The 57,671-nt window shown below is 47.9% G+C and carries 54 protein-coding genes and 1 other annotated feature (2 of these 55 only partly in view); of the genes, 22 read left to right on the top strand and 32 right to left on the bottom strand.

What is annotated here, in order from left to right:
• Both BLS15_RS00970 and BLS15_RS00975 read left to right on the top strand, forming a co-directional pair.
• Positions 1-721: the 3' portion of a glycosyltransferase family 2 protein gene (locus BLS15_RS00970; RefSeq protein WP_090509364.1), read on the top strand. It extends 38 nt beyond the left edge of the window; the window shows 721 of its 759 coding nt (coding positions 39-759); the start codon falls outside the window, past its left edge; the stop codon is at positions 719-721.
• Positions 718-1,758 carry a glycosyltransferase family 4 protein gene (locus BLS15_RS00975; RefSeq protein WP_021254500.1) on the top strand — a complete coding sequence of 347 codons (1,041 nt, stop codon included), beginning with the start codon at positions 718-720 and terminating at the stop codon, positions 1,756-1,758. Before BLS15_RS00970 ends, BLS15_RS00975 begins: the two co-directional genes overlap by 4 nt.
• 62 nt (positions 1,759-1,820) lie before the next feature.
• Here BLS15_RS00975 and BLS15_RS00980 read toward each other — a convergent pair whose 3' ends face one another.
• The 3 genes from BLS15_RS00980 to BLS15_RS00990 are packed head-to-tail and all read right to left on the bottom strand — an operon-like array spanning position 1,821 to position 5,546.
• Positions 1,821-2,453, bottom strand: a complete 633-nt coding sequence (locus BLS15_RS00980; RefSeq protein WP_231515072.1) for a DUF1796 family putative cysteine peptidase — start codon at positions 2,451-2,453, stop codon at positions 1,821-1,823.
• A gap of 20 nt (positions 2,454-2,473) precedes the next feature.
• Complete coding sequence (locus tag BLS15_RS00985; protein WP_021254498.1) at positions 2,474-3,124, bottom strand: glycosyltransferase family 2 protein; 651 nt, start codon at positions 3,122-3,124, stop codon at positions 2,474-2,476.
• 46 nt (positions 3,125-3,170) lie between these two features.
• The gene (locus tag BLS15_RS00990) at positions 3,171-5,546 is read right to left on the bottom strand and encodes a DUF4214 domain-containing protein (RefSeq protein WP_021254497.1); all 2,376 of its coding nucleotides are present in this window, start codon (positions 5,544-5,546) and stop codon (positions 3,171-3,173) included.
• 197 nt (positions 5,547-5,743) lie between these two features.
• On the opposite strand from BLS15_RS00990, the gene BLS15_RS00995 reads away from it, so the two are divergent.
• From BLS15_RS00995 to BLS15_RS01005, 3 genes are read left to right on the top strand one after another with little or no spacing between them, the layout of a single operon-like run.
• Positions 5,744-6,313, top strand: a complete 570-nt coding sequence (locus BLS15_RS00995) for a class I SAM-dependent methyltransferase (RefSeq protein ID WP_021254496.1) — start codon at positions 5,744-5,746, stop codon at positions 6,311-6,313.
• 23 nt (positions 6,314-6,336) lie between these two features.
• Positions 6,337-6,885, top strand: coding sequence for a CatB-related O-acetyltransferase (locus BLS15_RS01000; protein ID WP_021254495.1), 549 nt, complete (start codon positions 6,337-6,339; stop codon positions 6,883-6,885).
• Positions 6,886-6,903: 18 nt separating this feature from the next.
• Positions 6,904-7,602: a class I SAM-dependent methyltransferase gene (locus BLS15_RS01005; RefSeq protein WP_021254494.1), complete on the top strand. Its 699-nt coding sequence runs from the start codon at positions 6,904-6,906 to the stop codon at positions 7,600-7,602.
• Between the two features lie 203 nt (positions 7,603-7,805).
• Here the strand turns inward: BLS15_RS01005 and BLS15_RS01010 are convergent, their stop codons facing one another.
• Complete coding sequence (locus BLS15_RS01010; RefSeq protein ID WP_021254493.1) at positions 7,806-8,504, bottom strand: class I SAM-dependent methyltransferase; 699 nt, start codon at positions 8,502-8,504, stop codon at positions 7,806-7,808.
• Between the two features lie 174 nt (positions 8,505-8,678).
• Between BLS15_RS01010 and BLS15_RS01015 the strand changes: the two genes are divergently transcribed.
• The 3 genes from BLS15_RS01015 to BLS15_RS01025 all read left to right on the top strand — a co-directional run bounded on the left by BLS15_RS01015 (position 8,679) and on the right by BLS15_RS01025 (position 11,311).
• Positions 8,679-10,001 (top strand): hypothetical protein, encoded by a 1,323-nt coding sequence (locus BLS15_RS01015; protein ID WP_028531814.1) that lies wholly within the window; start codon positions 8,679-8,681, stop codon positions 9,999-10,001.
• A 13-nt stretch (positions 10,002-10,014) separates the two neighbouring features.
• Positions 10,015-10,509 carry a hypothetical protein gene (locus tag BLS15_RS01020; protein ID WP_021254492.1) on the top strand — a complete coding sequence of 165 codons (495 nt, stop codon included), beginning with the start codon at positions 10,015-10,017 and terminating at the stop codon, positions 10,507-10,509.
• 166 nt (positions 10,510-10,675) lie between these two features.
• Positions 10,676-11,311 carry a hypothetical protein gene (locus BLS15_RS01025; RefSeq protein WP_021254491.1) on the top strand — a complete coding sequence of 212 codons (636 nt, stop codon included), beginning with the start codon at positions 10,676-10,678 and terminating at the stop codon, positions 11,309-11,311.
• A gap of 74 nt (positions 11,312-11,385) precedes the next feature.
• Here the strand turns inward: BLS15_RS01025 and BLS15_RS01030 are convergent, their stop codons facing one another.
• The 3 genes from BLS15_RS01030 to BLS15_RS01040 are packed head-to-tail and all read right to left on the bottom strand — an operon-like array spanning position 11,386 to position 14,691.
• Entirely contained in the window at positions 11,386-11,841 is a 456-nt protein-coding gene (locus BLS15_RS01030) for a M67 family metallopeptidase (RefSeq protein ID WP_021254490.1), read from the bottom strand.
• Positions 11,813-13,360 (bottom strand): hypothetical protein, encoded by a 1,548-nt coding sequence (locus BLS15_RS01035; RefSeq protein ID WP_021254489.1) that lies wholly within the window; start codon positions 13,358-13,360, stop codon positions 11,813-11,815. The genes BLS15_RS01030 and BLS15_RS01035 overlap by 29 nt, the downstream gene beginning before the upstream one ends.
• Before the next feature lie 35 nt (positions 13,361-13,395).
• A complete protein-coding gene (locus BLS15_RS01040) occupies positions 13,396-14,691 on the bottom strand; it encodes a hypothetical protein (RefSeq protein WP_021254488.1) in 1,296 nt (431 codons plus the stop codon).
• Between the two features lie 107 nt (positions 14,692-14,798).
• Between BLS15_RS01040 and BLS15_RS01045 the strand changes: the two genes are divergently transcribed.
• Entirely contained in the window at positions 14,799-15,461 is a 663-nt protein-coding gene (locus BLS15_RS01045; RefSeq protein WP_021254487.1) for a BMQ_0737 family morphogenetic spore coat protein, read from the top strand.
• An 81-nt stretch (positions 15,462-15,542) separates the two neighbouring features.
• Positions 15,543-16,529 (top strand): CgeB family protein, encoded by a 987-nt coding sequence (locus tag BLS15_RS01050; RefSeq protein ID WP_021254486.1) that lies wholly within the window; start codon positions 15,543-15,545, stop codon positions 16,527-16,529.
• 156 nt (positions 16,530-16,685) lie between these two features.
• Here the strand turns inward: BLS15_RS01050 and BLS15_RS01055 are convergent, their stop codons facing one another.
• On the bottom strand, positions 16,686-17,033 hold the full coding sequence (locus BLS15_RS01055) for a DUF1360 domain-containing protein (protein WP_021254485.1): 348 nt from the start codon (positions 17,031-17,033) through the stop codon (positions 16,686-16,688).
• A gap of 156 nt (positions 17,034-17,189) precedes the next feature.
• Between BLS15_RS01055 and ytxJ the strand changes: the two genes are divergently transcribed.
• The gene (gene ytxJ / locus BLS15_RS01060) at positions 17,190-17,564 is read left to right on the top strand and encodes a bacillithiol system redox-active protein YtxJ (RefSeq protein ID WP_021254484.1); all 375 of its coding nucleotides are present in this window, start codon (positions 17,190-17,192) and stop codon (positions 17,562-17,564) included.
• 137 nt (positions 17,565-17,701) lie between these two features.
• Here ytxJ and selD read toward each other — a convergent pair whose 3' ends face one another.
• From selD to BLS15_RS01135, 16 genes are all read right to left on the bottom strand, one after another.
• Positions 17,702-18,772, bottom strand: a complete 1,071-nt coding sequence (gene selD, locus BLS15_RS01065) for a selenide, water dikinase SelD (RefSeq protein ID WP_021254483.1) — start codon at positions 18,770-18,772, stop codon at positions 17,702-17,704.
• A 521-nt stretch (positions 18,773-19,293) separates the two neighbouring features.
• Positions 19,294-19,428, bottom strand: coding sequence for a hypothetical protein (locus BLS15_RS29740; protein WP_021254482.1), 135 nt, complete (start codon positions 19,426-19,428; stop codon positions 19,294-19,296).
• Between the two features lie 101 nt (positions 19,429-19,529).
• Positions 19,530-20,222, bottom strand: a complete 693-nt coding sequence (locus BLS15_RS01070) for a hypothetical protein (RefSeq protein ID WP_021254481.1) — start codon at positions 20,220-20,222, stop codon at positions 19,530-19,532.
• Between the two features lie 272 nt (positions 20,223-20,494).
• Positions 20,495-22,045, bottom strand: a complete 1,551-nt coding sequence (locus BLS15_RS01075) for a 2-isopropylmalate synthase (RefSeq protein ID WP_021254480.1) — start codon at positions 22,043-22,045, stop codon at positions 20,495-20,497.
• Positions 22,046-22,183: 138 nt separating this feature from the next.
• Entirely contained in the window at positions 22,184-23,176 is a 993-nt protein-coding gene (gene ilvC / locus BLS15_RS01080; protein ID WP_021254479.1) for a ketol-acid reductoisomerase, read from the bottom strand.
• A 185-nt stretch (positions 23,177-23,361) separates the two neighbouring features.
• Positions 23,362-23,859, bottom strand: coding sequence for an acetolactate synthase small subunit (gene ilvN / locus BLS15_RS01085; RefSeq protein WP_028531812.1), 498 nt, complete (start codon positions 23,857-23,859; stop codon positions 23,362-23,364).
• Positions 23,859-25,604: a biosynthetic-type acetolactate synthase large subunit gene (gene ilvB / locus BLS15_RS01090; protein ID WP_021254477.1), complete on the bottom strand. Its 1,746-nt coding sequence runs from the start codon at positions 25,602-25,604 to the stop codon at positions 23,859-23,861. The genes ilvN and ilvB overlap by 1 nt, the downstream gene beginning before the upstream one ends.
• 680 nt (positions 25,605-26,284) lie before the next feature.
• Complete coding sequence (locus BLS15_RS01095) at positions 26,285-27,781, bottom strand: ADP-ribosylglycohydrolase family protein (protein WP_021254476.1); 1,497 nt, start codon at positions 27,779-27,781, stop codon at positions 26,285-26,287.
• Between the two features lie 109 nt (positions 27,782-27,890).
• On the bottom strand, positions 27,891-28,871 hold the full coding sequence (locus BLS15_RS01100; protein WP_021254475.1) for a carbohydrate ABC transporter permease: 981 nt from the start codon (positions 28,869-28,871) through the stop codon (positions 27,891-27,893).
• 16 nt (positions 28,872-28,887) lie between these two features.
• Entirely contained in the window at positions 28,888-29,802 is a 915-nt protein-coding gene (locus BLS15_RS01105) for a carbohydrate ABC transporter permease (RefSeq protein WP_021262096.1), read from the bottom strand.
• A complete protein-coding gene (locus BLS15_RS01110; RefSeq protein ID WP_090509368.1) occupies positions 29,799-32,447 on the bottom strand; it encodes a DUF5696 domain-containing protein in 2,649 nt (882 codons plus the stop codon). The genes BLS15_RS01105 and BLS15_RS01110 overlap by 4 nt, the downstream gene beginning before the upstream one ends.
• A gap of 4 nt (positions 32,448-32,451) precedes the next feature.
• Positions 32,452-34,560: a YIP1 family protein gene (locus tag BLS15_RS01115; RefSeq protein ID WP_051614022.1), complete on the bottom strand. Its 2,109-nt coding sequence runs from the start codon at positions 34,558-34,560 to the stop codon at positions 32,452-32,454.
• 16 nt (positions 34,561-34,576) lie between these two features.
• A complete protein-coding gene (locus BLS15_RS01120; RefSeq protein ID WP_021254471.1) occupies positions 34,577-35,467 on the bottom strand; it encodes a carbohydrate ABC transporter permease in 891 nt (296 codons plus the stop codon).
• 1 nt (position 35,468) lies between these two features.
• Positions 35,469-36,368 (bottom strand): carbohydrate ABC transporter permease, encoded by a 900-nt coding sequence (locus BLS15_RS01125; protein ID WP_227774342.1) that lies wholly within the window; start codon positions 36,366-36,368, stop codon positions 35,469-35,471.
• A gap of 66 nt (positions 36,369-36,434) precedes the next feature.
• Entirely contained in the window at positions 36,435-39,398 is a 2,964-nt protein-coding gene (locus tag BLS15_RS01130; protein WP_051614021.1) for an extracellular solute-binding protein, read from the bottom strand.
• A 43-nt stretch (positions 39,399-39,441) separates the two neighbouring features.
• Positions 39,442-40,851 carry an ABC transporter substrate-binding protein gene (locus BLS15_RS01135; protein ID WP_090509371.1) on the bottom strand — a complete coding sequence of 470 codons (1,410 nt, stop codon included), beginning with the start codon at positions 40,849-40,851 and terminating at the stop codon, positions 39,442-39,444.
• A 306-nt stretch (positions 40,852-41,157) separates the two neighbouring features.
• On the opposite strand from BLS15_RS01135, the gene BLS15_RS01140 reads away from it, so the two are divergent.
• Complete coding sequence (locus BLS15_RS01140) at positions 41,158-41,595, top strand: GNAT family N-acetyltransferase (protein WP_090509374.1); 438 nt, start codon at positions 41,158-41,160, stop codon at positions 41,593-41,595.
• Between the two features lie 101 nt (positions 41,596-41,696).
• Here BLS15_RS01140 and BLS15_RS01145 read toward each other — a convergent pair whose 3' ends face one another.
• The 3 genes from BLS15_RS01145 to BLS15_RS01155 all read right to left on the bottom strand — a co-directional run bounded on the left by BLS15_RS01145 (position 41,697) and on the right by BLS15_RS01155 (position 44,889).
• Positions 41,697-42,029, bottom strand: a complete 333-nt coding sequence (locus BLS15_RS01145; protein WP_021254466.1) for a hypothetical protein — start codon at positions 42,027-42,029, stop codon at positions 41,697-41,699.
• Between the two features lie 94 nt (positions 42,030-42,123).
• Positions 42,124-43,548, bottom strand: a complete 1,425-nt coding sequence (locus BLS15_RS01150) for an extracellular solute-binding protein (protein ID WP_090509378.1) — start codon at positions 43,546-43,548, stop codon at positions 42,124-42,126.
• 276 nt (positions 43,549-43,824) lie between these two features.
• Positions 43,825-44,889, bottom strand: a complete 1,065-nt coding sequence (locus tag BLS15_RS01155) for a nucleoid-associated protein (RefSeq protein WP_090509382.1) — start codon at positions 44,887-44,889, stop codon at positions 43,825-43,827.
• A 150-nt stretch (positions 44,890-45,039) separates the two neighbouring features.
• On the opposite strand from BLS15_RS01155, the gene BLS15_RS01160 reads away from it, so the two are divergent.
• From BLS15_RS01160 to BLS15_RS01170, 3 genes are all read left to right on the top strand, one after another.
• Complete coding sequence (locus BLS15_RS01160; RefSeq protein ID WP_005548696.1) at positions 45,040-45,195, top strand: DUF1540 domain-containing protein; 156 nt, start codon at positions 45,040-45,042, stop codon at positions 45,193-45,195.
• A gap of 289 nt (positions 45,196-45,484) precedes the next feature.
• Entirely contained in the window at positions 45,485-46,645 is a 1,161-nt protein-coding gene (locus BLS15_RS01165; protein WP_090509386.1) for an RsiV family protein, read from the top strand.
• 250 nt (positions 46,646-46,895) lie between these two features.
• The gene (locus tag BLS15_RS01170) at positions 46,896-47,450 is read left to right on the top strand and encodes an acyl-CoA thioesterase (protein ID WP_021254462.1); all 555 of its coding nucleotides are present in this window, start codon (positions 46,896-46,898) and stop codon (positions 47,448-47,450) included.
• Between the two features lie 140 nt (positions 47,451-47,590).
• Here BLS15_RS01170 and rplT read toward each other — a convergent pair whose 3' ends face one another.
• The 4 genes from rplT to BLS15_RS01190 all read right to left on the bottom strand — a co-directional run bounded on the left by rplT (position 47,591) and on the right by BLS15_RS01190 (position 50,283).
• Complete coding sequence (gene rplT, locus BLS15_RS01175) at positions 47,591-47,950, bottom strand: 50S ribosomal protein L20 (protein WP_021254461.1); 360 nt, start codon at positions 47,948-47,950, stop codon at positions 47,591-47,593.
• Positions 47,951-47,994: 44 nt separating this feature from the next.
• Entirely contained in the window at positions 47,995-48,195 is a 201-nt protein-coding gene (gene rpmI / locus BLS15_RS01180) for a 50S ribosomal protein L35 (RefSeq protein ID WP_005548700.1), read from the bottom strand.
• A 62-nt stretch (positions 48,196-48,257) separates the two neighbouring features.
• Positions 48,258-48,758: a translation initiation factor IF-3 gene (infC, locus tag BLS15_RS01185; protein WP_065290379.1), complete on the bottom strand. Its 501-nt coding sequence runs from the start codon at positions 48,756-48,758 to the stop codon at positions 48,258-48,260.
• Between the two features lie 59 nt (positions 48,759-48,817).
• Positions 48,818-48,962, bottom strand: a sequence feature (ribosomal protein L20 leader region).
• An 82-nt stretch (positions 48,963-49,044) separates the two neighbouring features.
• Positions 49,045-50,283, bottom strand: coding sequence for a glycosyltransferase family 2 protein (locus tag BLS15_RS01190; protein ID WP_090509389.1), 1,239 nt, complete (start codon positions 50,281-50,283; stop codon positions 49,045-49,047).
• A gap of 850 nt (positions 50,284-51,133) precedes the next feature.
• On the opposite strand from BLS15_RS01190, the gene BLS15_RS01195 reads away from it, so the two are divergent.
• Both BLS15_RS01195 and BLS15_RS01200 read left to right on the top strand, forming a co-directional pair.
• On the top strand, positions 51,134-51,667 hold the full coding sequence (locus BLS15_RS01195) for a phosphatase PAP2 family protein (RefSeq protein ID WP_021254458.1): 534 nt from the start codon (positions 51,134-51,136) through the stop codon (positions 51,665-51,667).
• A gap of 94 nt (positions 51,668-51,761) precedes the next feature.
• Positions 51,762-52,955 (top strand): MGDG synthase family glycosyltransferase, encoded by a 1,194-nt coding sequence (locus BLS15_RS01200; protein WP_072727707.1) that lies wholly within the window; start codon positions 51,762-51,764, stop codon positions 52,953-52,955.
• A 103-nt stretch (positions 52,956-53,058) separates the two neighbouring features.
• Here BLS15_RS01200 and trmB read toward each other — a convergent pair whose 3' ends face one another.
• Entirely contained in the window at positions 53,059-53,781 is a 723-nt protein-coding gene (trmB, locus tag BLS15_RS01205) for a tRNA (guanosine(46)-N7)-methyltransferase TrmB (RefSeq protein WP_090509394.1), read from the bottom strand.
• 232 nt (positions 53,782-54,013) lie between these two features.
• Here trmB and BLS15_RS01210 point away from each other — a divergent pair, with 232 nt between their 5' ends.
• The 5 genes from BLS15_RS01210 to BLS15_RS01230 all read left to right on the top strand — a co-directional run.
• Positions 54,014-54,982 carry a tRNA modification radical SAM protein MnmL/YtqA gene (locus BLS15_RS01210; RefSeq protein ID WP_090509399.1) on the top strand — a complete coding sequence of 323 codons (969 nt, stop codon included), beginning with the start codon at positions 54,014-54,016 and terminating at the stop codon, positions 54,980-54,982.
• Between the two features lies 1 nt (position 54,983).
• Positions 54,984-55,571, top strand: a complete 588-nt coding sequence (locus BLS15_RS01215; RefSeq protein ID WP_090509404.1) for a tRNA 5-(aminomethyl)-2-thiouridylate-methyltransferase MnmM — start codon at positions 54,984-54,986, stop codon at positions 55,569-55,571.
• 104 nt (positions 55,572-55,675) lie between these two features.
• Positions 55,676-56,071 carry a VOC family protein gene (locus tag BLS15_RS01220; protein WP_021262113.1) on the top strand — a complete coding sequence of 132 codons (396 nt, stop codon included), beginning with the start codon at positions 55,676-55,678 and terminating at the stop codon, positions 56,069-56,071.
• A 21-nt stretch (positions 56,072-56,092) separates the two neighbouring features.
• The gene (locus tag BLS15_RS01225; protein ID WP_090509408.1) at positions 56,093-57,061 is read left to right on the top strand and encodes a type I phosphomannose isomerase catalytic subunit; all 969 of its coding nucleotides are present in this window, start codon (positions 56,093-56,095) and stop codon (positions 57,059-57,061) included.
• 143 nt (positions 57,062-57,204) lie between these two features.
• Positions 57,205-57,671, top strand: partial view of an aminoacyl-tRNA deacylase gene (locus BLS15_RS01230; RefSeq protein WP_090509413.1) — the 5' portion only. Its footprint extends 46 nt past the window's final position; the window shows 467 of its 513 coding nt (coding positions 1-467); its start codon is at positions 57,205-57,207; the stop codon falls past the right edge of the window.

Here is a 57,671-nt window from a genome sequence, read left to right on the forward strand (position 1 = left end):
TCTCGTTAAACATTGTGTGCACAGCTTCATCCATACCGTACATGAGCTGCCTTTCGAGATCATCGTTGTCGATGACGGCAGTCCTGCCGCGATTCAAGAAGAACTGGCACGATGGGCTGCTCCGCTCCAGGTGCAATTCATTGCAAAGCCTCATAATCATGGATTCAGCCATACTGTCAACGCTGGCATCCAGCATGCCAAGGGACAATATATTCTGCTCGTCAACAATGACGTGTTCTTCCACGAACCCGGGTGGCTTCATCAGATGGTCGCAACCATGAACAGTGATCCAGCCATCGGCATCGTAGGAGCGAGACTCCTCTATCCCGATATGACGATACAGCATGGCGGCGTTATCCCGACAGCGAAGGGGCATTTTGACCACCGCTACCGCCGACAGCCAGCTGATTATGAGCCTGCATTGGCCATAGAAGATATGAATGCCGTAACGGGTGCATTAATGCTTATACGCAAGCAGCTCCTCGACCAGATTGGGCTAATGTCCGAGGAATTCTTCATCGCCTTCGAGGATGTTGATCTCTGTTATCGCGCTAAGGTGCACGGCTCCCGTGTCGTGTATTGCGGAACGGCTAGTGCCATCCATGCGGAAGGGTATACCCGCGGTACGACAAAAGCGAACAAAAATCCATATTGGAGACAAAAAGAAATGGAAGCTCGAAAAAAATTCTGGATGAAATGGGGAGGGAAAATCATCCGATGACAGCTCCTCTGGAAGTCGTTTATGTGCTTGAACTGACTGGATTGTCCGGTGGCATCCGCAACGTATTCGAGCAGGTCAACCGCCTGCATGATATGGGGGTCAACGTACAATTATTCGCACTCGATAAGCAGCCTAATTGGTTCCCGCTCAAGGTGCCCGTACGGCGCTTCGGCAATTATCCAGCCTTGATGCGCGCCCTGACGCCAATGAACTGTATTAAGGTCGCCACTTGGTGGAAGACGCTTGCTGCCGTATGGCATAGCTGCGACCGCAAGCGCGGCGGCAACGGTGTGCCGGTATATCTGGTGCAAGATATTGAGGAGAGTTATTACCCGAACTGGAATGATATGCAGGAGCGAGTTCGCAATACGTACCGTGTGCCCGTGCATATGCTGACGATAGCGGATTGGACGACCAGACAATTGCTGGAGCGGTTCCAGAAGCATGCAAGCAACATTTCCATTGCAGTTGATTTCGACCTCTATAAGCCGAATCGCACTCATGACTATGATCCATTCCGTATTCTTGCCTGCAGCCGCCGCAGCCAACACTTGAAGGGATTCGACATTACGGTTCAAGCTGCGAAGGATGTGTGCTCCAGACTGCCACAAGCATCTATGGTCACCTTTGGCGTGGAGCCTCCCCATCTGCATGGCATTCCTCATGGTCATTTCTCTCACCCTGATGACCACCATGTTGCCTACTTATATGCCAACTGCGGAGTATTTGTCCAAACCTCTTATCACGAAGGCTTTGGGCTTCCGATATTGGAAGCTATGGCTTGTGGCGCCCCTGTCGTGACCACGAAGGCGGAAGGAAATGAAGAATTCTGCCATAATGAATGGAATTGCATCCTTGTAGACAAAGGAGATGTTGCCGGGGTTGCACAAGGGATCCTGCGCATATTAACCGATCCGCAATTCGCCGCGTATCTCACGACGAATGCCATGACAACGGTGCAGCACTATAATTGGCCGCGTGTGATGCATAATCTGCTTACGGTATTTCATGCCGTGACGCCTCAATTACAGCAGTGAATGCATATGAAATAAGCCCCCTCCGAACCTCGGAGCGGGGCTTACTTTATGTGCAGCATATCCTAATTCCTTATTCCCACTTGATAGTGAATGCCGGCAAATACCTCATTCCATACTTGATCGCACGCAGCATCCCATCCGATCGGCAGCTCTAACCCGCATGTATTCGCAAGCGGCCATTCCTTGTCGATGATCCGATGCTCGTTTCCGGGATTGACAACCAACAAGCTGAATTGATGCTTCACAAGAGATGCCAATGCTGCTTCCAGTTCCGCTGCCTCGTCATATGATGCATTAAATCGGAAGTAGAAGATACGCTTGCTATGCTCCGCCTTATCTAGAAATCGATGAATTCTCCGCTGAATCGTCTCAATGAATTTCGGATATTTCAACGCGATCCCTCTCCGACGTTCCGTGTACAAAAAATCATGAACTGATTGTACACCATACACCCGGTCTAATATACAATAATTATGACGTTTAAAAATGATGCTCTCCACCACTAAATGATCCGGATGCATGAACTTGGCAAAGCGATTTCGAAGCAATAAGCTTACACCAGGTGTCCAATTGGAGTACATCCAATCCACGACACCACTGTACGGCCGCAAGCCATAGCGTTCCAGCCGTTGAGCCGTATAGCAGTTCGACCCCAAACTGTACACGGCATCGTATTCGCCTTTTACATCAGACAATCGCAAGGCAATCTCCTCCACTACGTAAGGTTGAACGGTGTCCTATAGGTTTCCTCGGCCATTTTGCCGCCCCACTTCAACTCATAATACCGCTCGTACAAGGGCCAAGTCGTATCAATGATAAAATTGTAATGAGCATCCGACTTCCTTGTTGAGCTTCCATGATGATCGACAGGCAAGCCCGTGAACACTTCATCATATCCTGCCAACCTGAGCCTGCGATGATAGTCTATATCTGCGAAATAACTGCTGAATACCGTGTCCCATGATCCCGCTGCTCTAACTGCCTCCATATTGTAAGCAGCAAGCGCATCGAAGTTCGTTAAGGCAAGCCCCCACTTCCGCCCACTGTTCTTCAACTCCTCAAGCACTCTCAGAAATGCTTCTGGCGTACCCGGATGAGCCTCCGCATCGTTATGCATATAGAACACAGAATCGGCCCCCTGATCGAGAGCCACCCTCTGGAACCAATTCATAGATTGGGTAAATGTCAGCGATACAGGGGGCTCATATATGGTTACGCGCCGAGACAATTCAGAATCATATCTCAAATCGTGCGCGGGAGAGTTATCCAATACGTAAGTATGCTTCCAATACAATTCGATACTGTCTAAGGCCCGATACAGCAGATCCTTACGATTCACGTACGGAATTCCCACAACGTAACGCAATGCCGATCACTCCTCATATACATAGTCATCAAACGTTCCATATGCCTTATAGATGGCGAATCCGCTCCGCTATTTTCTTCGCCGAGTTCTCCCACGTCCAGTGCGACAGCACAAGCTGGGATACGGCCAGACTTCGCTCTTTAACCACTTCTTGATTCTCGTACACAAAACGCATGACATGAGCTAGATGCTCAAAATCCGGCTCCGCCCATTGAAATCCTGTATAGTACGGACATTTTGCAACGGCCGGAATCAATCGCTTCACTTGAATGGGGAAGCCCGTTTGGATGTTCAAAAAGTCCCGCTGCGCACTCCAATCCGTCGCGATAACAGGAATGCCGCAAGCCATCGATTCCAGTATTGGCATTCCCCAGCCTTCTCCCCTTGTAGGCAGCACGAAGCAATCCGCTGAACGATACAAGCTGCCAAGCAAATAAGAAGGAATGGTCTGATTTTCGATAATAATGATTTTGGACTCTGCATGCTTTAGATTCAGCTTGCGAATCTCGGCACGCACGTTTACTTCCGGGTCTTTGTTCGTAATTTTGCAGACAAGCACCACATCATCGAAGGCGAATTCATTGGCGAACGTTCGCAGCATTTCTTCCGGTGCTTTGCGTTCCCCCCACTCGAATACACTTAAGAATGTAAACTTCTCAGAGAACCGGAAAGCACGAATATCCGGGTTGAAATAGTTAGGATCTACCCCTAATGGGATAACATGAATCGGAACATGAACGCCGCTGTTGCGGAAGGTTTCTACATTGAAGCTAGATGGAACCCACACTTCATTCATGCGGTTGCACTGACGCACCCACTCTTCAGGCAGACCGTCTACTTCCAGCATCGTGTAACCAATCTTGTACCTGCCTTCATTTTTGAAGAACACATCGCCCTGTCCGTACACCACTTCAGGTGCTGATTCATTTCGTTTGCGCGCGCTAAATAGATTCACCCGATAATCATCGCTCATATTCGGTTCCTTCGTATGGAACGGTGTTCCAGGCCCGTATACATAGCGATAATGCATCTTCACACGCTGTTCGTCGAGAGCAATCATGAGGTTGCGGGAGGAATTCGCATAACCGCTTGGCAGGTTCACAATCGAATGCCAATTCAGCTGTGTATGATACTCTCCTGCAAGCTGGTGGCCCCACTTGCCATGGAAGATGCCCTGCGACTGCAAGAATAATTGGTTGAAATCGATGTTGTTTACCTTCGTAGAGGTGTTCTGCGCATGAACGAGCGTTACTCTTCCATCATAGACAACCCGGAAACCGGCAGCTAATGCCCGCAAGCAATAATCGGTGTCCTCGAAATATGCAAAATAAGCGGTATCCAGTGAACCGATTAGATTAATCAGCTCACGCTTTATATAGGCACACGCAAATACAACCCCTTGTACATCGCGAACACCTTCGTATTGACGAATATCGGTCTGCAATCCACCTATCTGTTGTCCCCAGCATGTATCCTCGAAGATATACGTCCCCGCATGCTGAAGCTTTCCGTCTTCACCACGCAATCTGCAGCCTACAACGCCGATATTGGGAGCTAGAAAGGCTGTCTCTTGCAAGCGCTCCAGCCAATCTGCCTGTGTAATCAGAATGTCGTTATTCAGCAGCAGAATATCACTGTCTAGATCACAATGAGCAATTGCCAAATTGTTTCCAGCCGTAAACCCTATATTCTGTGGACTCTCAATTAACGTAACCCACTTCAAACCTCGAAGATAGTCCACACTTCCATCCGTGCTTCCATTGTCCAGTACCACAACATCCACCAATTCATGCGCAGCCAATGGGGAAAGCGATGCGATGCATTGCTTCGTATGTTCTAGTCCATTCCATGTCAGGATGACAATTGATACTTTGCGCCGCAGCGGCGGAGCCGGAGCACGATTGCCGATCGTCTTGGCAGGAGGGTATTCCATAATTTCGAATCGTTCAAAGTCAACAGGACCATTATGTCTTGGGGCCTGTGGGGCATGAAGCAGCATCTGGCATTCCGGCGATACCAGAATCCCCATTAAGATTGACATTCGCGGCTTCCCCTGTCTCAGCATGAAGTAATAGTGCCGGAAGGCGCCGTCCTCCACCTCTCTACACAGCATCTCTCGGTATAGCTCATGCGGAAATTCGTTTGGATCGATTGTCAATAAGGTGTAAATCCGATGAAAGATACGAAATGGAGTGCCGACCATATCGACGGAAACTTCACCAGCGAATGTCTGTTTCAACTCTTTGCTTTTCAGGAAATGGGTAACAATGGTCATCTTCGTGTGCCCTGCGCGAAGCAGTGCAGTAAAATGGCTCAATCCTGGATAATCCGGCTCTCTATTTAACACCTGTCTATATAGCTCCGACACAAATGCTTCCTCTTCCAAGCGGAACATCTGGTGTAACGTCTGGATGATATTCAAACTCGATCCCTCCATACACATTACGGATGATACGGTCATTTACATTAGTGTATTAGCACAGGTTCCAATTTGCCTGTGTATTTGACAGAAACGGGCGCGAAATAACAATTGGATGTACGCCTAATCAACATCTCCATCATCGCTGAATACAGTGAGTACTAGATTTAGGTGATGGTACATGAATAAGGAGTGAAGAAATGAGACAAATCGTTAAAAATTTGGTAAAAATATGTTCGGACATTCTTCCATATGAAGTGCCAGTATATGAATTTGGAGCGTATCAAGTGCAAGGTCAGGAAGGATTCGCTGATTTGCGCCCCTTCTTCCCTGGCAAACCTTATGTCGGCTGTGATATGCGGCCAGGTGTGGGTGTAGATGCGATTTTGGATCTTCATCATATCGACCTCCCTGCGGAGACGGCAGGGCTTGTAATCTCCTTGGATACGCTTGAGCATGTGGAAGATCCCCGTCTTGCCATGCAAGAGGTTCATCGCATCTTAAAACCAAATGGCATTGCCATTATTACCTCGGTCATGAATTTCCCAATCCATGATTATCCAGCCGATTATTGGCGCTTCACACCCCAAGCATTCGCCAGCATCTTGAAGCCATTCGATACGGTAGTAACCGACTATGCCGGGGAAGAACTATTCCCTCACACTGTCATCGGTATCGGCATTAAGGGCAATGCCGTACCTGCCGAGACGATTAACTCGCTCCAGCAATACTTGGACATGTGGAGAGCTGCAAGCTATCACCAGCATTAACAGCTCGGGGGAGGGGAAGTTCAATGAGCTACTTTTTGAACCAAAATCCAGCTTATCAACAATACCAAATCGGTGATTGGTCCTACGGCTACCCTAACGTACTCACATGGGGTGAGAAAGCAACATTAACGATTGGAAAATTCTGTTCCTTCGCTTCGAATACGACGATCATGCTGGGCGGAGAACATAACGTGGACTGGGTTACTACCTACCCCTTCAACCCAATATTCCCCAATGCAGCAGGCTTCCTTGGACATCCCAAAACAAAGGGTGATGTTACGATTGGCCACGATGTATGGATTGGCTTCGACTCGCTGATTCTTTCTGGAGTATCAATTGGAAATGGTGCAGTTATTGCAGCAAGGAGCATCGTTACGAAGAACATTCCTGCTTATGCGATTGCCGGCGGCAACCCGGCTCGTGTGATTCGTTATCGCTTCCCACCTTCCATCATTGACGATTTGCAGCGTATTGCATGGTGGGATTGGCCACTGGAGTACATCACAGTCGCTTGGCCCCTCCTTCTCTCCAATAGAATCGAGGATTTCATTCGCACGTACAAAACGTGGTGATCATGGGAGGCAAAAGAAGTGATTTATTTCTGGAATCAGGTCGTACATCCTATCCTTCAGCTGACAAGGCCGAAAGTGATCGTAGAAATAGGATGTGCCCAAGGATATAACACCGTTAATTTGCTCGAATATGTAAAGCCGATGGAGAACGGTCAGCTTGTGGCAATCGATCCCTCTCCCTTGTTCGACATTGAACGAATGAAGCAGTTATATGGCCATAAATTCCTTCTCGTGCAAGATTACAGCCTGAAAGTCCTACCGCACATTCACACATGCGATGCCGCGTTTATTGACGGGGATCATAATTGGTATACCGTGTACAACGAACTGAAGCAATTCGAGCGCATCAAGAAGTTCCCGATCATCTTCCTTCATGATCTGGAATGGCCTTATGGCAGGCGAGATATGTATTATTTCCCTGAATCAATTCCGGCGGAGTTCCGCAAGCCGAGCGCCAAGAAGGGAATCTTGCCAGGAATCAATGAGCTTGTAGACAATGGACATAATGATTCTGTCCACAACGCGGCATATGAAAATGGAGATCGTAACGGAGTATTGACTGCAGTAGAAGATTTTATGAAGGAAGCCCAAATCCCGCTCCAGCTGCATCGCGTACGCAGCCAGTTCGGACTAGGCATCATTATGCCAAACATTACAGAAACACATCATTACTTCAATCGCGAAATACGCCGAATAATTGAACAATCCGGTCTGTAATGCAACCGTTCTATGTATCTCTAGCCACAGATTCTCCTTTTATCTGCGGCTAGAATACACCCTATGTGTCAAGCTGAATTGCTGCGCGATTCAATGATAGCTATTCGTAATGATAAGAATATGGAAGTCGTGTCTTGACACATATGTCGTTGTCACACCTATAATTGGGCTTAGTGAATCAACCTTCACCTCTCGTCTCGCTATTATAATCCCGAGGCTGCCAGAATCGTTTGGACATGTATATCGATCGATGGGTGCTTCGGTGCAATAATACCTAGCCCGCTATTGGACAAGGCTTGATGATAGCTGACGTACCAAGGCGTCTGCTGCAGGAAGTCCTCAACAGCAGTCAACACGCCATTGCGAGCTCCTCCTTCATAGAGTGCATTATTCAGTAAATTGTTTGCCCCTGCGCCATGAACGAGCTGCGATTGACCTGATACCATCCCCATCTTCGCATAAGGGTGCACAAAACCTGCGGGAATCGATTCCGGGAAATAATACATATCCCTTCTGCCATACGGCCATTGTGTGTCATGCAGAAAAACTAGCGGGAACCGTTCCTGCTGCTGAGCCATTATCTCAACTAACTTCAGTTCATGATATACGGTATACCAATTATGATCCCCATCAATCAGGATACAATCAAATTGCTTCAGGTGCGGAAGAATCTCTAAACTATAGTCCAGCAGCATATGAAATTCCTTGTGGAAATGCATCTTAAACTGCTGAATATCAAATCTCGGTGCTGGATCTATAACAAATAATTCACCATTCACCGCACGACAATACTGCAATAAGTTGCTCGTATTCAAACCATGCTCCGCACCAATCTCTACGATTCTCTTCACACCAAATGATTGCAAAAGTGGAAGTATAATTTTTTCCCAAAATGCAAGCACCTTACTCACCTCCGTATATCACTATATGCGATTCAACGAACTTGGTATAAACATTCTTCCCTAGACGATCAAAATGGGACTCGCTATGTTCGAGCGAGAATTTCAATCCTAGATGTGAAGATGTTTGAATACATTGAAATGTAGAGCTTGTGCGAACCTAGGGGGTGTAATCCGATGACGCGTATGTTGTTATCAAACCGATATCATTTCTCCTCGTTGCAGATGAGAGACGGCAGCTTATTATTCGAACCACAGGAGCATTGTCTCCTTAAATGCCCTAAGCCGATGATATTCCACGATGCGGCCGGCCCGTTCGGCGTATGTCAGGATGACGCACATTATGTTCATCTCTTGTACGTGAATAGGGATGACCAGCTCATTCACATCTCAATCAATCCCTGTTCCCTGCAGACGCACAAGCGTGAAATAGCAGGCTTCTTCAAGCATGTCAGGCATATTCAACTGACGAATTGCCACAATCAGCTTCATGCTGTGATTCAATACCGTTCCCGTATTGAACATGTATCGTTATCTGGCATTCATTGGTCAACCGCAGACGTCCTATATGATGGCGAAGAAATCCATTCCCTCCGTCTATTCTCACATCAAGATCATATCTGGCTGTGCACTGCATTAATAACGGCGACGCCTCCCCATCAGCAACTACGACTGCTCCTGCAATCGTTCCATACAGCATCCAGCCGATGGCTGCCTTCGACTTCACTGCCTGTTGTCCCACTGGAATCGAGGGAAGATTTTCTAGCCTATGATCTCTACTCTGTACAAGGGCGACTTGGAATGTTCCAATTTCAGCGCATTGGGAACAAGCTCTTATTTGCATCATATGAATGGAATAAGCATAAGGAATGGACATTAACGGCTCATAACCAAACAATCATCCCCCCCACTCTAGCAGCACAAGCCATATGTGCATACGATCAGGGGCGGTATCGCTTAAGCTGGGTAACAGAAGACTTGCTGTTCCGCATTCATTACAGCATCCATCAAGAAGAATGGAGCGACTTATATACAACAGCAATTCCGTGTCCTGCAATCTGGACATGTATCTATGACAAGCAGTCAGGTTGCAATGGCCCTAGCTTTTGGATTGCTTCTGACCAGGAGACGATGCCCGACTTCACTGGATTAACAGCACCCGCAGTTATCCAGGGCTACCGAGCAACGCGCGACCTCACTCATAGCATCGATTCAGCCGAAGCAGTCATCGCTTCTATCACACACATGAGAGAATGTTGCAGAACAAGAAAGAGGAAACTTGTCCAATTGAAGCAAATCCAGAAGGAACGGCAAGCCACAGCGGATCGACTGACTGAACGAATCGCTGCCCTGCAGGAAGAAGTTCAAGTGCGCCTTGCCATTCAGGAGCTTAGTGAGAAGAATACATTATTAATGAAGAAAGAAGATAAGATAGTCGCACGAAGCGGCATGAAAGAACAATTATCACGCATTGTATTCAAACTATCGAACCCCCGCTAAGGAGGAGCTTGTGATGATGAATAATCCGGAAACTTCCATTGATGTGATCCTGCAAACTGCAGCCGATGTTGATCTGGAGACGCGCAGAATCTGCTTGATTACCCATATCAAATTTCGCAATATTTCAGCTCAGCCTGTGTCGTTGTCTCATATTTTGCTAACGCTATCTCCAAGCCAATTCTCAGTGGTGAGCGGGAAAATTGTACCCCCTCAGCATGCTCTGGTGTTTGGTCTCCATAAGAAAGGCAATCAGCAAACGGGATGGAAATTCGATCGTGATGATTGGTTCTCATACGGACGCAAAAATGGGGAGTACCGGATTGAGCCTGTCCAGACTCTTCTGCTCCCCCCACGAATCTGGTCAGACATAAGAGATATTCATATAGAGTGCGATATCGATCGTCTCATCACTCCGCTGCACATACACGCTTATGTATGTGCAGGAGGCAAGCAGTTCCCTGCCGCGAATCCGAGCAGTATCAGCTTCCGAGCTGCCGTTCATCCATAATTGGTCTATTCTAAACTACATGAATGACGAGTATCTTGACATAAGTTTGTACGAATGAATCTAGTAATTCATCCAATCTTATGACGAGTCCCCTTCATACATTAACAGTGTAGAAAGAATTCTAGCGGGTTCTTTCGCTCATATGATGAAGGGGAGGTTTACTAATATGGTCCTTATTCCCATTCAACGGATCGTAAGCAGCACAGCGAACGTAGTTACTGCTCCTACAAGCGCAACTGCAGCGACTCTAGCATTGGCAGGTGCAGCGCCAAACGTAGTGAACGTAGGGAACGCACCGCGTATTTGGCCTCAGATAGCAAAATTCGACAATGATAACGGTCCATTTGCTGCAGTTCCAAATCCGCAATTCATCTGGTCCCAAGCCACATTCGTTCCAGGGGAAACGCACGGTTTTGCTACTGTTTCTGTACCAATTCCGCTTACTATTGGAATTGCCGCTGACTTTGTCATTGCGATGGCTGTATTCGCCGACAATGCTGTGGTTGCACAGATTCAAGCTTTCAGCCCATTGCAAATCAGCTTGTTCCCAGTTCCTGGATTGAATGTACCATTGATTGGAGGCTCCTTGGATCCAACTACTGGCTTAACTACAGATGTCGCGCCTCCATACAACTGGCAAAATGTGCGCTTCTATACAATTCCAGCATCACTTGGACTCATCTCAATTGCGCTTAGCGTACAATTTGTATTCCAATTCCAAGTAACAAACTACTTCACAACTGGCGCTGTCAACACAGCTGGCCTATCTTTCATTGCTGACATTTATCAGTCCTTGCTGTAATTGCTGCTGCTTGCCTCTAGCAAACCAGATGATTAGCTGAATCGAATGAAACAACACGAAGCATGATGCGATTCCTAGAGCGCATCATGCTTCGTGCCATGTGTTACAATTCTTATTAACTCAGGTTGTGCTTGACGCCCCTCAATCCGATAGCTGCGTACGCGAGGACGAAGCCGTGACAAAGATACAATGATGTATGAGCACGGATAGACAGCATGCTCAATGTCGAAGGCGGACGGGTATGGAACAGAGGCTGGATGAGAGTGAAATACGGCGAGCAGCTGTTCTCCACTCCCCTCCATGTGCTTCAGTGCATGATCCAGCTGCTCCATATCCATCGTAAATGATACCGGACTGCGGTCAATATTATCGATAATCCAGCAGCGGTTAGCCAGCCCGTCGTTTCCTGACAGCAGTCCACAAGCTTCCAATGGCTTCTCTCGCAGACAATGCCCTACCATCTCTCGATACGTGTTCTCCGTTAGCTGTAGTCCCACAGCATTATGATTTGTCGGTAGATGATTGTTCACGTTTTGCCCGCTCCCTTTGCATGAGCAATAGATCTTGAGCTGGATCTTTCGGACTGCGAGGCTGGCTCGTTAATGCTTTTTGATTCATATAGCTAAGCAGTGAACCAGACTGCTTGCTTGCTCCGTCTGCACGTTTTACCGTATTAGCATGAAGCCATGTAAACGTCGAATATGCTGGAGCCTGCCGCTTCTTGTCTTTCACCTGCTCCTGCTCTCGGCCCTCCAACTCATCCGACTCAGCTTGCCGTTCACGGTGTGCTTGCTCCTCAACTCCGATCAACCTGCTATCTGATTGCTCCCCCTTATGCAGTGCATCGGGTTCAACCACCGTAGGAGAGTCGTGACTTTTCTCTTTATCTTCCCATTCATATTCCGCGACCAACACGCTTCTGTTCACGAACATGTCATCATCATAACCGGTGTCATTAAGGCTCTCCTCAACGATATCTACAGCTTCTTCAATATCCTCTTCCTGCCAATCATCTCCCGCGGGTTCCTCATTATCCTTATACTTTTGCCAATACACTTGCTCATTCAACTCATTCCCATGCTTAAGCTCATGCACACTTACTCGCTCTTCACTGTGCTCAACGATATTTGCCCCTGAACCCTCATAAGCAGAACGCGCTTCTTGAGCAAGCCGCTCCTCCCTATGCCCCCGCTGCTTCGAGTGTTCGTGCGGTTCCAGTTCATCCCTGCGTGAATATTCTACAGACTGATGCATATTGGGTGCATCCATGAATGAGGTCTGCACATGCGGAACCGTCGCCTCTTCCTCCCGCAGCGATACAATGTCTTTAGCGTGCCGCACCTCAGTAGTAACGGGACTTTTTTCATTCTCTCTATCCGATTCAGATCCCTCGCCATTATCCATCGCTCGAAGCTTCTCAATGACATCTAGAATCGGAAGATACGAGAAGTAGGAGGCAGCTGCACGGGTGATTCCATTGCCAAGCTGCACGAGCTGTTCCGTAGACAATCGCAGAAATCCGCCGTATGTGAGTGCCACTGAAGTCCAAGATTGCCCTGTCAGCGATATCTGATAATTCGATCGATCCTTCCAATTCAAGCTTGCTCCACGGATAGGCAGCTCACCGTGCTTCAACATATTCATAATAAGTAATTGGGCCAACTGTTTGCTCTGTTTGCGATGATGGAAATAATAATGAACACTTACCTCCATTGCATCATCCGGTACTGCTGATATCCATATCCCCTGCCGCTGATGATTCGATTCGCTTAACAGCTGCTTGCGCGTATCCTCTGAATCCACAATCGTGACCTTCAATCCGGCTTGAGACAGCGTGGATTGTATCGGGTACCACAACCGATCCACAATCTCCGTCATCTTGCTCTCTAGTACAACTCGGCACCCTTCAAGCGGATTCATAATATCGAGCATGCCTTGTCGTTTGTCCAGATGAAATGTGAACGAGTACTTGCCCAGCAGCTGGTATACATCAACTAACCGCGTCTCCGCAATCTTGCATAATGGCTTGCCATTCAACTGAATGTGCATTCCATGCCCCTCCCTCTTGTATGTACTCACTAACGTCATTGTATGAGGCGAATTCCGAATGGTGCCAAATTGGAACCAAGGGCATGCAACTGCTCCAATACGCGAACCTGCTCCCGCTCCATCTCTTCGATAAACGATTCCAATCGCTGCAGCGCATGCTCCTCTTGCATCAGGCATTCTTCAAGCAGCATCATCTCTTCTTGCCATACAGCAATTCGCTCAGATGCAAATTCATGCAGTACGCCTAACTGCAGCTTGGCATAATGCAGCAATACATCATCCTGTACAGAAGGACCCATTGTATTCATGGTCAAGAACGGATGGAACAAATCAATGAGTTCGATCGGACGGAAGCATGGATACCCGATGCCAAGAAGCGGGACAGGCACATGATCCTGTTCAGAACAACGAACCCCTTGGATGATGCGAAGCCTCGATTCCCGGGCGAACGGTACTTCCATAAAGGATCCCCAGTTCCTCCCTCCATTGCTTGAATATGCACAGGCTAACCATGAGGAACCTGTAATCGAGAGAAACAGACCATGTTCTCCTGCAATCGTAAGTCGAGGAACGGAAAATTGATTCTGAAAAAACACTTTCAAAGGGATACAGGAATTCGAAACTTGTATGCCCCGCGCACAATATACCGTAGCTGTGACTTCGTTGTGTACGACCCACGCGAGATACGGATCTCCTTCCCTCGCCGCGGATATTGTAATGCTCCAACTCTGCCCTGCTTGCGCAGAAGAAAAGACGTGTTGCCATTTTGCCTCCTCTGATTCCATATCGAGTTCGAGCAGCATTAGCTGCTGTCGATTCGTATCTCCATGTCGGATCAGGAACAGCCCATATAAAGTCCCTGATTCACTTATATCGCAGCTTGCTTGTTCAATATGTACATTGACGCCATAATCTTCGTGAACATAGGAAAAAGCCCTCTCTCGCCACCTCCCCTGCTCAACCTGTCGAAGCACATACGTAAACTTCTTGTTCAGTATTGTAGTGAAGCCGAAATAGAGGGTTCTGCCAAGGTTAAAGAGATACGGATTCGATGAGCTGGGATGCCTGCTTATTCGCAATTCTTGCTTTTCATCTGCACGCGCATTCACGCTGCAACGTGCATAATAGATACCCGATTCATAAGCCATCAACATATGTATATGGCCATGAAGCAGAATGGCGCTGAACTGCTTCACGGGACTGCTGAACCTCCATAGGTGATACTTGACCTGTTCAACTCCGCGGTATAAGGAATGAAGCAGCGACCCATCGGATTGAAGTTCTACCCAATGCACGCCTTCTGAGGAATATAAGCAAACTTCTTGCCTCACTGCGATCCCCTCCAAATTATTTTATGGGGGTGTCACCTTTTCTAGATCGCCCCCATAGACTGTATTGAATTTGAATTCAGATTCTATAAAGGAGGCAGGAAACATTCATGGAGAGCAAGTTAGTTCAAGGGCAAACAACGCCCCCCGAATATTTGCCACTACCCTCTTTGGAATGTATAGAGGTTCCTAAAGTATTCGATTGGGTGTTGTTAACGACGCAAATTGTTGATGAAGCCTGCATCGATCCAGCTATCTGCTTGCCATTGCCGGCTTCATTCAGCGTTCAAGCAACGGTACTGTCAGTAAGCTGCGGCGAGAAAGTCGGTTCAATCAGAGAAAATGTAGTAGTTACTGTTGGTGGCACACCAGTTACTCTACAACGTGTTGTCATTAAGAAAACAGGAACGTTTGAAGTCACGATCATTGATACTACTGTCGTCCCTAACGTAGTACATTGCTCGTTTACAAAAACCTTTGTACGCTTCGAGAAAGTTCTGTTGTGCGCGCCTCCGGGAACTACTGTATCTTGCGATATCGTTCCGAACACAACAACAATTGAAGTTCTCGATATTGTCGACAACTCTTGTGTCAACGTAGATATCGTGATTTGCCAAAGCATTCAAGTAACAGCGCCTGTCAAGTTAGTTGTTGAAGCTGAGCTGTGCCAACCACGTGCTGTGATTCCAATCCCTGAGAACGTTTGTGTTGTCACATTCCCGCAACAATGTCCTACTATCTTCCCTGGTGCACCTTATCCGTTCCCATCATAATCAAAATGCTGATCGGCTTGGGGTGGTGGCTAAAACCATCCCCTTTTTTATTTTCTCGATGACAGGAACGAGGAGGGGCTAATGCGGCTATACTATATCGCTTCCGGTTATCGGAGGCCAATTGATATCCTCGATAATGCGCTCATGAAGGCTCTGTACGGTCAGTGTCATGAGAGCAAAATATTTCTGTTGAATCGTGCACCACTTCAGCAGCTTCTTCCCGATATCCGCGAATTCAGGCCTGAGTTCGTCTTGACCATTTGCGGCCCGCGCTCTTTTCTGCCTGTTGATCAAGTTCGCAGCATACGGAGGATGGGCATTCCAATTGGCGTGTGGTTCGTTGATGATCCCTATGCCATCGACAATGCGCTGCAAGTAGCAGCCGAATACGACATCATCTTCACCATTGATTCTGGTTGTGTCCCTTACTATGAGCGCCACGGCTGCAAGCGAGTTCACCACTTGCCGCTCGGAACAGACACCGATATCTTCCGTCCCTTCAACGCGCACCCTTCTTATGAGAGCGACATCTGCTTCATCGGTACAGGGTACGATAACCGACTCCGTATGATGCAGCAAATGCTGAAGGAACTTGATCCTGGCTTGCATGTGAAACTTGTCGGACATTTCTGGGACACCGTCAATTGGTCGGGCGGTTGTATCCCTCACCTGCGAACCAAGTGGGTCAACTTCTCTGAGACGCCCCGTTATTACAACGGTGCCAAGCTTGTGCTGAATATTCACCGCAGCGAAGATGATACGTTAATTGATAAAAATAAGACAGGTGCTCCTGGCCACACCATTAACAATCGCACCTTCGATATTGCGGCATGCCGGCGTGCGCAGATCATTGATTATCGCCCAGATCTTCACATGTTCTATGAACCAGGCGCGCAATTGCTATGCTTCGAATCGCCGAAGGAATGTGCCGAGCTCATTCATACGTACCTCTACGAAGATGCCAAGCGGAGCTCCATCGCCTCTCAAGGCTATGAACGAACTCGGTCAGAGCATACATTTTCGAAGCGTCTGGAGCATTTGTTGAGTAGAGTGCGGGAACTGGAATAACTTGTTCACCACTTCGATTAGCAAGTTCCGCATTTTCTATCAGCTCTGCTATATCTTATGATGCGGCTTTCGAAATCTTGAGAGACAACAGCCTGATGACGAGGAAATGTGCAACAAGCCCGTGGATAGAAACCTAGCATATAGAAGAGGGTGCTTTTAGCCTTTGACAAAAGACTCCATAATCCCGGCCGCACCCGCAATAGCAAGCAGGAGAATAACCGGAAATGCATAAGTGGGGATGAGAAGGTAACATACTGTTATAAATGCGGCAGACCATACCCCCGTACACCAATAACAAGTAAGCAGTTTGCGCATAAAGGCATGAAAACGGCCGCCTTTTTCTTCGATCACCGCAAATATAGCTCCATTCTCATCCGTATGATATCGCTCCTCTACAAAGGGTTTGCGAATGAAAGAAGTAATTTCATCGAATACGATGAGTCTAGTTAGGCGATAGCTCGCCAAAATAAGCAATGTCAATGACAACCAGGATATGTTATGCATAACAGTCCTCCTTAGCCGCTCGTATACTCTTTCGATCAGATTCATTGTATGGACTTCTTGACAAGGATAGAACTGTTCCCTATCACTGCCTTGGACATTACATAGCGCCACCCTCCCTTGCAGCGGGAACAAAAATCAGAAGGAGGAAGAAGATATATGCAGGGACTCCCCATCATCGCTACTGAGGAGCAGCTTATCAGCTTGATTCAACAGACAGATGAACGGCCGTTGTGGCTCTATAAGCACAATACAAACTGCGGTTCGAGCAGAGTAGCTCACCTCGCACTGAATCAATTTTTGACTCGTTATCCGCATGTATCTTCCCGCTTCTCCTACGCTGTCGTTCGTGTCCTCGAAGAGAAGGCGCTGTCTGGCAAAGTAGCGGAACTATTGCAGACTCCCCATAAATCCCCGCAAATTCTGCTTGTTTACAAGCAGAAAGTCGTTTGGAATTCGTCTCATCAGCAGATTAACTCTGTACAGCTGTCACAGCTTGCACAGCACTTTCTACAGCAGCATCCTTCGCTCTAAAGTAAGTTGCCATTTCCGTTGGCGCCTTGCCGAATTCACTTGCTTACATCAAAAATACCGCCAGGAATGGAGGATAACCTCTCCTCTTCTCCTGGCGGTATTTGGTACATGTATTCTCTATTTAACTCTGATTGTTGTTATCTACCGACGAAGCTGCCCACTACATGAATCTTACCTGGATGCTCGGCCACCACTTCACCGATGCACACCGCTTCTACACCACGAGCTTGCATCTCATGAATCATCGCTTCCGCATCACTAGCTGCAACAGACAAGAGCAGTCCACCTGATGTGACTGCATCACACAGCATCCACTGTGCGATCTCATCAAGTCGCTCGTCGAATACAACTTGATCCTTCACATGATTATAGTTATTCTTCGTTCCGCCCGGTACAGCACCGTTCTCAGCCAGTTCACGAACTCGTGGCAAGAATGGTACGTTCTCCGCGTGAATAACAAGTCCTGCCTCGCTGCCTGCTGCCATCTCTGTACTATGGCCGAGCAAGCCGAATCCCGTAACATCGGTACATGCGTGGATCTCGTATCCGGCCATTACTTCAGCTGCTGTCTTATTGAGTGTCGTCATCGTCCGTGTTACCAGCTCAATTTCTTCTGGCTGAAGCAGCTCACGCTTCAAGGAAGTTGTCATGATGCCGACACCAATCGGCTTCGTCAACACCAGCTTGTCGCCAGGTTCAGCCCCCGCATTCGTCAGCACCTTGTCCGGATGAATGATGCCCGTTACGGCCATGCCGAACTTCGGTTCCGCGTCATCAATGGAATGACCGCCAACGAGTGTTGCTCCCGCTTCCTTCACTTTATCTCCCGCTCCGCGCAAAATGTCTGCCAAGATGGACTTGTCCAGCTTCGAAATTGGGAAGGCCACAATATTCAATACCGTGAGCGGCTTGCCTCCCATTGCGTAAATATCGCTAAGTGCATTCGCAGCGGCAACTTGACCGAACGAATAAGCATCATCGACAATCGGCGTAAAGAAATCAACCGTTTGCACTAATGCCATGTCGTCATTCAACCGATACACACCCGCATCATCGCTTGTATCCAATCCTACGAGTAAATCCGGATGCTTCTCTGTCTGCGGTAACATGCGCAATACTTGAGACAGATCGGACGGCCCTATTTTGCAGCCGCATCCTCCTTTGCTTGACAAGGTTGTCAATCGAACCGTTGGTTGTTGTTGATCCATCACTTTATCCTCCCATCGCATAAGGCGAATTTCTTCCATTCGTGCGTATCATACATAACTCTTTTATTGTAACATATCCGGACAATGCGATCGTCCATACGGACGCAAAAGCTGGTTCTGTAAATTAGTCCATTCGCTAGCAAAGCAAAAGCTGTCCATTTGGCCAATGATGAATGAGATGTGCAACCAAAATATATTAATTTGTTGGGAGGAGCGCTGATATTACAGGCAGCAGCGATCATAAAAATAATCGGAGAACTCATCCAAGACACTAGATGTGCATCGATTATAATAATTACGTCATTCTCGAAATTATCAGACATTAACAAAAGTACGATATCGAGAATAGTACGCAGTGAAATAAAACGACCCTAGTTCTCAACTTTAGAACCATTGGCAACAGCATTGGATATCACCTATAAAATATTGGCTTGATTATAATAAAAATAACTTTGGCCTGTTAAGCGCCAAAGCTATAATTCCATGGTCATTTAAATTACCTTGTGTTATCTATCGACTGCTTACGAAGAAAATGAACTTGTACTGTTGACATATGTAACTATACCAATAACAACCGAAATGACAACAATAGCTATTATGGCACCGATGATAACTTTCTTCCTTGATTTTTTTTTGTTATCGTTCTGCTCATTCATAAGGACACCTCCTACATTAAATATATTAAATAACGGACAACATTATGAGTTGCCCGTTATTTAATTTACAGTAATAACCAGATATTCAAGATATTTTAGATTTAGAAGCTCATGTAGCACTCAAGCTCTTTGGTTGCCACTCTTCCAATGCCGTCAATAATGATGTACAAAGATAACTCTCCGACAATTGTAGCACTTCCACCAGTTCGCTGACTGTTGACGTTAACACTTGATCTCGAACTTTTATGCTCCCATGAATTTCCAGGATGGAATCCGTACAAACCACTATCAGTAGTTGGAGTGCCAATAATTTTTCTGTCTTTATTATATGTTGCAATAACATATGCTTTCATCCATGAAATCTTGTTGTCATTCCACGTTTTCTCATGTTTAATTGTGTAATCGCCGTCAGCCATGGTAGCAAATTCGCTTGAAATACTTGTTGTGGCAGTATTTTTTGCAGAAGAGAATTCATTGTAATAATTTAACAGAGCAGCATATTCATCGACCGTATTGATTTTGACATAATTTGCGACTGTGTCAGAAAGCACTCCTTGCCTTGTCTGCGATACCTGGCTTACCGCAAATCCTGCTGCGTTTGCTGCTTCTTCGTAAGACTTGTACTTTCCAGCGTATTTAGCAAAATACTCAGACGGCACAACATCATGCACAGACACTTGTGACGACAAAGAAATGGCAGCATTAGGAGCTGCTTCTGCACCTGCCGAAAGTGCAAATACATTAAATACCATAGCACAAGCAAGAACAATTTTCCATGTACGAATTTGTTTCATGTTTTAGAAACTCCCTTCATATTTGGATTATTCTTATGTAATATACATTATGTTGTTATTAATGTAACATATTTACATCAAGTAATCTACGATAAAATCTATTTTTACGAAAATAAAAGAGAGCGCCCTTCAATCAGGCACTCTCTCTGTTCTACAATAACAAAAACACTTTTGTCTTTTGTCGCTTCACGGGAAAGTATGGCTAACTAATCGCATACTTTATACCACTTGTTTTAACCGTCGTGGAAGCTTTGCTTATTAGCTGTCGTCCATTATACGAGGCCGATCTTGTCGCGACGACTGGCTGTACCTTGCTTGCGTTTCTCAATCAGTCGATTGAGCGCATCGACATAAGCACGTGCACTCGCTTCGAGAATATCTGTACTTACACCACGGCCAAGCACAGATATTTCATTTTGTGCGAGAACGACATGCACTTCACCGAGCGCGTCCTTGCCGTGCGTGACCGACTTAATGGAATAGTCAACGAGCTCAACATCTTCCTGAGTAGCCTTGTCGATTGCTTTATAAATCGCATCAACAGAGCCATTGCCTTCCGACTCTTCCTCAAGCACACTGCCTTCCCATGTTACGATACGCACTTTCGCAGCCGGAATTGCTTGGTTCCCGTAAGCGACGTATATCGTCTCGAGCGAGTACACCTCAGGCGTATCGATCAGTTTCTCCTCGAGTATGGCTCGGATGTCCTCATCCGATACTTCCTTCTTCTTATCTGCCAATTCCTTGAACTTGGCGAAAGCTCCGTTCAGCTGTTCTTCATCCAAGTCATAGCCAAGATCAATCAGCTTCTCACGGAAGGCATGACGGCCGGAGTGCTTGCCGAGCACGAGTTTGCTTTCCTTAAGTCCGATCGTCTCTGGCGTAATAATCTCATACGTTGACCGTTCCTTCAGCATGCCGTCTTGATGAATGCCGGATTCATGCGCGAAGGCATTGGCGCCCACGATCGCCTTGTTGCCTGGGATCGGCATGCCTGTCAGCTTGCTGACGAGTCGGCTCGTACGCGCAATCTCAGACAAGACGAGCGAAGTCTTCGCCTCATAGAAGCTCGATCTCGTATCAAGCGCCATCGCAACCTCTTCAATTGCAGTATTGCCTGCACGCTCCCCAATACCGTTGATCGTCCCTTCGATCTGATCTGCACCGTTCAAGATTGCAGCGAGCGCATTAGCAGTCGCCATTCCCAAATCGTCATGGCAATGTGCACTAAGCTGAATCGTCTCGATTCCCGGTACATTCTCCTTCAGCGTCTTGAATATGTTGCCGTACTCATACGGCGACAAGTATCCAACCGTATCCGGAATGTTCACAACGGTAGCGCCTGCTTTAATCGCCATCTCTGTCATTTGGCATAAGAAGTCGATCTCCGTACGGCCCGCGTCCTCTGGAGAGAACTCAACTTTGCTGAAATACTTCTTCGCATAGCGAATAGCTGCTTCAGCTGTCTCAAGTACCTGCTCCTTCTCCATGCGGAGCTTATGCTTGCGATGAATTGGCGAAGAGGCAAGGAAGAGATGCAAGCAAGCATCCTCTGCACCCTTCAGCGCTTCATAAGCTGCATCAATATCCGGAATACGGGAACGGGACAGGCCGACAATCGTAGATTGCTTCACCGCTTTTGCCACTGCATTCACGGCTGCCAAGTCACCAGGAGATGCCGCAGGGAATCCCGCTTCGATGCGGTCGACGCCTAGGCGCTCCAATTGAAGCGCGATTTCAAGCTTCTCCTTCGTATTCAGGTTCACGCCAGGGGACTGCTCTCCATCCCGAAGCGTCGTGTCAAAAATATAAATTTTGCGCACCGGCTGCACCTCCTTCTGTAGTCTGTGGAGCTTTACAAGTATCAGTTTATGTTCAAAAAGCCCATGAATAGCACCGAAAAGGCTGCAGTATGGACTTTTTGAACTATATATATGAGATTAAATCTTACTTTTTACTTCCTATTTTTTGATCCAGTGCATCAATTCACGCAATTGACCGCCAACCACTTCGATCGGATGGTTTGCTTCGTTGCGGCGAGTTGCTGTCAGGAATGCACGATTCGCTTGGTTCTCCAAGATGAAGTCGCGTGCGAACTTGCCTTGTTGGATGTCGGACAATACTTCCTTCATCGCCTTCTTCGTCTCTTCGGTTACGATGCGAGGACCTGTAACATAGTCGCCGTATTCAGCCGTGTTGCTGATGGAGTCGCGCATTGTAGCCAGGCCTCCTTCATAGATGAGGTCAACGATCAGCTTCAGCTCATGCAAGCACTCGAAGTATGCCATTTCAGGAGCGTAGCCTGCTTCTACCAATGTTTCGAAGCCTGCTTTGATCAATGCGCTTACACCGCCGCACAATACTGCCTGCTCGCCGAACAAGTCTGTCTCTGTTTCTTCCTTGAAGGAAGTCTCGATAACCCCTGCACGTGTACAGCCGATGCCCTTCGCGTATGCAAGGCCGATAGCCTTCGCATTGCCAGTTGCATCTTGCTCGATTGCGATAAGACCTGGAACGCCGAAGCCTTCTACATACGTACGGCGTACAAGATGTCCTGGGGATTTAGGAGCTACGAGCAATACATCGTTGTCTTTCGGTGCTACGATTTGACCGAAATGTACGTTGAAGCCGTGAGAGAACATCAAGGCTGCGCCTTTTTTCAAGTTCGGCTCGATTTCATTTTTGTATACAGATGCTTGCGTTTCATCCGGCATCAAGATTTGAACCACATCAGCACGGGAAGTAGCTTCGCCAACGGACAACACTTCGAAGCCGTCTTGACGAGCTTTGTCTGCAGATTTGCCTTCACGAAGACCGATTACCACTTGAAGACCGCTGTCACGCAGGTTTTGCGCTTGAGCATGTCCTTGGCTTCCATAACCGATAACGGCGATCGTTTTTCCTTGCAGTACGTTAAATTCAGCGTCATTTTCATAGTACATTGTAACTGGCATAAGTATGAGTCCTCCTCTTTCTTCCTATATAAATAGTGTGTAGTAATCTCCCCCGAATGAGGCGGGTATTTCAAGTGACAATCACGGGCCTCTTACAGCTTCCGCTTGTCCCCTGAGATACCCCCTCATTCGAAGGCCGTTATTCGATTCAATCCATACGTGTAGGAATAAGTCCAGACGCTTCCTTACTTATCTGTTACTTGACCGCGAATCAAGGCTGTAACTCCTGTGCGGCTAACCTCACGAATTCCGTATGGCTCCAGCAATTGAATCATCGCTTCGATCTTCTGCGATTCGCCGACAACCTGCACCATAAGCGTGCTTGGTCCAATGTCGACGATGGAAGCGCGGAACGTCTCCACGACGCCAAGAATCTCTGGACGTACGTGTGGCTCAGCCTTCACCTTAATGAGTGCAAGTTCACGAGCAACCATTGGCTGGGAGCTTAAGTTGAGTACCTTGATCACGTCAACGATCTTGTACAGCTGCTTCTCGATCTGCTCCAGCATATGGTCATCTCCCGTGGTCACAATGACCATGCGGGAGAGACCTTGCTCCTCAGAAGCACCTACAGTAATACTCTCAATGTTGAATCCTCTGCGGCCAAATAGACCGGAGACACGCTGCAGAACACCTGGCTGATCGTTCACGATGACGGCAATGGTATGTTTGGTTATGTTCATCATTCACAATCCCCCATTATCATTTGGTCAATCGTGCAGCCCTGCGTTACCATCGGGTACACATTCTCGTGCTTGCGAACAACGAATTCCACAACCGCTGGCCCCGGTGTATTCAGTGCTTCCTGCCATGCCTGTTCTGCTTCCTCTTTGTTCGTCGCGCGGAATCCTCTTACCCCGTAAGCTTCCGCGAGCTTCACGAAGTCTGGGCTTCCAGCAAGGTCAATATGGCTGTAGCGATTGTCATAAATAATTTCTTGCCACTGGCGAACCATCCCCAGCACGCGGTTATTGATGATCGCTACCTTGACCGGTATATTGTTAATCGCACAGATTGCAAGTTCCTGCGCACACATTTGCATGCCGCCATCGCCATTGATCGATACAACGGTACGATCCGGGAAGGCCATTTGTGCTCCGATTGCGGATGGGAATCCGAATCCCATCGTTCCAAGGCCGCCAGAAGTAATCCAGGAGCGCGGATGATTGAAGCGATAATATTGCGCTGACCACATCTGGTGTTGTCCGACATCTGTCGTAACGATGGCTTCCCCTTTGGTCGTATCATTGATCAGCTGGATGACCCATTGCGGCTTCAGTTCTTCATCCGAATCGATGAATTGAAGCGGTTTATCCGCCTTCATCTGCATGATGCGAGCGCGCCATTCATCCGCATGGTTTGCACGTGCTGCTGTCTTATTGGCTAGTTCCAATGTAGTACGGATATCGCCTACAATCGGAATGTCCGTTGGGACATTTTTGCCGATTTCTGCCGGATCGATATCGATATGGACGATTTTCGCATGTGGCGCGAAACCTTCAAGCTTCATCGTCACTCGGTCATCGAAGCGAGCCCCGATGTTAATGAGCAAATCCGCCTGCTGAATCGCATTGTTCGCTGTATAGGTTCCATGCATGCCAGGCATGCCCATCCACAGATCATGACCGCTTGGGAATCCGCCAAGTCCCAGCAGCGTTGTCGTTACTGGAATTTGTGTCTTGCTCACGAATTCATACAGTTCTTCATGCGCTCCAGAATGGATAACTCCAGCTCCCGCGAGAATCACAGGTGACTTCGACTCTTCGATCGCTTTCAGCATTTTATCGACTTGATATTTGTTCGGCTGAACGTTAGGGTTATAGCCGCGAATATTTACAGTTGATACCGGTTCGAACAGCGTCTTCGCCGCCGATACATCCTTCGGAATATCGATGAGAACCGGCCCCTTGCGTCCTGTGTTCGCAATGTGGAATGCCTCGTGAATGACACGCGGCAGATCCTTCACATCGCGTACCAGATAGCTATGCTTCGTAATCGGCATGGTGATGCCTGTAATGTCTGCTTCTTGGAATGCATCGGTGCCAATCAAGGTCGTCGCTACGTTGCCTGTAATAACAACGAGCGGAACCGAATCCATATAGGCAGTAGCAATTCCTGTAACCAGGTTTGTCGCGCCTGGTCCAGATGTTGCGATACATACACCGACCTTGCCGCTTGCACGGGCATATCCGTCCGCTGCATGAATCGCTCCTTGCTCGTGCCGGGTCAGAACGTGGTGGAAATCCTCACAGCCGTGCATGGCGTCATAAATATAGAGCACCGCGCCGCCTGGATATCCGAACACACACTCCACACCTTCCAACAACAAGCTGCGAAGCAAAATATCCGAGCCTGTAATGACTTCAGGCTGCATCCATTTCTGTCTTAATTCTTCTTTTGACCTCATTGCCGTACGATGTGAGCTCATTCGACATCCTCCTTACGCATATTTACTCATTTCCATACTCGGGCTCTAGGTTACATTTGTGAAGATATGTCTTGCCTGGCCAGGCACATACTATGCCAACTCATCACATGAAGATGAGAAATGAGAGAGTTGGCAAATACAAAAAAACCTTCCATCCCACGCAGCAAACTGCTGCATTAGGGACGAAAGGTTGTGCTTCCGTGGTACCACCCGCATTCATTTCATATCTCGCAATATGAAATCTCAGCAAGTATTCGTATGCCATAGACAATAACGAATACTCATAGCGTCTAACGCGCGCCCTACGATTCTCCCTACTCGCATGATAGAACGATACATTCTAGCGTCCTAATCATCTGTTCAGGAGAACAGCTCCGAGGTGAGCTCGCATATAAGGGGTTAAGGCGTCGGTTTCAGCAAAACCTCCGACTGCTCTCTGTTCATAAGAGCCCTTACTACTTCGTCCTCTTCATTGCCGTTGGTATTATGTGTCATGTTTCAAATGTTTAGAAACATTATATTCCTACACCTATCAGGAGTCAATAGGGCATTCTTTATTTTTTTCTTTTGTGAATCATTATGGATTACTGCTCATTTTTGCATGATTGTTCCTGTTTTCGCTCAGTGGACAGTTTATATCCGAACTTTATATTTGGAAAAACGTAATAATATACGCCTTTTCACTTCCCTACTAAAGCGTTTTCAATCCCCCTGAACAATACAACGGAACGATGCGCTAACGCAGTAAAATCAATAGGATGGAACCCTTCGACATCCGCATATAAAGTATCGTTCAATGGCTGCACGAAATGTGCGGGAAGTTGCTGATGTCCCATAGAAGCTCCTAAAATGGAACCTACTGTCGCTCCATTGCAATCCGTATCGAATCCACCCAGCACGGACGTTGTTACACCACGCGCGAAATCTCCTTTAGAAAAAATCAACGAAGCGGCAACGAGCGCGGCATTGTTATTGGTGTGCACCCATGAATAATGACCGAACGAATTCCAAACTCGCTCAGCTACTTCCTCTTCACTCTTCGACGTCTTGCCAATCTCAATCGCTTGGGCGATATCAGCAGCCAGACGCGACGTGTCTGGAATCTGAGCAAGCCCCGCCCGAACAATGCGTTCAGGATCCGGTTCATAGAAAGCCGCAGCGATCATTGCTGCTACGAACATAGAACCATAAATTCCATTCTTCACATGGGATAGGGAGGCATCACGCCAAGCTAGCTCTGCTGCTAATTCCGGTCGTCCAGGAGCAGAATAGCCGTATACATCCGCGCGTATCTGGGCGCCAATCCATTCCCGGTAGGGATTCAGGTGCATACGCACTCGTTCCCAGTCTACTTCCCGCTTATTACTGGAAGCTGACATCTTGCAGTCCTGCACGGCGGCCAGCTCCTGCTCTAAATTCACGAAGGTCATGCATTCAGCAGTGAATACCTGCTTTAGACTGAGCCGTTCCAGCCATACCGCTGCGACATGCTCCGTCTTCAGTTTCAATCCATGGCGTTCCATTAAGAGCTGACTAAGAACCGCGTAACGCATATCGTCATCCGTCTCCATGAAGCGAATCTGCTCGAGCTGGCTGTCTGGAAAGAAAATCCTCAGTTTCTCACCTGGACGAAACTCAATAGATGATGCGCGCGAATGTCCCGGCACGTAATTCCGAAATGGCCAAGCATCGGCATCTTGAAGCCATGTTCGAATCCACTTCCAACCCGGAATTCCACCCGCTCCGTCAACAAATGGAGGCACCTCTAACGGTTTGCCGAGCGCACAGCCGATTGCGCGCCCAACCCATGCCCCATGAAAACGATCATGCCAGAACTCGTCATCCCGCAGTGCCGATTCCCGTTTGAGCTCCTCTTCTGAGCGAAATGGAGCGTTCGTAGGTCTCAGCTCCCGGATGCTCTCCAAGTCAGATGGCTCAGTAAAGGGGAAATCGCTGCGAATGCGGCGATTGGACATGTCGCAATACAGCTTTGCGGCAGCCTCCTCATCATGCGAATGATGATGGATCCAGTCCTCTAAGGCTTCCGCAATGCCCTGTGTCTCCTTGCCTTCTTCGATCATCTGCTTCCATTCCGCCTGCAGCAACTCGCTCCAGCTTCCATGCGCCCAATTGTGCTGGATTTCCTCAGCCTGCATATGCATATTCCCTTTGCACATAACTCCATCTCCTCTTCTTCTAAGGCAGTAATCCCATTATATAGTAAACACCCCATCATTCTCGTGCATGCACATTACTCGTGCTGCGGAAAAGGTATGGTTTGTAATACTATCCGACAAGCCCCGTACGCTCAACACTCTCTACAAAATACTTCTGGGCAAATACATACAAAATGATCATTGGCATCATGACAAGCAGTGCTCCTGTATTCATAAGCTGCGAAATATAGGAAGGATCTGTCGTAATCCGCCCTAATGCCCCTGGCATGCTGGCAAGCGTCGAGGACAGCACCTGCGTATAATTCATATATAGAGAGACATAGTAGTTGTCATTCCACTGCCAGACGATAGAGAACAGCAGCACCGTTACGATTGCCGGCACGGTATTCGGAATAATGACTCTCCAGAACGTACCGAGAACCCCTGTTCCATCCACATAAGCGGCTTCCTCTAACTCCTTCGGCAGGCCGCGGAAAAATTGACGGAAAATAAAAATGAACAGCCCGTTTTTCATCCCCATTGCTAATGTAGAGGAAATAAAGAACGGCCAATAGCTTTCCAGCAAGTTAACCCCTTGCTTGCCGGTGAACAGCTCATAGAGACCAAAAATATCGAAGAATCGATAATTCAAATACGTCGGGATCATAATGGTCTGCGGCGGGATGACAATCGTGAACACTACTAACGTGAACAGAATGCCCCTTCCCCTAAATTTCAGCCGCGCGAAGCCGTACCCGGCTAAAGCGCAGGAGACCATTTGCAGAACGGAAGTCCCTAGACTCAGCATCGCAGAATTCCAGAACGCGGCGGGATATTCCAGCATATCAAATGCCGTCTTGAAATTGTCCCATGTAAAATGACGCGGAATCCATACGATCGTCGTATCAAACAAATCCATCCGATCCCGAATCGCCATGGACAGCTTCGTAATGAGCGGGTACAGGATGATGTAGCAGATCCCAACGATAAGCAAGGTTCGCGCACAAATCCACAGCCACTTCTTCAGCTGGTCAAGGGGACGAACTTCCGCATTCCATCGTTCCATACGTCGACCTATTGCGTCTGCCTTTTGTCTTGCGATAGAAGACATGCTTCTCTCCCCTTTCTCAGTCATAATAGAAGACCCGTTTGGAAATAAAGTAGACACACGCTCCGAGCATAATAGATACGATAAGGAAATATGCCCAAGACATCGCTGAGCTTAAGCCAAAGTTATTCTCCCTAAACGCCATCCGATGAATATAACCTGTAACTCCATTATTCGTGAACGAATCTACGACCGTATAGACCGTATTTGTCAAAATAAGCGGCGACATCATCGGGAATGTAATCTTCCAAAATGCTTCATAGCCCGTTGCTCCTTCAATCTTGGAAGCCTCATACAAGGAAGGCGATATGGACTGCAGCCCAGCTAAAAATATCAATATCTGCACACCCGACGCCGCTACAATGTAATAGATGCGATCAACAGCGCTAGTCAGATAAAATACGATATCGCCGCTCATCCCCATCTCTATCAGCAAAGAACGCAGTCCCATACTGCGAAGTCCTGAGAAATTGCCCTCTACGCTTGATGCAACATCCCCTAGCATCTGGGCAAGATAGTTCGAGCTGTCTATGCCCTGAATAACACCGGAAGCAAGCACTACCGGCAGGAAGAAGATTGCACGGGCAAGCATTCTCCCGCGGAACTTCTGAGAGAGCAGCACTGCTGAAAATAAGCTAAAAAAGATTATTAGCGGCACATTCGCAAGCATGTTCATTGTCGCTTCAATCAAGAGCCGATTGAAGTTGGGATCAACGGTGAATGCTTTTGTATAATTCTCAAATCCAACAGATGACAGCTTGTAGCCCGTCTCTGTCAGACTCAAATGGCTTATGCTGAAGAGCAGCGATCGTACGAGCGGGACAGCCATGAGGAGCAAAAATCCGATCAACCATGGTGCGATAAAAAGCCAGCCGAACATCGCCTTCTTTCGTTCAAGTGAGGGTCTTCTTCGCTTTCCAATCGACAGCTTCACTTGCTCCCCTCCTCTATGCGATAGTTGGCCGCTTCCACCGCCACTCCGCCTACCTGAACAGGCGCATTGCCGTAGTTGACGATGACGCGTACACCATTGCTGTAAGTTGTCTGCACTACCTCATCCGCCAGGCGCTCATGCTTGATCATGAATGCATCGCCAACCTTATGGTGCAGCTCATTCAGCTGCTGGTACGCAGAAGCTGCTTCGTCGAGCCATTGCGAATACTCTGCGGCGAAGAAGTCATCCCACATCGTATCGCGGAGCTGTTCTGTACTTGCCGCAAGCCAGCTGAAGAATACGTTAGAACCTGTCTCTACCGCTTGCAGCATCCGCCTGTTCACATCCTGATTCCCCACCCCGTTAAATGCTTCACCTGCATAAGGAATCAAGCCATGCATAACCATCGAATAGAAAGGAATCATCTCGTCCGTTATCTGAAATCTGTTGCTCTGCATCGGTGCGCGGATAATCTGGCTCGCATAAGGAAGCACATACGCATTGCCGCCTTGTAGCATGACCTTGCCCCGATCCGCCGCTTGCTTCAGCGCCTTGCTGACGAAGGCAATCGACTTCTGACGCAATATGGGTTCATTTAGATTGAAGTTGGAATAGATCTCGCTTCCTGAATCCTGAATAGAGACACCATCATCCGCTGGCAGCTCTGCATGCTCCAAGTAACGGCTCATGACGGTTGGGTACAACGCTGGCGACAATAATGAATGGGAGAATGCTTCGTAATTTTTCTTGAAATTAGCTGCATTGAATCGGAAAAACTTCAGCGAGATTCGGCCAAGCGATTGTACGCTGTCCTTGGTTGCGTTCCACCCATCATCATTGTATACGCGTCCAAGCGAGAACTCCGGATACAGGGTTCCCCCTCGGGCCTGCAGCTGTTCACGCAGCCGGTTCAGTCCATCTCTTCCACCCAGCTCACGAACCGCCTTCACGTTGTTCGGCAGCTTATGCTGAATGCCTCCGTTCATCCATCCGGCATAGTTCATCTGAATATTGGAGACTCCTCTAACTGCAAGCTCCTTCACCATCTGACCGGCTTCATCGAATGTGGTGAGCGGCACTGGCGAATCATAAGAAACGCCCAAGAAGGCCTTTACTTTAGAAATCGAACCGATCGCCTCTACGTAAAATGGCGCATCCGCTGGCTTAACAGCCTTATCAGCCTGTTCGCGCAGCGGCTTCAGCTGGTATTTGCGCATCAAATAATCCCGGTATGCATTCGCCATCCCCGAATATCCTGCCTCTTCGCGATTCTGGAACATGTAGCGAATTTGCAGCTGTCCTGCGTATGGCTCTGCAGGCGTCTTAATAAGCTCCTCCCTGGCATTCAGCATAACTTTGTCCTTCGGCAATACGGTGAACTGGGGGCCAATCCAGTTATATTCATGCTGCCTTCCACTGACATCTGCATAAAGGGTCGACATCGCGTCTCCGTCCTCGATGACCGCTAGAAAAGAGCTCGTGTCCCGCTTCATGCCGTATATAGGCATACGAACCGTCTCATACGTATTCAACTGCTCTGTCTTGAAGAAGCTTGGATCCTCGCCGTATACAGGAAGGACTAATCCTTGGGCGTAGTTCTTGCCATTATTGAAATGAATAAGCGAGCCCGAACCATCCGGCACGAACAAATAGCCGTTCTCCTTCTTACCTGCCGCACCGAAGGAGGATAGAACATCGAGGGTATGCAGCCGGTATGGGGGCTGCGCCTTGATTGCCGAGGCATCCACACTTACCAGCAGGTGCTCCCCATCAAGCTTGTAGCGAAGCGGCACCGTAAAGGATGCACTGCCTCCGCCCTCTCCTTCAATAACACCGTTCTGCTCATTGTCGGACTTCAGATCCTCTTCGGTATATCCAGCCTTCTCTATTAGATCGAGCACTTTCTTGAGCGCTGACTTCGGAATCTCTCTACGTTCATAGATCCCCGTATCCTCATTTAGACGGAAGCGAGTCAACATCTGATTCCGATCCTTCTGGTCGAGCTTATTCAATATTTTCTCTTCCAGCCGCTGCTTGCTAATCTTGAGTGGAATCGCTTCTGCGCCGCGTTCCGGATTACCAAATTCATACACGACGGTCATGCCGTCTGACTCCGATTGGATGGTGAAGGTCTTATGGACAACACTGTCATTGAAGCTGTCATAATCCTTCGTCTGTCCATTCGGCATTAAGTAGGTAAGCGACAATTGGGCGCCAAGCTTGCCCTTGATTAACGGGCTGGCCATACCGTCCTGGTCTCGATCCTGTGGATTCGTCCACCACACCGCAGCACTTCGAAGATCTACGACGGCAGCTTCTGCCGTGCTTTTGTTTACGTATAATTCCAGGACATCTGTTGCTGCCACTCGATCCATGCCTGCTACCTGTTGACGGGCTGCTGATAACTGGGTATTCGATGCGAGCGCAACCGTTCCCTTGACCGCTCCTAGCGATGTGGATACACCGAAGTCCGGCATCGCTGCATCTCCTGTGCGCGGCAGGCTTCTTGGTTGGAACAGAACGAACAGGAGCAGCAGCACAGCCATAATCGCCCCAGCTATGCTTATGGTTCTCCAATTCCACTTCCGTCGCCGTGTGGGTGCGACAGTTCCGGAATCACGAGACTTGCGTAATGAGATTTTCATGTCGTCACCCCTCTCCGATCCGGAATGAGATTTCTTGATATACGGTGGATACGAACATCACCATTTGCTGCCCCAAGCTGAATGCTAACAGACCGAGGAACAGGATGATCCCGATAACGACGAAGGTCAGGCCCATCGTAGCAACTGTCTTTGATGCCGTATACTGATGAACCGTCAGCATACCGACGAACAAGAGCAGGGCGCACCATATATAGCTGATCGATTCCAGCAAGTAGTAGAACGAGGTTTCCTCTTGCGTCATGATGTTGGATAGAATCAATAGTGGAATTTGCATGACAATTAACGGCATAAGCGCGTAACCCGTTGCAGTTACAATCTCCTTGAACTTGCCCTCTCCATCCATTAACGTAGTCAATGACCAATTCGCAATACACCAGAGGAAGAATGGAATAACGGCAACCTGGACTTCCATCCATATACTGAACTGTGTCTCCAAGCTCTGAAAAATAATAAACCCGGTAAATTGCCGCTTAATAACTGATAAAATGATGAAGATGAGAAGCAAGAGCAGGGAAAAGCCCCAATGACCTGCCTGTTCATATTTCAGTTCCCAGAAGGACTTGAATGGCCTGAACATCAGTTTCCAAGCAAATCGAATCTTACCTGGTTCAGAAGCAAGTCTGCCCTTCAACATCCGATTCCCGATTATCAGGCCAACAACGAGCACAATGCACAAGGTTGCGATGAGTCCGAATTGATCCCAGATCAACTGCTTGCGATAACTCTTGAATGCACGCGAGTAATAGTCTGGGCGCATCCCCTGGCGAAATTCATGGATGGCCTCCTCAGATTCGCCAGCCCGCAGCTTCGCCTTGCCAAGGCCAACATGCGCCATATCCAAGTTATTATTCAGCTTCAATGCTTCTTCCCACGCGGCCTCGGCTTCTTCCTCATTGCCAACCTCCGTCAATTCAACCGCCTTGCGCAGTACGCGTCCATATCGAGTTGGCTCGAACACAATAATCTGATTCGATCCTTTATCAAGAATAAGCACCTTATCCCCTGACATCTCCAAGTCAATTGGAGCCTTGAACTGGCCAAACTTATCGCCATTCTGCCCGAAGATGTACAGCAGCTTGCCTTCCTTGTCATACGTAAAAATGCGGCCGCGCTTATTATCGAGCACGCTATACATGCCGAACTTATCAGCAGTAACCGCAATTAAGGTGGAGAATCCGCCCATTGTGGCGCTGTTGCTGAAGTACAGATCCCCCATCGGCTTTTCGTAGCCCTTGCGCTTCAATACATCCACCCCAGAAGGGTTCAGGCGGCGAACGGGCTCGGTAGACATCTCATCGGCAGTGGTTACGTACATGAAGCCTTCATCATCCAGTGATATATTATTGAACTCGACTGGGATGAACAGTGCCATCTGCTTGCGCTGCTCCTTCGTCGCAAACTGCTTCCAGAATAGCTCAATCGGGTTATACAGAACAGGGTTCACGCCAATAAATCCATTGAATTCCCCTTCAGGCGACAACTCCATAATGCCGTCGAAAACGCCCTTGCTCACGACATAAAATCGTTTCGTTCGGTCAACGACCAGCTTAATCGGAACATACTGCAGATCCGCCCGTATCATGTCCGACTTCGGCGTTCCAAGTGCACGTACGAAATTCCCCTCCGGTGTCAGCTCCACGATTCTCGCCTTGCCGGTATCCGCCACATAGATGCGATTGTCTTCCGTCACGAAGAGGCCTTGCGGGCGTTCGAACGTATCCGTTATCCCTTGATTCGTGAACTTGCTTACAACCCACTTGGGCCTCAGCCTATCGTTCAATGCGATCAATCGGTTATTGCCCGTATCAAGAACATACATCGTCCCATCAGGGCCAATAGTCATATCCTCCGGCGAATTCAATGCGCCAACGCCAAGCGCTTCACCCGTCCAGCTCCGCGAAGGTTCATATGGGAGCGGCGCCTTGATCGGCTTGCCGTCATACCCATAGTTGTAGCCTTCATAGGGAGCCGCAGATGCTGTTGCATCGAACAAAGAAGTTCCCAGCATGGCGTAGATGACGAAGGCAAGCACGATTCGATATCCCGCCTCCACAAGGCGGAACGGCGGTGTTCGGTTGGGTTGATGTAACATACGTTCCCTCCTTGGCTTACTCTTTCATGCCGGACGTCGACATCGTCTGCAGCACATTGCTCTGTGTAATGATGAAGATCGAGATTGGAACAGAGATGAGAATGAGCGTTGCTGCCATTGATGGCCCTGTACGGATAATGCCTCCCGCTAAGATTTGGCTGAATGCATAATCCAATGTCTTGAGCGTCTCACTGTACAGGAACAGTGAACCGGCCCCGCCGGCTCCCCCTACATTCCACAATCCTTGGAAGGAGAAAATAATCAAAGTCAGCCATGCCGGCTTCACGATTGGCATGACAATGCTCCAGAAGATTCTCCACTCTGAGCATCCGTCCAGCTGAGCTGCTTCCAGCAGCGCATCCGGCACCTGCTCCATGAACTGCTTCATTAAATACAAGCCGAGCGAGGAGCCAACCGCCGGCAAAATAATGGCCCAATACGTATCAACCAAACCAAGCCATGACATCGTCATGTAGTTCGTAATTTGCGTTACGGTCGCAGAGAACATCAAGGACAAGACGACAACCGTGAACAGAATCCCCTTTCCGGGGAACTTCTTCTTCGCAAGCGGGTATGCCGCCAGTGAGGCAATAATGACATGAAGCGCAGTACCGACAAATGCGATGAACAGCGTATTGAAAATGTATCTGGAAAAGGGCACCCATGTGCCCGACATGAGATGAAATAAATCCGCGAAGTTATTGAACGTAGGGTTGCGAACAAAGAAGTTAGGTGGAAATTGTAAAATTTCATTGATTGGCTTGAACGCATTATTGATGACGAACACAAGCGGCATCGCCATAAAAACACCGATGCAGCTCAAGAATAAGAACAGAAACACATCACCGGTACGAGAACGATTCACCTTGCGTCCGATACGCAGTCTCCATCGAAATATACGTCCCATCTTAATCCCCCACCTTCCGCAGCAGCTTCTGCACAATCAAGTTCGAGCCAAGCATAATCCCGAACAGCACCGTGGCAATGGAGGAGGCATAGCCCATCTCATAGCGCAGCGATCCGAAGTCCATTAAGTGAGTTACAATCGTATGCCCTGCATACTGCACGCTTGGGAATCCGGCAAGCGTCGTCGCCACTTCTGCCACAGCGAATGATGAGGTAATCTGGATGACTGCACCGAACAGCAGCTGGGGTCTCATGGAAGGCAGTGTAATGTACCATAGCTCCTGCCATCGATTCTTTACCCCATCGATAGCTCCCGCTTCATATAAGCTCTTATCCATACCCTGCAAGCCTGCAATGAATGCTAGGAAGCTGGTGCCTAAGCTTAACCATAGCTGTACGATAATAATGATCGGCATAATATACTTCGTATCTTTCAGCCAGAGAATCGGCTCCAGAATGATGCGCCACTTCATGAGGAAAGCGTTGATATACCCGTAAGCATCGCCGCTGAACAACAGTGTCCAGACGATGAACGCATTGCCGGATAGCGCTGGAGCATAGAACACGAGGGTCGCGAATGTACGCACCTTCGGCGATAATTCATTGATAATCCAAGCCAGGACAAAACAGGCAATATAACTGACTGGGCCAGTGATTACTGCGAACATCAGCGTATTTTTCAGGGCAATGAGGAACACATCATCCTGTACGAACAACCGAGCATAGTTTTGCCAGCCCACCCATTTCGGTAGTTCCAGCATGTTGAAATTTGTAAAGCTAATAATGAGCGACAACACTACCGGCAAGACCGTAAAAGTAAAGAAAATGAGGAAATACGGCGCGATCATTGCATATAATGTTCGATTGCGCCGCACCTCTGCCAATTTATGATTCAGGCGCATTCGCAGCTTAGAGGCAGGCTGCACCGACTTCGCAGATGCTGGAACAGGTCGATTCACTTCCATCGGCTATTGCTCCCCCTCTCGGATTGGCAAATTGAATTCTTTGCGCTTAATGGTCAATTCCTGATTAATAATGCGTACATATTCTTCTAGCGTTTCCCGTACATCCGTTCCGTTATTGAATACCTCGAAGAATGCATTCTGCAAGTGGCGATCGAAGGAGTAAGAACCCGGAACCGCAGGCTTCCCAACAATCCATTTCCACTGCTCATTCAGTGTCGCCACTTCCTTCGCAGACCATGGCAGCCGCTTCAACGCCTCAACATTAGCTGCCGTATATCGGCCAGATTCGCCGAGTATAGACTCCATCTCTCTTCCGAAGGATGATTGCGTATCCGCATTCGTCCACCAGCTTATGAACTTCCAAGCCGCTTCTTTATTCTTGGCCTTCTTGAACATGACAGAGCCCGTTGCTGACGACAGACTTTCCCGATGTACAACACCGTCTGTTCCCTTAACACCCGGAATTGGAGCGAACCCCCATTCCCCGCGAATCTCGGGAGCAAATACAGCTAAGGTATTGAATGTCGTGTAGTCTGCAATACCAAGCGGTATTTCCCCCGTTCGAAAGCGATTCACAAACTCGAATTCGCGCGGCAGCTTGTAATGGGTATACAGCTCTGTCCAGTGACGGAATGCCTCCATTCCTTCCGGCTTGCCAATCGCAGTTGCAATGCCATCACCTTCGTAATAGCTGCCGCCCAATTGATAGAGGAGTGTATCGAAGGTCGGATTCGGCATTAGTCCGATCTGCATATTTCGCTTCTGCAACTCCGGCACGAGCGACATCATTTCTTCCCACGTATCCGGCACCTTCATGCCTAGCTCGCTAAGTACATCCTTGCGATAGAACAGCATCGGGAACAACTGCGCTTCCGGAATGGCAAATACACCGTCCTTGAACTTGAAGCTCGCAAATGCACTGTCATGGAATCGTCCATATACCTCTTGGAAATTCGGATATTGGCTCAAATCCTCTAGCGCATTTCGCATCGCAAAGTCAATCACGTTGGCAGTTGCAATCGCCACGTCCGGCCCTTTGCCTGCAAGTGTTGCAGGAAGCAGCACATTCTCCCCGACAAGCTGCAGGTCAACTTGAATGCCGGTCTCCGGCGTGAAATAACTGTCAATTAAGGTCCGGATCAACTGTGCCTGATCGCGTCCGCCAGCTACCCATACCGTAATGTCCGTCTTCTTCCCGCCGCCTCCCAGATTGTAATCATCGGTGAAGGAATACCAGAACGACGATAATTCATGCTTTACGGATGCCCACAATCCCGCTCCCGCTTCAGGCAATGCCGTCTTCGGCGAGCTTACAAACAGATAATCAAGCGTTAGCGGCTGCGTGTTCACACTAAGCATCCACGTTCCTAGCGACATGATGCCATCTTTGAAGCTGGTCAGCCGGGATGTAATCGTATCTGGATGCTCGCCGAGATCCTGCAAGCGATAGCTTGTCGTTCGAAGCACAGTTGCATTTACACTGGCTCCCCCTGCTAGACGATCCATCTCATCTGCAACAAGCGATAATTGCTTGCTCTGCGCATGGAACGTATCCGCCATCGTCGGGATCAAATCCTCAAGCGGGTAATCGCGGAATTGATCTGGAGCAGTGCCCGTAATCATAATAATTTTGCGATACAATCCGTTCAGCTCTTGAATGCTATCCTTCACGATGCGAACCATATCTGCGAGATCGCCCATCGTTACTTCCAGCCGCAGCTCATGCTTACCCTTCGTCAGATAGAACAAATAGGGCTTCCCCGTACGCTCATCGCCTGCTGCCTTCACATCCCATGAAGTGCTCGGAGGAAACGTAATCTTAGCCGCTTCGGCAAATGGAAGCTCGCCATCAACCATCAGCTTGCGTGTCACCTTAAGGCCACGAGCTAAATCCTGCTTGTATTTGAATCCAATCTCATATAATCCATCCGCAGCCACCTCTACGTTCCATGCGATCCATTGCCCAGGTGCCTTCCAATGGTCGCCTCCAATGGCATTCATGCGAATGCGGGATGCATCGTAGGGCTCTACATCCGGCCCAGAGCGATCGTTAATCGGATATAGCGATGGGCTTGACTTATGATAGGCCGACTCTCCTTGTACTTTAATCAGTGCATCGTCTGCCTGTTGATAGCCTTTCTCTGCATACTCCTTCTCTATGTCTGCATATGACTTGGCTACACGCGGTTCCAATGTCACGCGCCCTACCATCATCGGTTCTCTTATTCCGATAAATTGAAGCGTATGCTTCCCCTTCGCCAAATAAATGGCAAGTGTGTCGGCATAGTATCCCTCTGCGTCATTCAAGCTTCGTTCCGTCCAACCAGGCTGTTCGACCTGACGCGGTCTTATATCGTTATCGTTGCTGTCACGTTCGATGTCCTCTCTCTCATTGCCCCAAATTCGCGGATACAGCATCCGTTCCGCTTCTGCAAATGGAATATTTCCGTCCACCCGCAGTTCTCTCTCGATTGGAGATCCTGTTCCACTCACAGGAAAATAACGAAGCTTTACATCGTACCATCCATCTTCCTCCACATGAAACGTCCAGCCGAACGTCCCCATCTCCCCACTGCGAATCACTTGTCCTGTTGAGCCCTCGTACGACGACTCTATAGGACTTCCCTCGCTTAGCGAATGATCCAATTCGCTCGCTAAGAGTTCAATCGGCTGCGATGCGATTGCAGATGGATTCCCCACTTTCTTCTGGTACGACTCATAACGAAGCAGCCCTTTCGGATTGGAGTCCGAAGAAGCACTTAGCGGCTTAACTGCACCGCTTGCTAACGCTGGTTCAATTGTTGAGCTCTGCGAGTCATTCGAGAACAGGGCTGCTCCTGTCCAAATGGCCCCTGCGGCAACTGCGACTCCCAGCATCATGCTGATTCGCCGCTTCCATGTTGAATCCATGTGCTTGCCCACGACGGTCTCTCCTTTCTCTCTCCAATCTTCTAACGCTTCCAACATAAAACCCCCGCTGTGAGGCAGCGGGGGATGAATAACCGCACAACTATTTTTTGTTCATTATAGTATCAATCTGCTCTTGGGACGATTTCTTTATCTTCTCAATAGCGGATTCCGGTGTATCCTTTCCTTTGACAAAAGCTAGAACCGCTTCGGTGTATTTCTTGCCGAGGTCGCCGATATTGTCGTAATAGAGTGGTTGAACCTTCTCTGCCAGCGCCTGAGCAATCTCCACATCCTCTGGGCTTTGCAGCGAACTCTCGAAGCCCTCCATCCGGAATTCTTCTAATTGATCCCATGGCACCATGTCTTCAAAGATTTGCGCCTTCTCTTTGGCCTTCTTCACGTTAGCCGGCATGAACCACATCGTGAAGTTTGTAATCGGGTTCGCATAATCGGTTGCCTTCGGCCCTTTCGGATAATATACAAATCCATATTCATCCGTCATATCTTGCCGTGTAGAGCCTTCCCAGATCTCTCCCGGCACGAATAGCGCTTTCCCGCTGTTGAACACCTTCTGCGATTCGTTGTAATCTTCGAAGTTGCCATTGCGGTTCGGCATTGCCACCTTGAGTGTTGTGTATAAATCGCCTAGGAATCGGAGCGCTTCCATTGCATTCGGCTCACCGAGTGTAAATTGCAGCTTGCCGTCCTTGTAATCAATAATGCTTCCCGCATTCGAGTACACCGCTTGACGAGCTTGCACCGGCGCGTAGGATACAATTCCCCATTGATCGGTTGCACCGTCTCCATTCGTATCCTTCGTTGCTTTCTTGGCCATTTCCAAATATTTATCCCATGTCCACTCGCCCTTCTTCGCAAGCTCTTGCGGATCTTCCAGACCTTCGCGCTTCAGCATGGAGCGATTGAAGAATATGCCTGCTCCTGCTCCCGAATCTTCTAAGATCCCGTAGGATTTTCCTGCAAACGAGGAGAACTCCTTAATTCGCTTCGGCCATTTCGGATCGTTATAGTCGAATAAATCGTCTACCGGCAGCAAATAGCCTTTGTTCGGCAAGTTAGGAAATGCCAAATATAAATCGAGGATAACAAAGTCCGCCGGCGCTTCTCCCGATAGTGCGCCTTGTGCAATCTTCTCTGCTCCTTCGCCCCACGGCACGGTAATCCATTCAATTTTCGTATTGTATTTCTTCTCTATTTCTTTCATCCGCTTATAGCGAATATCTTCAGCATTTGATTTGCCTTCCTCTAGCCCTTTGCCCCATGTCAGGAATCGTACTGGCTCTCCACCCATATCAAACGCGGGCAGCTCCTTTTTCTCTGACTTGGGTTCTTCCTTTGGTTCCTCTTTTTTTGGTTCTTCCTTCGGAACCTCTGTTTTGGGCTGTTCCTGCGGCGATTGAGCTGTATTACCCCCAGAGCCCGAGCATGCGGTGACGAATAGCATCGTTAGTGCAACAAGCATAATTGCGAACGCTTTCATTTTAGGTTTCATTGGTATCCCCCCTGCTTATTATGAAGCCTATTCATCTGCTAGATAGCGATAGACAATAACCGCTAGCCTCGATTCATCCCCAACAGCTTCTCTCTATTTAGAATGATCATCCATAATGTCTATAAATTTTGGATGTATCCCCCTTAAGGTTATTCACATTATATGCTTTTATCTCTGGAAGCATTTTGACTATAGTTCACAGTAGTCGGCTTTTTTTCCGAAATCTCATGAAAAAATAATCGATGATCACCGCTCGATCATTAAAGTCATAAACTAAGAAAAACAAACGGAACAGAGGGAATGCCTATGATCCGACTTCGACGGCCTGCACTGGACGATGAAGCAATTATACAGCTTGTGAAGCGGGAGCTGCTCCCACACTCCCATCTGACTGCGAGCCATGAGCAATTATTGAAGGAAATTCCTGAACGGTTGAAGGTAGGGCCAACGTATGTCGCCGTTGATCGTCATAATCGAGCGATAGGATTTGTTCATGTATATGTAAGAGAAGGTACACTCATTATCGATATGCTGGCCGTTGCTCAAGATTCGCAGCATCGAGGCATCGGAAGGCAACTAATGAGAAAGGCTGAGCAATACGGGAAATACAAGCGCTGTGCCCAAGCACGCATGATGGTCGATTACGGTAATGTCCAGGCAGAACGATTCTATGAACGCAGAGGGTATCGGTTCATTCGCTTTGTTCCCGCCGTGGTGTGCCATGAGATGGGAAAGAAATTGTAAGAGCGAGTAGCCCGGGCATTTGCCCGGGCTCACTGTCGACTCTTCTCTGCTTAGCAGGTAACTACGCTCTTCTATTTGCAGATCTTCCTTATGTCCGCATGTTATCTATAGTATCCATATCCTCCATAAAATCCGCCATATGACCCTGGTCCTCCGTACCCGGAATATCCGTAGCCGCCACTATACGGATATCCGCCTCCATAGCCACCATAGCCGCCAAATGCAAAAGGCGCCGTGCCGATTGCCAGCAAGTCAAATAAAACAAGCGGGATAATCGCTTTCGTCTTTACTTTTTTCCCTTTGCCTTGTTCCAGCACAAGCCGGTTGCCCTTCACCTCAAGCAGCTTGCCGCTTACGACGCTCCCGTCTTTATGCTTCACATAGATTTTCTGGCCGATTAAGCTTCTAGCCTGTTCTTTCGTCACACCACGCATAATACTCCCTCCTTCACCGGTGTACCCTACATGGTATGTCCGTTACGAACATACGGATTGGATATTGGCCTTGAATCTATGAATCTGTGCCACTTCACTTCGTATTTACCACGGAATCAATAATATTTTGCGCGGGCTTTTTCATTTTCTCCACTGCCGATTCAGGCGTATCTTTCCCTTTCGTAAATGACACGATGGCTTCATTGTACATTTTCCCTACATCACCAATGCCATCATGATAGAGTGTAATATTTTTCGTAGGGATATCCATAGCAACATCCACATCCTCAGGTGTCTGGAACACCGACTCGTTACTTTCTCTTTGGTTGTCCTTCAATTTATCCCACAAAATCCAATCTTCATAAATTTGCGCTTTCTCCTTCGCCTTCTTCACATTCGCCGGCATGAACCACATCGCCATGCCCGGGTTTGGACTTGTGTAATCAGTTCCTTTCGGACCTTTCGGGAAATATACATAGCCAAATTCATCGGCCATTTCTTTGCGGCCCCATGCCTCCCAAATTTCTCCGGTCACGAATAGCGCCTTGCCTGTATTGAACATCGCCTGGGTATCCTCATAGTCTGCCATGCTGCCGTTTTTATTGGGCATAATAACCTTGTCTGTTGCAAATAAATCATAAACGAAACGCAGCGCTTCCATCGCATTTGGCTCACCCATTGTAAAAGTAAGCTTGTCGTCCTTCGTCTCCACGATGCTGCCGTTATTCGAATAAATGGCCTGACGGGCGAAAATTGGCGCATACGATACGATTCCCCATTGATCGATTTTTCCGTCGCCATTTAAATCCTGTGTCGCCTTTTGGGTCATTTCCTTAAAATGATCCCAGTTCCATTCATCCTTCTTCACGAGTTCATGCGGATCGGTCAGACCAAGCTTTTTCAGCATCGTTCGGTTATAATACATCCCTGCACCGGAATCAATGTTCTCGACAACTCCATATACTTTATCCTTATAAGCGCCAGAGCTGCGCAGCGAGGACGGCCACTTCGGATCATCGAAGTTGAATACATCATCGACTGTACGCAAGTACCCTTTTTCCGCTAAGCTTGGGAAGGCCAAGTACATGTTCATCAGCACGAAATCTGCCGGAGCCTCACCCGACAATGCGCCAGCAGCAATTTTGCTCTGCCCCTCGCCCCATGGAACAACGATCCACTCAATCTTCGTGTTGTATTTCTTCTCCATCTCCTTCTTTCGCTTCAGACGCTCATCGCCCGCATTGGATTCGCCTTCCTTCGGCAATCCTCCCCAAGCCATAAACTTGACGGGTTCACCGCCCATATCAAATGCAGAGAGCTCTTTCTTCTCTGGCTCTTGAACGGCTGACGGTTCTTCCTTCTTTATCTCCTCTTTCTTCTCCTCATTCCCTTGGCTCTGCGCCTCCTGCTTCTCCGGCTGCTTCGCTCCTTCTGTTGTTCCTCCCGCTCCGCCGCACGCAGATAAGAGCAGCATCGATAGCGTGACCAGCATAATTGACAGCGTTTTCAATTTTCTCATAAACTCAAGCCCTCCTCTTATTCTTTCCCTTCCTGTCTGCCCACTTCAAGGAAAAAATCATCGATGACATGACTTGATACTACATTCGTACCTATTGTTTTGAATTGCGATCTCTGCTGCTTCCTAGGGTTACATTATATTCAATCTGTGAAATTAACATTTTAAATATATTGCAATAAATTCGGCTTTTTGTTCTAAAACTACAAATATCCATGCAATCAAACAAAAATCCATACCAATTCTGGTATGGATGTAGTGGAATGAATCATACTCACTCTATTCTTCTTCGTTAAAGAATACTTTGTAATAGTGCATGCCACGCTCTTCATCATAACCCTTTTCAATGAAAGGGAAGCTCTCTGGCTTGAGCTTCATATCGATCCCCGTGTCTGTACGGATATTGTTCTTATGAGAGCGCTTGGCCTTCTTCAATGCAGGCTGCGAAATTGGAATTTCCGTAATCGGAGGCAGCTCATTGGCCTCCTCAAATGTTTCCTTATATGCCTTGAACAACGGTACAAGCTCAGGTTGCCCGATAACCTCTTCCGCGAATGCTTCCTCTTCGAATTGCTCATGCTTCGCAAAGTACTCCATTGTACTATTAATGAACATCAGCTTGTCCTTCTTCTCAGGGCGCTCTTCCGCAGCCGGAACGATGACATCTTCATAGAATTGCGTGCACATATCGATTGCCTTGTCCGTTAAATAATGCTCATCCTCAAGCAGCTTCACATTGAGGAAGTCCTCCATCCAATATTGTGCTGCCTCTCCGCCTTTGCCCGCTGACGTGTCAACGATGCCCAATACGTAACCAGAGTCCGCATACACGTTCAAAATAATGCAGCCCTTGTCGAGTTTGCGAATATTAATGCCCTGCTCCACCTGGAGCCCCAAGTCATCGGATGCTAGCTCATCAATTCGCATATATACATCCTTATTTTCGGACTTAAAGATCCCGATCGCATCAATACTGAAATTGTTGTACAAAATATTGTTTAGGTACACAACGTACAGCTCGCCAGCCTTAATTTGCGGATGCGAGGATTGCTCATACAAATGATTCAGCATATGAACCGACTGTTCATGGAACGAGCCCGCCTGCTGGAATGTGCGGCTCGCATAGGTATACATTTCATTTAAAGGTAACTCAGCTTCATGATGGAACGTATAATGCATGTCAAACTTAAAGCTGGAGATAAAATATTTAAGCAGCGTCTCGCGTACGTCGTCATTCGGTATATGGTACAGTTCGTTCGATACACGAACTCCTTCATCTTTGGATTGGTTGCCCACCTTATGAATCACCATCTGGTGAATGTCTACCTTGGATAGATCGATCATGTAATTCCCACTCCTCTTCTCGAAGTCACATTCCTCTATTGTAACGAAAAAGGATAGGATTCGGAAACTACAAAATGATAGAAACTTCTCCTAGATGTATAAAAAGAGGTGCCCGCTGGCGAAGTTAGTAAGGAGAGGAGGTGAATAACGATGGCTAAGGACGTACTATGTGAAGTAAACTCCTGCAAGTACTGGGCAGCAGGCAACAAATGCGCTGCAACTTCTATTTATGTGGTGAACAATCGTGGCAAGCAAGCTGGCGATTCCGGTGACACGGACTGCAAAACATTCGAACCAAAGCTGTAAGGAGAATGGGGCGGCCGACACGCCGCCCTTGCTTACGCACGAATCACTCACAGTGATAATTATTCTCAACTATGGATGCGTTTATACACATCTATACACAATCCCCCTATTCCCTACGTTGTTCATCAATCATGAATACATCGTCATACATAAGGCGCTTTCAATGAATAGTTTGTTTCTTTTTCCCGCGTAATTGTTATTCTGCTGTAAAGTCTTCGATCTCACAAAGGTCTATACTAATAGAGCAGTCATCACAGAAGATCGTACACACGAAGGGATTGAAACATCAATGAACACAAAAAAGACAGTTGTTACACTTGCACTCTCCTGCACAATGATCGCAAACATGGGCACAGCAGCTTACGCGGCCCCCGTTGCAAGCAAAGCAGTCACTCCTACTCAAACAACAGCGACTCCATTGAACAATACATATACAACAAACAAAGTTGGTCTTGGTCTTACCTTGAAACAATTGCAGCAAAGCAAAGGCAAAGGGAAAATCGAATATACAGGCAAAAAAGCTACGATGATCGAGTACAAAGAAAAATGGTTCAACTTGAAACAGCCGATTACTGCTCAGTACATGCTGGACGATAACCAAAAAGTGTTCCAAGTTACGCTCGTATTCGACAATGAGATGGCAAAACAATTGACTCCGCAAATTTCCAAAGAGCTGGGCAAAGCATCTGAGCCAGTTTTGGATAAATCGGCACCTTCCGATTATGCGGCAAATTGGAAAACGAACGGCGTACTCTTTGATCTGCAAGGCTTTGGCAAATTGTCCGAAATGTACATATCCGCAATTCCAACACCAAAGGCAGCGAAGCAACCGATTAAAGCCTCAAATAAATTTGTGCATGTCAATATGAGTGTGCCTGTTCTATCGGGCTTGAAAGACAGCAAATACGAGGAGCAGCTAAATGATATTTTGATGCGTCATGCGATGAAGGAAAAAGCTGAAGTCTATGAAGCTTCCAAAAAAGCCGCTGAAGCTGCGAAAAAACAAAAGGCTTCCTTCGAACCGGCTGTGTTGAATTCTGATTTCCGCTTTGTAAAGAGCGGCAATGTCATGTCCCTGATTGCCGACACGTACAAAATCACGAGCGCAGAGGCTAACGGCACCAGCCGTACGGACACATATACCTTCCTGAATGAAGAGAATGCGCACGCCCTGCAGCTTGGCGATCTGTTCAACAAGGATACTGATTATATAGCCCTGCTTGGCAATGTCGTTCGCAATCAAATTGCTCTGAAGAAAAACAAAGACGATTTTAATTTCGATCAAATTAAAGAAACACAAAACTTCTATGTATCGAACGGGTACCTCGTGCTGACATTTGACCGTTATGAAATTGCTCCTGGAGCAGATGGATCGCAAAGCTTCAAAATCCAGCTTGCTGCGATTCAATCGAAGCTTTCTGACTCTTTCAAGCAAGCACTGAAGGCTTAATGAGGGCTTAAGAAGGCATAACGCCGCATCAGCCAATCGAGCACACGAACAAGCAGCAATAAGCATACTCTAACCGCAAATTTTGTTGGACTGGCATTCCTTGTGTCAGTCCTTTTCTTTGTATACAGTATACGAATCTGATTGCTTACAGGCTATTGTCTATTCTCCGACCTCGAATGTCATTTTTTTCTTCCGCATGAATGAGACTGAACCCTTTATAATATACCTATGATTTCTTAGAAAGGGCGTAATGAAGGCTATGTCAGAACAACAATCAACAACTTCTTCACTTCCTGCACCCAAACACTGCAAGGAATCCCGCGTCTTCAAGACCGGTCGTGTATTCCCTAACGATGTCAACAACCATCAGACGCTGTTCGGCGGTAAACTGATGAGTCTGATTGACGAGACAGCATCCATCTCCGCGATGCGTCACTGCCGTCATAATGTCGTGACTGCATCCACGGATTCCGTAGATTTTCTACGGCCGATTCGTCCCACAGATTCCGTCTGCCTAGAGTCCTTCGTCACTTGGACAGGCAAGACTAGCATTGAAGTATTCGTCAAGGTCATTGCAGAGCAGCTATATACCGGCGAGCGTGTTGTTGCCGCTACCTCCTTCCTGACCTTCGTAGCACGTCATGAGGACGGCTCAGCTGCGTTTGTGCCCCCTGTTATCCCTGATACAGAGGAAGAGAAGCTGCTTCATGAATCGGCCACAGAGCGAGCAGAGCTTCGCAAAGTAAGACGTATAGCGAGTAAACAGTTAGCGGATAAGCTAACAACGAGCAAGTACTGGGAGTAAACAACACAACACTTTACTCCTTTCAATAACGAGAAAAGGAAGCATACGATCTGCAAATGATGCTTTCTTATCCCTATATGAAAAAAAGCAGCGTTTCGAATTAGTTTCGAAATCGCTGCTTTTCTTATATCAACGCACTCTTACGCGTTAACTTTTTCTTTTGCAACTGTAGCCAAGGAGTTGAACGCGTTGATATCGTTCACTGCCAAGTCAGCCAACATTTTGCGGTTCACTTCAACACCAGCCAATTTCAGGCCGTGCATGAATTTGCTGTAGGACAAGCCGTTCATGCGAGCCGCTGCGTTGATACGAGCGATCCACAATTTGCGGAAGTCACGCTTCTTAACGCGACGATCGCGGTAAGCGTACAGCAAGGATTTCATCACTTGCTCGTTAGCTGTTTTGAACAATCTGTGTTTGGAACCGAAGTACCCTTTTGCCAATTTTAATACTTTTTTATGACGACGACGTGTCGTAAATCCGCCTTTTACTCGAGCCATTTCGTATTAACCTCCCAATCGATTCGATGTTTCCGTATAATTGCTTATTTCAAGTTAGCCAATTGTTGCTTCATACGACGAACGTCGCCTGCTGCCATTACTGGGCTAGTAGCAAGAACGCGCTTCGTGCGGTTCGATTTGTGGGAAAGCAAGTGATTGCGGTACGCTTTGTAGCGGCGCACTTTACCTGTTCCCGTAATTTTGAAGCGGCCTTTCAAGCTGCTGTGCGTTTTCATTTTAGGCATTATCGTTTCCTCCTCAAGTTCGGTATTCTTATCCGCCGCCTTCTTCTGCGCGGCGGGCCGAATTAGCTGTTCGTCTTCGGCGCCAAAATCATAATCATGCTGCGGCCTTCCAGCTTCGGTGTACGTTCAACGATGCAAAGCTCAGTTGCTTCTTTCAGAACGCGCTCCAACACTTTCTTCCCGATATCAGCATGCGTGATTTCACGTCCGCGGAAACGAACAGAGCATTTTACTTTATCTCCATCACGCAAAAACTTCAAGACATTGCGGAGCTTCGTATTGAAGTCGTGCTCCTCGATATTGGCGCGGAACCATACTTCTTTTACATCGACGATCTTCTGGTTCTTGCGCGCTTCCTTCTCTTTCTTCTGTTGCTCATAACGGAACTTTCCGTAGTCCATAATACGACATACAGGCGGTTTTGCCTGCGGAGCCACGTTTACCAAGTCCAAGTTAGCGTCGTAAGCCATTTGCAGTGCTTCGCGGAACGGCGTAATGCCAATCTGCTCCCCAGCTGCACCAACTAAGCGAACCTCTCTTGCACGAATGTCCTCGTTAATCAAATGATCCTTGCTAATGGTGTGCCACCTCCATAATCGAATTTCCTGCATCTAACTGGTTATCGCATAAAAAAGGGATGCAAGCTCATCGAGCCCACATCCCTCACATAGACATTCTAATCTAGTGAGCACTGCCAAGGCAGTGCGAGTCATAACCAGCCAACAACATGTCGGTCAGGTGAGAAGCGTGGGCTTCTTCTTTCCAATTGCAATATGTGTTTCAAATACTTGAATAATATATCACAGTGAACTGGATCAAGTCAAGCCACTGTTATTATTTTTTCACGCCTTACACTTGCTTGCCTTGCATCTCTTCCAAGCGCACAACTCGTGTATGCTCAGTGTGGCTCCATACCTTGTTGTTCTGAGTGAAGAATGCGTAGAACGTAATCGGCCACCAGGACAGCAAGAATACTGGGAATGTAATCAGAGATACATAGATGCGCCAAGACTTGACACCTTCCAAAATCAACGCCAGTACGAATACAGCACAGGACAGCACAAGTGACACAACCGGAACCCACTCAGGCAGGTACTGGAAGAACGTTGCCACGTTCGGCCCATTGAAGAATGCTGCATCTACCCACATGAACGCCGTCATGAGGAAAGTAACCAAGACTGTATACACCGTAATTGTGTATAGCGCCATATCGAATTTCGCCAAGTTGCGCTCCTTGATGCTCTGCCACAGCAGCGGGAAGAAATAACGACGCGCTACGGTAAAGTGACCTTGCATCCAGCGCAAACGCTGACGAGCCGATGCCTTGAACGTAAGCGGCTTTTCATCAAACACGCGTGCATTGTAGTTCAACACTGGGTTGATGCCGTTTTTAACACAGCGGGCAGTGAACTCCAAGTCCTCAACCAAACTTGTTGCACCCCAGCCCATTTCCTTCAGCAGCTTGCTCTCAAAGCACATTCCTGTACCGCCGAGGAAGTTAGCCATGTTCAAGTTCTTACGGGACAACTGCCATAGACGGTTGCAGTACCAGTATGTTACGCCATAAGCGGCTGTAATCCAAGAATCCTCTGGATTCTTCGTATCGATGTATCCTTGAATAACGCGTGCCCCCGAGCACAGATCGTTGTTCATTTCAGTCAAAAAGTCTTTGCTTACCAAGTTGTCAGCGTCGAGCATAACAACTGCATCGTATTGACGCGGCATTTCCCACAGCTTCTTCAACATCCATTCGATGGCATGACCCTTGCCTCGTTGATGCGGATTATGACGTTCGCAAGCATATACGCCATGCTCTCTTACGATATCGGCTGTACCATCCGTGCAGTTGTCGCAGATGACAAACACGTCGTACATTTCTCTTGGATAATCCAGCGCCTTCAGATTTTCAACCAATGCTCCAATAACGGCTTCTTCATTGTGCGCTGCTACGAGCACAGCGAAGGATTTTTGCGGTTCGTATACTTTTTTCTCTTTTTTGCGGTAAATACCGAACAGCGACAAGGTAAACTGGTACACCCCAATCGCGGCCAGCAGAACCTGCAAGACGATAAATAACGTATCCACCATGCTTGGTGTCCCCCTTTTAAATAACCCCTACTTCAATTTCATTATTGCGTCAACGAACATGGCGCTCTCTTTTTATGTATGAACGCATGCTCATCAACTCTATATATGGTTTACCCCGCTGAAAACGGTCGATCACGATTTTCTAATGTTTGCTTTCATTTGTCAAAACCTTTTATTGGCTTTCAACGCTTGAATATGAACATTATCGCCGCAGTTACTGTGCGAAGTCGCATCGAATCATGCTTTCCCGCAAGGTTATGTTATATTTTCATCCAAATGCTAAGAAATTATGGCTTTTGACCCCCTTTTCGTCAAAATTTGCTGTTCTTTCAAAGCTGATCCAGGATCCGAAAGACAATGAGAATGGAACAATTTACTTTTTTTGTGTTAGGGATATGCCCTCTCTTTATTATGGACGTATTACAACGGAAGAAAGTTTCAGGTAATGTTTATTACCCGTTTGGAATATATGGAAAACATGTCTCCGGCATTATCTTCATACAGCATTGCCAAAGATGCTGATGAATAGAACCCTTACCATTCATAACCTCTGTCATAGCGGATTCACCACATAATCCTACCGTACATGCTACACCTTTCATTACAGGGCACTACAGCAAGATAATCGAAGAAATAGGCATTCTACGTGCGTAATTCGCGATTTTGCAGGCAGTATCACTTCAAGGTAAAATAGGAATAACTTGTTGAAATGCTCGGCATTTGAAAATATGATTAAAGATGCTCTTTGAACTTGTAGCGACTTCAGATAAAATTCACAAACCCATCATCTTCTGTTAATGTTACGCTGTTACGATCATATTATTAAATACCGGATAACGGAGGAACCGACATGACCCGTGTTATCGCGTGGCTGGGTAATCGTGAGCGCCAATTATTCTTTTGGATTAATCACCGGCTGCATCACCGGAGCATGAATATTATATTGTATACATTGACCCATCTTGGCGGGGCAACCTTTACGATTGCCTTTACCTTGCTGCTTGCCTGGCTGGCGCCTAATCCATGGAATATCGTTGGCTGGCAATGTGTTGCTGCGCTTGCCGTTAGCCACCTGCCTGTCGCCTTAATTAAGAAGTGGTATCCGCGTGTGCGTCCACACTTAGCATTGCCTAATATACGCACATTCCGCAAGCCGCTTGTTGACCATTCATTTCCTTCTGGACATACGACAGCCATATTCTCAGTCGTTGTCCCGCTCATAATAGCTAACCCGACTCTGTCATGGGGACTTCTGCCGATTGCATGTATCGTCGCACTGTCCCGTATGTACTTAGGACTTCACTATCCATCCGACTGTCTTGCTGGCGCATTCATCGGTACAGGCGCTGCCGTAAGTACTGTCGCTTTATGGCCTATTGTGTAATTATGGACATCAGGTATAGTAGGGTATAGAAATTATGAGAACCATTATATACCTAGAAGATCGAATAAAAGGGTGAAATACCGTGCATCAAGCAATGACATTTACACTTCCCTCCGGTACCATCACACTTGGTGCCGAGCACGAAGGAAAGAAGCGTATACTGCTGCTGTCAGAGCGTTTCGGAGCTGGTCACACCCAAGCTGCCCATGCACTTGCTGTCAGCCTTCGCAAGCTGTCTCCGCATGTGCAAACTCGTGTGATGGAGCTTGGGAGCTTCCTTAACCCCAAGACAGCTCCGCTCATTATAGAAGCATATCGCAAAACTGTGCTTGTACAGCCGAAGCTGGTAGGCTTTATGTATAAGACACAGTACAATAGATCGCTAAATCGACTGACTACAATGGCGCTTCACCGGGTATTCTATACTCATGCAATGTCCGTTATGCGCCAGCTTAAGCCTGATATGATTGTATGCACTCATCCGATCCCAAGCGCTGTCATTTCCCGATTGCGCAGACTTGGACTTAACGTTCCGCTCTGTACGGTCATTACTGATTATGATGCGCATGCAGCCTGGGTGAGTCCTGCTGTGAATCGCTATTTTGTATCAACGCCTGAGGTGAAGGAGAAGCTTGAACTTCATGGCGTAAGCAGCGACTCCATACAAGTGACAGGAATTCCTGTTCATCCGAATTTCTGGGAGCCGCATGATGGGATGGGCAAATCATCCATCCGCGCCCGTTTCGGGCTGAAAGACATGCCGACTGTGCTCGTCATGGGCGGCGGCTGGGGAATGATGGATTCGACACAGTCCACAGAGCTGCTCACCCGCTGGCGCAAAGATGTACAGTTTATTTTTTGTATCGGGAATAATGAGAAACTTCGCCGTCGTATGCTGGAGAATCCTCGCTTTCAGTATGAGAATATTCATCTGATGGGTTACACCAAGGAAGTTGACCAATTGATGGATGTGTCCGACCTGCTCGTCACTAAGCCAGGCGGGATGACTTGTACCGAGGCGCTGGCCAAGGGAATTCCGATGCTCTTCTATCAGCCGCTTCCCGGCCAAGAGGAAGAGAATGCCCACTACTTCACGGAGAAGGGATATGGCGAGTCGATCGAGTCTGCACATACGATTACGAAGTGGATGAATCTTCTTGTACATCATTATGATGAGGTCTCCGCACGCCGCTTAGAGCATGAGCAGAAGGCATCTCGTTATCATCCTAAGGTATGTGCGGAAGCAATCCTACAAATGATGAATGTGCCATTTACTTCAATCGAATAACAGTAAAGCCGCTATCAAGCATGCGAATGATGAAGCACTGTCATCCATCATTCATGCAGAATAGCGGCTTTTTTGATCTTCCATATATGATTTCGACCCGTAATTAACGGGATGCGTAAGGCTCATTGTGAGGCAAGGAAGAGCGGTACTGCTTGTACGCCTGATCCCCAACGAGCACCTCGACACGATGAATATTCATGCCTTTGCCCATAAATTTCTCTTCGTACTCTGTCATAACATGCTCTTCATTGATGCCATCACGATGCAGGTTCAAGGAGATATTCCGCATTTGAAGCCCCATCTCTGCGAAGGAGTTCAAGGAAAACTCGAACAAGGTCTCTGAATCCGTTTTGAAATGAATCTCACCTGTCTTGCTCAATGCATAACGATACTTCTCAACAAGTCGCGAATGAGTCAAGCGACGGCGTGCGTGCTTCTTCTTCGGCCACGGATCACTGAAGTTCAAGTATACGCGCTCAAGTTCGCCTTCTGCAAAAATTTGCTCCAAAAATTCGACATTCGCGCGCACCAGTCTCAGGTTGGACGCTTCCTGCATTCCTGCTTCTTCTCGAAATAAGCGAGCCTTCTCACATCCGCGAGCGATCAACTCATCGTACATATCCACGCCGATGAAGTTGATGTCTGGGTACTTCAAGCTCATCTTACTGATGAACTGCCCTTTTCCCATTCCCAGCTCAACATATATGGGGCGGTCATTTCCGAACGCCTCACTCCATTTGCCCTTCAACTGCTCCGGCTCAAGCACGACCAAGTCGGTTTGCTCTGCAAGCAGCTCTTTTGCTCCTCTTTTGCCACGTAAGCGCATGTGTGCTTTCCTCCATACTGATTATGCTCCAAGCCCTTATTGTGCATGACAAGCGATAAAAAGTAAAGACGGCGATGCAGACAAATAAGAACAACAGAGCTTGCCCGCTGTCTTCGCTTTTACGGCCAAATCTGCTACAATAATACAATGGGATTGTTATCGATAAGCTTCCGTTATGGACGGCGTACGTTTTGCATAACAATCAACTTACACTGCAATTGAAAGGGCTTGTATGCCATTGGACGGCTTAATACACACACAATCGACTTCCCCCCTCTTGTGGGGAGACAAGCGGTTTCATACATGGAATTATGAGATGCGCGAGCAATTCGGAGAAAAGGTATTCAAAGTGATGCTCGACGCTGGGTTTACCTGTCCGAATCGGGACGGAAGCATCGCAATTGGCGGCTGTACGTTCTGCAGCTCTCGTGGTTCCGGAGATTTCGCCGGTCGTCGGCGCGACGATCTGGTCACTCAATTCAACACCATTCGAGACAGACAACATGCGAAATGGCCAAACGCCAAATATATTGGCTATTTTCAAGCTTATACGAATACGTATGCACCAGTGGACGTATTGCGAGATTACTTCGAAGTCATTCTTGAGCAGCCTGGTGTCGTCGGCTTGTCCATTGCGACACGGCCTGACTGTTTGCCGGACGATGTTGTCGAATACTTGGCAGAGCTTAATAAGCGCACGTATTTATGGATCGAGATGGGACTTCAGACGATTCATGAATCGACGTCTCAACTTATTAACCGCGCACATGATACAGCATGCTATATCGAAGCCATAGAGAAGCTGCGCAAGCATAATATTCGCGTCTGCACCCACATCATCTACGGACTACCGCAAGAGACGCACAGTATGATGCTCGAGACGGCCCAAGCTGTCGCTCAGATGAATGTGCAAGGCATTAAGCTTCATCTGCTTCATCTCATGCGCAAGACCCCGATGGTGAAGCAATATGAAGCTGGATTGCTGCGCTTCCTGGAGATGGATGAGTATATCAAGCTTATCGTCGATTCGCTTGAAATGCTTCCTCCGGAGATGATCGTCCACCGCGTTACAGGTGACGCACCGCGGGACTTAATTATTGGACCGATGTGGAGCATGAAAAAATGGGAAGTGCTTAATGGCATCGATGCGGAGCTGAAACGGCGCAACACATGGCAGGGCAAGTATTGGAGGGAGTCATAAGATGGGATTTCTATCCGTACTCGGCTATGCACAGCAAGTGGTGAAGGAGCGCGTGCAGCCCGGTGAAAGCGTAATTGATGCAACGATGGGAACAGGTGTAGATACCTTATTTCTCGCCCGCCTAACTGGATCGCGCGGCTCAGTAGCCGCCTTCGATGTCCAGGAAGAAGCGCTTGAGCTGACTCGTAAGCGGCTTCATCGTGAGCTGGGCGAAGACGAATACGCACATGTCAGCTTGCTTCAGGCAAGCCATCATACCATGAATGAAGTGCTGGGCGAAGAATGGTCCGGTACAACCGCTGCCATCATGTTCAATCTTGGGTATCTGCCTACGAATGAGGCAGATAAGCGCATTATGACCGTCCCTGAAACGACACTTCAAGCACTCGACAACGGTTTATCTATGCTGCGGCCCGGCGGAGTGCTTAGTATTGTTCTCTATCCAGGACACAGCGGCGGCGATGATGAGGCCGATCAAGTACGAGCTTGGGCGGAGTCTCTTCCGGCGCGTCTTGGGCAAGCCGTTATTTATCGAATGCTGCAGCGTCCAGATGCACCATATGTCATAGCGGTAGAGAAACGAAAATAACATCTGAACGCGTTAGAGCCTTTCCCACTTGGATTGGCGATTGCAGCTTCCGCTTCGATATCTGTCCCACATCCTGTTCACCATGTTGAAGGAGTTGTTGTGAAATGGCAGTTCGCAAAATGGAGCACGTTGGGATCATGGTTCGCAATATAGAACTATCCATTCGATTCTATGAGGAAGTCATCGGCTTGAAGCTGAAAGGAACCCTTCTCCATACGAATGGTGTCATTCGCCTCGCCTTTCTCGGATGGGACGGTGCTGACGAAACGGAAGTTGAACTTGTAGAAGGTTATCCTGGAAGCTTAACGGAAGAAGGCAGGGTCCACCATATCGCCTTCACTGTTGACGATATAGAGGCTGAGTTGGCTCGAATGAAGAGCCTGCCTCAAGTTGAGCTTATTGATGAAGAACTGGTTACCTTGCCGAACGGCAGCCGCTATTTTTTCTTTAAGGGTCCGGACGGCGAGAGACTTGAGTTTTTCCAATCAACTAGATACTAGACAACTCGGGAGTGAGAGAACATGACAAGACCTTATCCATTGAAGTTTCAACCTGAATTCAAAGAACGCGTATGGGGCGGCCGTGCTCTGACGCAATTCGGATTGGATTTGCCAGAAGGACATATCGGTGAAGGTTGGATGATCGGTGATCATCCGAACGGTACGACGAAGGTCGTTAACGGTGAACTGGCTGGACTTGGCTTGGACGAAGTACGTGAACAATACGGCAAGGAATGGTTCGGCTCCAAGGGCTTCTCTGAGAAGAACGGCCGATTCCCACTGCTTATCAAGCTGTTGGACTGCAATGATGATCTCTCTGTTCAGGTACACCCTACTGACACGTATGAAGGTCTGCCGCAAGGCGAACTGGGCAAGACAGAGATGTGGTATGTGCTAGACGCGAAGCCAGGTGCGAAAATCATTTACGGTTTGAAGGAAGGCATTGATCGCGCAGCAATGGCAGAAGCGATCGAAGATGGCCGCATTATGGAAGTTCTGCAAGAAGTATCCGTCCAGGCCGGGGACACCTTCTACATTCCAGCTGGTACGGTTCACGCGCTGTGTGCAGGTGTCGTAGTCGCTGAGATTCAACAGAACTCCGATACGACTTATCGCTTGTACGACTACAACCGTCCAGGTCTCGACGGCAAGCCGCGCGAGCTGCACATTGAGGATTCCTTGAATGTCATCGCGTACGAAGGCGCGGGCGCAACTCGCATGTCTACAAATGGCGCTGTCGCTAATGAGTGGCTGGTGCTCGCGGAGTCTCCGTACTTCCGTGTAGAAAAAGGCATCGTTGAGAAGCCATGGGCACTCGCAACAACAGAAGAGAGCTTCGTCATTCTTGTTGTGTGCGAAGGAACAGGTACACTTACAACTGCTGACGAGCAGATCGCATTCAAAGCAGGCGAATGCTTCTTGCTTCCAGCTAACCTTGGTGAATATACGCTTGATGGCAACTGCACTGTATTGCGCTCTGTTGCTCCTTAATGCACGCATAATTGACTTGGCATCCGGCTCCTTACGGGGAGACCGGGTGCCATTTTATTAGCAAGCGGCCTACACTTGCACTTACACTTGCACGTTCACTTGCATTTACACGAGCTCTTTTTCTTTTGAATGGAGGGACATAGATGAATACGAACAAGGAATATCTAGAAAATCAGGAACCACCGCAGTCAACAGATGAATATGATAACAAGCTTATTTCCTATCTCCGCGCGAATCAAATGGCTGCTGAACATCTGCGTCTACATACACTGTGCCATTCCGTTGAGGATGCTGCTCAAGCGGTGCAAGCCGATAAAGCTGATTTTGTTAAAAATGTCTGCATGATCGATGGTGAAGGTCACTTACTTGTAGCCATCGTCAAGGGCGAAGACCGTGCAAGCACCAGCAGAGTTGGCAAGGCACTGCTTATTCCTCCTCCACGCTTGGCGCTCGAGCAAGAAATGCTTCAGCTTGCTGGATATCCTGCCGGCGGGATTCCTTCCTTTGGCTTCACAGCCACATTTCTTATCGATCCGAAAGTTCTGGAACAGGAATTCGTATATACCGGCGGGGGCTCCCCCTATTCACTGACGCGAATCTCTGTTCAAGA

This window comes from Paenibacillus sp. cl6col, from assembly GCF_900102125.1.
Lineage (GTDB): Bacteria > Bacillota > Bacilli > Paenibacillales > Paenibacillaceae > Paenibacillus_B > Paenibacillus_B suaedae.

What these genes read in the sequence shown, in the direction of transcription:
- BLS15_RS00975 (WP_021254500.1), top strand. Translation starts at nt 718, where the DNA reads ATGACAGCTCCTCTGGAAGTCGTTTATGTGCTTGAACTGACTGGATTG.
- BLS15_RS00995 (WP_021254496.1), top strand. Translation starts at nt 5,744, where the DNA reads ATGAGACAAATCGTTAAAAATTTGGTAAAAATATGTTCGGACATTCTT.
- BLS15_RS01000 (WP_021254495.1), top strand. Translation starts at nt 6,337, where the DNA reads ATGAGCTACTTTTTGAACCAAAATCCAGCTTATCAACAATACCAAATC.
- BLS15_RS01015 (WP_028531814.1), top strand. Translation starts at nt 8,679, where the DNA reads ATGACGCGTATGTTGTTATCAAACCGATATCATTTCTCCTCGTTGCAG.
- BLS15_RS01020 (WP_021254492.1), top strand. Translation starts at nt 10,015, where the DNA reads ATGATGAATAATCCGGAAACTTCCATTGATGTGATCCTGCAAACTGCA.
- BLS15_RS01025 (WP_021254491.1), top strand. Translation starts at nt 10,676, where the DNA reads ATGGTCCTTATTCCCATTCAACGGATCGTAAGCAGCACAGCGAACGTA.
- BLS15_RS01035 (WP_021254489.1), bottom strand. Translation starts at nt 13,360, where the DNA reads ATGCACATTCAGTTGAATGGCAAGCCATTATGCAAGATTGCGGAGACG.
- BLS15_RS01045 (WP_021254487.1), top strand. Translation starts at nt 14,799, where the DNA reads ATGGAGAGCAAGTTAGTTCAAGGGCAAACAACGCCCCCCGAATATTTG.
- BLS15_RS01050 (WP_021254486.1), top strand. Translation starts at nt 15,543, where the DNA reads ATGCGGCTATACTATATCGCTTCCGGTTATCGGAGGCCAATTGATATC.
- BLS15_RS01055 (WP_021254485.1), bottom strand. Translation starts at nt 17,033, where the DNA reads ATGCATAACATATCCTGGTTGTCATTGACATTGCTTATTTTGGCGAGC.
- ytxJ (WP_021254484.1), top strand. Translation starts at nt 17,190, where the DNA reads ATGCAGGGACTCCCCATCATCGCTACTGAGGAGCAGCTTATCAGCTTG.
- selD (WP_021254483.1), bottom strand. Translation starts at nt 18,772, where the DNA reads ATGGATCAACAACAACCAACGGTTCGATTGACAACCTTGTCAAGCAAA.
- BLS15_RS29740 (WP_021254482.1), bottom strand. Translation starts at nt 19,428, where the DNA reads ATGAATGAGCAGAACGATAACAAAAAAAAATCAAGGAAGAAAGTTATC.
- BLS15_RS01070 (WP_021254481.1), bottom strand. Translation starts at nt 20,222, where the DNA reads ATGAAACAAATTCGTACATGGAAAATTGTTCTTGCTTGTGCTATGGTA.
- ilvC (WP_021254479.1), bottom strand. Translation starts at nt 23,176, where the DNA reads ATGCCAGTTACAATGTACTATGAAAATGACGCTGAATTTAACGTACTG.
- ilvN (WP_028531812.1), bottom strand. Translation starts at nt 23,859, where the DNA reads ATGAACATAACCAAACATACCATTGCCGTCATCGTGAACGATCAGCCA.
- ilvB (WP_021254477.1), bottom strand. Translation starts at nt 25,604, where the DNA reads ATGAGCTCACATCGTACGGCAATGAGGTCAAAAGAAGAATTAAGACAG.
- BLS15_RS01095 (WP_021254476.1), bottom strand. Translation starts at nt 27,781, where the DNA reads ATGTGCAAAGGGAATATGCATATGCAGGCTGAGGAAATCCAGCACAAT.
- BLS15_RS01100 (WP_021254475.1), bottom strand. Translation starts at nt 28,871, where the DNA reads ATGTCTTCTATCGCAAGACAAAAGGCAGACGCAATAGGTCGACGTATG.
- BLS15_RS01110 (WP_090509368.1), bottom strand. Translation starts at nt 32,447, where the DNA reads ATGAAAATCTCATTACGCAAGTCTCGTGATTCCGGAACTGTCGCACCC.
- BLS15_RS01115 (WP_051614022.1), bottom strand. Translation starts at nt 34,560, where the DNA reads ATGTTACATCAACCCAACCGAACACCGCCGTTCCGCCTTGTGGAGGCG.
- BLS15_RS01120 (WP_021254471.1), bottom strand. Translation starts at nt 35,467, where the DNA reads ATGGGACGTATATTTCGATGGAGACTGCGTATCGGACGCAAGGTGAAT.
- BLS15_RS01125 (WP_227774342.1), bottom strand. Translation starts at nt 36,368, where the DNA reads ATGCGCCTGAATCATAAATTGGCAGAGGTGCGGCGCAATCGAACATTA.
- BLS15_RS01130 (WP_051614021.1), bottom strand. Translation starts at nt 39,398, where the DNA reads ATGTTGGAAGCGTTAGAAGATTGGAGAGAGAAAGGAGAGACCGTCGTG.
- BLS15_RS01135 (WP_090509371.1), bottom strand. Translation starts at nt 40,851, where the DNA reads ATGAAACCTAAAATGAAAGCGTTCGCAATTATGCTTGTTGCACTAACG.
- BLS15_RS01140 (WP_090509374.1), top strand. Translation starts at nt 41,158, where the DNA reads ATGATCCGACTTCGACGGCCTGCACTGGACGATGAAGCAATTATACAG.
- BLS15_RS01145 (WP_021254466.1), bottom strand. Translation starts at nt 42,029, where the DNA reads ATGCGTGGTGTGACGAAAGAACAGGCTAGAAGCTTAATCGGCCAGAAA.
- BLS15_RS01150 (WP_090509378.1), bottom strand. Translation starts at nt 43,548, where the DNA reads ATGAGAAAATTGAAAACGCTGTCAATTATGCTGGTCACGCTATCGATG.
- BLS15_RS01155 (WP_090509382.1), bottom strand. Translation starts at nt 44,889, where the DNA reads ATGATCGATCTATCCAAGGTAGACATTCACCAGATGGTGATTCATAAG.
- BLS15_RS01160 (WP_005548696.1), top strand. Translation starts at nt 45,040, where the DNA reads ATGGCTAAGGACGTACTATGTGAAGTAAACTCCTGCAAGTACTGGGCA.
- BLS15_RS01165 (WP_090509386.1), top strand. Translation starts at nt 45,485, where the DNA reads ATGAACACAAAAAAGACAGTTGTTACACTTGCACTCTCCTGCACAATG.
- BLS15_RS01170 (WP_021254462.1), top strand. Translation starts at nt 46,896, where the DNA reads ATGAAGGCTATGTCAGAACAACAATCAACAACTTCTTCACTTCCTGCA.
- rplT (WP_021254461.1), bottom strand. Translation starts at nt 47,950, where the DNA reads ATGGCTCGAGTAAAAGGCGGATTTACGACACGTCGTCGTCATAAAAAA.
- rpmI (WP_005548700.1), bottom strand. Translation starts at nt 48,195, where the DNA reads ATGCCTAAAATGAAAACGCACAGCAGCTTGAAAGGCCGCTTCAAAATT.
- BLS15_RS01190 (WP_090509389.1), bottom strand. Translation starts at nt 50,283, where the DNA reads ATGGTGGATACGTTATTTATCGTCTTGCAGGTTCTGCTGGCCGCGATT.
- BLS15_RS01195 (WP_021254458.1), top strand. Translation starts at nt 51,134, where the DNA reads ATGACCCGTGTTATCGCGTGGCTGGGTAATCGTGAGCGCCAATTATTC.
- BLS15_RS01200 (WP_072727707.1), top strand. Translation starts at nt 51,762, where the DNA reads ATGACATTTACACTTCCCTCCGGTACCATCACACTTGGTGCCGAGCAC.
- trmB (WP_090509394.1), bottom strand. Translation starts at nt 53,781, where the DNA reads ATGCGCTTACGTGGCAAAAGAGGAGCAAAAGAGCTGCTTGCAGAGCAA.
- BLS15_RS01210 (WP_090509399.1), top strand. Translation starts at nt 54,014, where the DNA reads ATGCCATTGGACGGCTTAATACACACACAATCGACTTCCCCCCTCTTG.
- BLS15_RS01215 (WP_090509404.1), top strand. Translation starts at nt 54,984, where the DNA reads ATGGGATTTCTATCCGTACTCGGCTATGCACAGCAAGTGGTGAAGGAG.
- BLS15_RS01220 (WP_021262113.1), top strand. Translation starts at nt 55,676, where the DNA reads ATGGCAGTTCGCAAAATGGAGCACGTTGGGATCATGGTTCGCAATATA.
- BLS15_RS01225 (WP_090509408.1), top strand. Translation starts at nt 56,093, where the DNA reads ATGACAAGACCTTATCCATTGAAGTTTCAACCTGAATTCAAAGAACGC.